Below are 54,523 nucleotides of genomic sequence, written 5' to 3'. Positions count from 1 at the left end.
CGCGTCAACTGACGAGCACGCCGGCGGTGTCGCCGCCTTTTCCAGAGGTGACGTTCATTCCATGAAGTGACGGCCCGCGGCGCTCACGCGCCGCGGGCCGGTCGTCGTCGCCGGTCAGGTCTCGTCCCCGGCGCCGGGTCGGTCCTCCCGGTGCCGACCGCCGGGCAGGAACTCCTGGACCTTGGCCTTGAACCCCTGGCGGACCATGGCGGCGCGGTCGCTGTCGCCCTTGAGGACGGCTGTCGCCGCGGCCTCGATCTGGTCCAGGGAGGCGTGCGGCGGGATGGGGGGCACCGCCGGGTCGGTGACGAAGTCGAGCACGACGGGCTTGTCGGCGGCCAGCGCCGTCTCCCAAGCGCCCCGCACGTCCTGCGGCTTCTCGATGCGCAGGCCCTCCAGACCGGCCAGACGGGCGACGTCGGCGTAGCGGAAGTCGGGGATCGACTGGGAGGGCAGGAACTGCGGGGCCCCTGCCATGGCGCGCATCTCCCAGGTGACCTGGTTGAGATCCTGGTTGTTCAGCACGGCCACGATCAGCCGCGGATCCTCCCACTCCCGGTAGTACTTCCCGATGGTGATCAGCTCCGCCATGCCGTTCATCTGCATCGCCCCGTCCCCCACCAGCGCGACGGCCGGACGGTCGCCGTGGGCGAACTTGGCGCCGATGACGTACGGCACGCCCGGCCCCATGGTGGCGAGCGTTCCGGACAGCGAGCCGCGCATGGCGCCGCGCAGCTTGAGATGGCGGGCGTACCAGTTGGCGGCGGAGCCGGAGTCGGCGGCGAGGATGACGTTGTCCGGCAGCAGGTCGTTCAGGGCGTGGGCGACGTACTCGGGGTTGATGGGGTCGGCGTCGACGGCGGCGCGTCGCTGCATGACCTCCCACCAGCGGGCGACGTCCTTCTCGACCTTCTTGCGCCAGCTGTGGTCCTTGGCCGGTTCCAGCAGCGGCAGCAGCCTCGTCAGCGTCTGGCGGGCGTCGCCGACGAGGTTGGCCTCGAACGGGTAGCGCATGCCGACCATGTGCGCGTCGATGTCGATCTGCACGGCCCGGGCCTGCCCGAACTTCGGCAGGAACTGGGTGTAGGGGAAGGAGGAGCCGATGACGAGGAGCGTGTCGCAGTCCATCATCAGCTCGTACGACGGGCGCGTGCCGAGAAGACCGATGGAGCCGGTGACGTACGGCAGGTCGTCGTCCAGGGCGTCCTTGCCCAGCAGGGCCTTGGCGACGCCGGCACCGAGCCGCTCGGCCACCGCCATGACCTCCTGCCGTGCCCCGCGGGCGCCCTGCCCGATCAGGATCGCGACCTTCTCCCCGGCGTTGAGCACCTCGGCGGCGCGGGTGAGGTCCTCGTCGGACGGCACGGGCGCGTAGTGGGGCATGCCGAGACTGGAGGGGACCATCTTGAAGGCGTGCTCGGGCGGCGAGTAGTCCAGCTCCTGCACGTCGGCGGGGATGATGACGGCGGTGACCGAGCGGCGCGACATGGCGGTGCGCATCGCCCGGTCCAGCACGTTGGGCAGCTGTTCGGGGACGGTCACCATCTCGCAGAAGTCGGAGGCGACGTCCTTGTACAGGCTCAGCAGGTCGACCTCCTGCTGGTAGGACCCGCCCATGGCGCTGCGGTTGGTCTGCCCCACGATGGCGACGACGGGCACGTGGTCGAGTTTGGCGTCGTACAGGCCGTTGAGCAGGTGGATGGCGCCCGGTCCGGAGGTGGCGGCGCACACGCCGACCCTGCCGGAGAACTTGGCGTAGCCGACCGCCTCGAAGGCGGCCATCTCCTCGTGGCGGGCCTGGATGAACCGGGGGTTGTCGTCGGCCCGGCCCCAGGCCGCCAGCAGGCCGTTGATGCCGTCACCGGGGTAGGCGAAGACGTGCTGCACGCCCCAGTCGCGCAGGCGCTCGAGAACGTGGTCGGAGACCTTCATCGACATGTGAGACCTTTCCGGTGTGTGCGTTGCGGGTGTGGTCAGGCGCGGCGGTTGTGCGAGCGCAGGGCGGTGCGTCCGGCCGCCGCCGCGGCGGCCGCGGTGACAGCGGCGGCGGACGCGGCGGTGGCCCACCGGGCGGCGCGCGAGGGCTCCTTGGGCCGCTGGGCCAGTCGTTCGGGGTGCTCGCCGGGCAGGGTGCCGTCCAGGCCGAGGGCGAGTGCCTCGGCCAGATGCAGGGCGCGGCGGCCGGTGCCGCCCTGCTCGATCTGGGTGCGGCAGCTGAAGCCGTCGGCGAGCAGCAGGCTGCCGGGGGCCGCGTCGCGTACGGCGGGCAGGACGCCCTGTTCGGCGACGGCCATGGAGACCTCGTGGTGGCCGCGTTCGAAGCCGAAGTTGCCGGCCAGACCGCAGCAGCCCTCGTCGAGGACGTCGGCGTCGAGGTGGGCGCGGCGCATCAGTTCCTCGTCGGCGTCGAACTTCGTGATCGCGTGCTGGTGGCAGTGGGTCTGCACGGTCGCCTGCCGGGCGAGCCGGGGCGGTCGCCAGCCGTCGGGGGCGTGGTGGACGAGCTGTTCGGCGAAGGTGCGGACCTGCCCGGCGAGGCGCTTCACGTCCTGGTCCGCGGGCATGAGTTCGGGTGCGTCGGAGCGGAAGACGGCGGTGCAGGAGGGTTCCAGCCCGATGATGGGCGTCCCGTGCTCCAGATAGGGCCGCAGCACGCCGAGGGTGCGTCGCAGCACCTTCTCGGCGACGGTGAGCTGCCCGGTGGAGATCCAGGTCAGCCCGCAGCACACCGGCCGGGCGGGTACGGCGACGTCGAAGCCCGCGTCCTCGAGGACGCGTACCGCCGACTGTGCGATGGAGGGGTGGAAGTAGGTGCTGAAGGTGTCCGGCCACAGCACCACGGTCCGCGGGTCGGCCGGGTCCGGTTCGTCGGCGCCGCGGGCCCGCCACCACTCGAGGAAGGACTCCGGCGCGAACACCGGCGCCTCGCGGGCCGTGTCAACGCCCGCCAGCCGCTTGCCGGCCCGCGCCAGGCCGGGTGCGTGCAGCACGGTGTTGACGAGCGTGGGGGCGATGCGGGAGAGCCGGGCCCACAGCGGCAGCCAGCCCATGGAGTAGTGGGCCGCGGGGCGCAGCCGGCCGGAGTAGTGGTGGGCGAGGAACTCGGCCTTGTAGGTGGCCATGTCGACGTTCACCGGGCAGTCGGACTTGCAGCCCTTGCAGGCCAGGCACAGATCCAGCGCATCGCGGACCTCGGTGGAGCGCCACCCGTCGGTGACCGCGGAGTCGGCGTGACCGTCGAGCATCTCGAACAGCAGCCGGGCCCGGCCGCGTGTGGAGTGCTCCTCCTCCTTGGTGGCCCGGTAGGAGGGGCACATGACGCCACCGGAGTGGCTGCGGCAGTTGCCGATGCCGACGCAGCGCATCACCGCGCGGGTGAAGGAGTGGTCGTCCTCCGGATAGCCGAAGTGCGTCTCCGGTGTGGCCGGCCTCCAGGTGGGGCCGAGGCGCAGCTGTCCGTCGACCGGGTTGGGGTCGACGACCTTGCCCGGGTTCATCCGGTTGCCGGGGTCGAACAGCGCCTTCATCTCGCCGAAGGCGTTCACGAGCCGCTCGCCGAACATCCTCGTGAGCAGCTCGCCGCGGGACTGGCCGTCGCCGTGCTCCCCGGACAGGGAGCCGCCGTAGGAGGCGACGAGGTCGGCGGCGCGCTCCAGGAAACGGCGGAAGACCGCCACGCCCTCGGCGGTCTTCAGCCCGAACGGGATCCGGGTGTGCACGCAGCCCTGGCCGAAGTGCCCGTACAGCGAGGGATGGTCGTAGTCGAACTCCTCGAACAGCTGCTTGAGGTCGCGCAGGTAGTCGCCGAGCCGTTCCGGCGGGACGGCCGAGTCCTCCCAGCCTTCCCAGGTCTCGCGGTCGTCCGGCGGCCGCGCCGTGACGCCGAGGCCGGCCTCGCGGGCCTTGAGCATCTTCTGCTCGCGGGCGGGATCGTCGGAGAAGGCGACACCGGGGTCCTTCTCGCTGCGGCCCAGGGCACGCAGCAAGGTGTGCGCCTGCTCGTCGACCCCGTCCTGGCTGTCCCCGCTGAACTGCAGGAGCAGCCAGGCATCGCCCTCGGGCAGGACGTCGAGGGAGTCGAGGTAGGCGCCCTCCTCGCGCATCAGTTGGGCCATCCGCCCGTCCAGCGCCTCCAGTTGGGTGGGCGAGCAGTGCTCCAGCAGGTGCGACACGTCGTCGCCGGCGCGGCAGATGTCGTCGTAGCCGAGCACCAGCAACGACTGGTACTCCGGCACCGGCACCAGGTCGAGTTCCGCGCGCAGGACGGTGACGAGGGTGCCCTCGCTGCCGACCAGGGCCTTGGCGACGTCGAAGCCGTTCTCCGGCAGCAGCGAGTCGAGGTTGTAGCCGGAGACCCGGCGCGGGATCTTCGGGTAGCCGCGCCGGATGTCCGCGAGGTACTCGGTGACGATGCGGTCCAGGCCCTCGTGGATCTCGGCCCTGCGCCCGCCCTCGGCGGCGATCCGGGCCCGTTCGGCCTTCGACGTCGGTCCCACCCACATGCGCAGCCCGTCGTAGGTGAGGATCTCCAGCCGGCGCACGTTGTCGACGGTCTTGCCGTACGCCTGCGCGGAGGCGCCGCACGAGTTGTTGCCGATCATGCCGCCCAGGGCGCAGTGGCTGTGGGTGGAGGGCTTCGGCCCGAACTGCAGGCGGTGGTCGGACAGCCGCCGGTTCAGCTCGTCCAGGACGATCCCCGGCTCCACCACACAGGTACGCGCGTCCGGGTCCACCGAGATCAGACGGTGGCAGTACTTGGTCCAGTCGATCACGACGGCCGTGTTGGTCGACTGGCCCGCCAGGCTGGTGCCGCCGCCCCGCGAGAGGACCGGCGCCCCGAACCGGGCGCACACCCGCACGGCGAGTGCCCCGGCTTCCACGGTGCGCGGAACGACCACGCCGATCGGCACCTGGCGGTAGTTGGAGCCGTCCGTGGCGTAGGCGCCTCTGCTGCCGGCGTCGAACCGTACCTCCGCATCGACCTCGGCGCGCAGCGCCGCCTCCAGACCGGCCACGTCCACCGCGGAGGAGTCGTAGGAAGCTGTGCGTGTCATCGAGGGAGAACCGCCTTTCCCGGACCGTGCAGGATTTCTCACCCGGCGGTCGGCGCTCCGGCCGCCGCCGCGACGACGAGTACCCGCTCTTGCGTGTGCCACGGGGTCTGTTTCGCGGGCACGGACAGCAGGTGGTCCGGCGCCGGGAGGAGCGCCTGCCGGACCGGCCCCACGCCGTCCGGCACGACGCCCCGCCCGGCCGCCGCCCGCGCCGCGGTCATCGGCCGCGACCGCGACGTGCCTGCTGATGGCGACATCACCGGCGGCCCCAGTGCCGGGCGGTGGCGAGGCCTGCGCTCGCCGGGAGGGCGGCCGGGCGGCATCCGCTGCCGCGCGGCCCTGCCGGCGGTCATCGGCCGCGGCCGGGGCGAGCATTCCGGCCGCGTGCGGGACGTCTGCGACACCGCCGACGGACAGCACCCGGGGGTGGGCCGCCGGGCGGTGACAGCGGCCTGGATCGGATGCCGGGCGCCCGGGAGGCGCATGACACGCCGTGGCCCCGCGGCGGTTCGCCGGTGGTGACCGCCGTCGGCGACGGCACCGGGCGCGGCCGGCAGGAGCGTGGCCCGGGCTGCCCGCGGAGCGGTGAGCCCGGTCGCGGCCCGGTCATGTCCGGTGCCCGCTGCCCTTGCGGCCGGAATCCTGGCCGCCGGCCTTCGTCTTCCCGCGGCCGCGGGGTTCGCCGCCGCCCCGGTGGTGGCCGGGCCCGCCGCCGTCGGTGAGGTTCTGGGCGGTGATGACCAGCGGCACGTGGGAGAAGGCCTGGGGGAAGTTGCCGATCAGCCTCCCGTGGCTGGTGTCGTACTCCTCGGAGAGTAGGCCGAGGTCGTTGCGCAGGGCCAGCAGCCGCTCGAACAGGGCCCTGCCTTCCTCTGTGCGGCCTTGCAGGATGTAGTTGTCGGCCAGCCAGAACGTGCACGGCAGGAAGACCCCTTCACCCGCCGGGAGGCCGTCGACGGCCTCGGTCCCGGTCGTGGTGTAGCGCTGGACGAAGCCGTCCTGGCACAGCTCCTTCTCGATCGCCGAGACGGTGCCCTTCATCCGCTCGTCGGTCGCGGGCAGGAACCCCATGGACGGGATCAGCAGCAAGGAGGCGTCCAGGGTCCTGGAGCCGAAGTGCTGGGTGAACGTGCCCCGTCGGGCGTCGTAGCCGTGTTCGCACACCTCGTCGAAGATCTCCTGCCGCAGCCGCTTCCACCGGTCGGCCGGGCCGTCGAGGGAGAAGTGGTCGACGGCCTTGACGGCCCGGTCGGCCGCCACCCACGCCATGATCTTGGAGTGGGTGAAGTCGTGGCGGGGCCCGCGCATCTCCCAGATGCCGTTGTCCGGATCCCGCCAGTGCGCTTCGAGGTGGTCCATCAGCGCACACTGGATGTCCCAGGCGTCCTGCTGCGGGGGGACCCCGTGCATCCGGGCCTGGTGCAGGGCGTCCATGACCTCGCCGTAGACGTCGAGCTGGACCTGCCCGGAGGCGGCGTTGCCGATCCGCACGGGTCGTGAGCCGGCGTAGCCCGGCAGGTGATCGAGGGTCGACTCGGTCAGGCGGCGCTCACCCTCGACGCCGTACATGATCTGCATCTGCCGCGGTTCACCGGCCAGTGCCCGCAGCAGCCACTCCCGCCAGGCGACCGCCTCCTGCTCGTAGCCCGCGTCCAGCAGGGCCATCAGGGTGAAGGTGGCGTCGCGCAGCCAGCAGTAGCGGTAGTCCCAGTTGCGCACGCCGCCGAGCTGCTCGGGCAGCGAGGCGGTCGGCGCGGCGACGATGCCTCCGCTGGGGGCGTAGCTGAGGGCCTTCAGCGTGAGGAGGGACCGCACCACCGCCTGCCGGTGGTCGCCGCGGTAGGCGCAGCCCTCCACCCAGTGCTGCCACCACCGCTCGGTGGCCGTGGCCGCCGCTGTGGCCCGCTCGGCGTCGAAGGCGCCGGGCGGTTGCCGGCGCGGCCCGCACCAGGCGATCCGGAAGGCCACTCGTTCGCCCTCGCCGACGGTGAAGTCGGCGGTGCAGGTGCCGGCCTCGGTGCGGCAGTCCACGTCGGCGTCCATCACGACGGTGTCGGGGCCGGCGTACGCGTAGCGGCGGCGCCCGTCGCCGCGGATCCACGGCACGACGTGCCCGTAGTCGAACCGCAGACGCAGCTGCGAGCGCATGTCCACCCGGCCCTCGAGGCCCTCGACCACGCGGATCAGCACCGGGTGTTCCTCTCGGACCGGCATGAAGTCGGTGACCCGCACCCGGCCGTCCGCGTTGGCGTGGTCGGTTTCCAGGACGAGGCTGTCGCCGCGGTAGCGGCGCGCCACGGCCCGCCGTTCACCGGCCGGGGCCAGCAGCCACCGGCCGTTCTCCGGGCCGCCCAGGATCGCGGCGAAACACGCCCCGGAGTCGAACCGGGGCAGGCACAGCCAGTCGATGGACCCGTCGTAGCCGACCAGCGCGGCGGTCTGGGTGTCGCCCAGCAGCGCGTAGTCCTCGATGCGCAGCGGCACGGCACTGCCCCCTTTCCTGACGGAGCGACGGTCAGCCGCGGGCGGCCCGGGTGGCCAGGGCGCCCGCCGCGGCCGCGGCGACCACCGCGGCGGCGCCGAGCAGGCCGTGGTGCTGGGAGGCCCACAGCTGGTAGCTGCGCCGGGTGGACGTGTCGTCGAAGATGCCGTGGGCGCCGAAGTCGCGGCCGTCGTCGCTGTCGGCCGGCTCCCACAGGTTGGCCGGCTGGTCGGGATCGTGTGGCCGTCCGGTCTGCTGGGAGCCGTATCCGGTGCGGGCCAGATAGCGGTCCAGCAGGCCCGGCGCGAACTTGTTGGCGATCAGCGTCGCCGCGGTGGTGCCGCCCACCCAGTACTCGCGCCGCTTGGGGTGGTCGGCCGCGTACAGCACCGCCTTGGCGGCGACCTCGGGCTGGTAGATCGGCGGTACGGGCTGGGCCTGCCGCGGCAGGCGGGAGAGCACCCAGCTGAACTGGGGGGTGTTCACCGCCGGCATCTGCACCATCGTCACCCGCACGTTGCTCTTGTCGTGCAGCAGCTCGCAGCGCAGCGAGTCGTGGAATCCCTGGATGGCGTGCTTGGCGCCGCAGTACGCCGACTGCAGCGGGATCCCCCGATACGCGAGGGCGGAGCCCACCTGCACGATCGTCCCGCGATCCCTGGGGAGCATCACGTCCAGTGCCGCCCTGGTGCCGTGGACGTAGCCGAGGTAGGTCACCTCGGTGACCCGTTTGAACTCCTCCGGCCGAACCTGGGTGAACGGGGCGAACACCGAGGTGAACGCCACGTTCACCCACACGTCGATCGGCCCGAGCTCTTCCTCGATCCGCCGCACCGCGCCCTGGAGGTCCTCGAAACGGGAGGTGTCCACGGTCAGCGGCAGTGCCGTGCCGCCCGCGGCCCGCACCTCCTGCGCCGCCCCCTCCAGCCCCTTCTCACCGCGCGCGAGCAGCGCCACCTTCGCCCCTCGAGCACCGAACGCCCGTGCCGTGGCCCGGCCGATACCGCCGCTGGCGCCCGTCACGACCACAACCTGCGGATCCCTTCCCATATATGCGATCCTCCGCCAGATAGAGATGCGACGCCCTTTTCGGGCACCACAGGCAGTACCCCTATCCGCGCCCTTTATCGCCGCTCAGGTGTGTGGTGTCCCTCGTCACGGCTCACTCGCTCCGCGGGTCCGTGCCGCCGGCCTCCGGGCGGCCGGGCGCGTCCCGACCGTCGCCCGCGACGACGCGCGGGGCCGAGTGGACGCCGAAAGCCCGGTCCTTCAGGCCCTTTGAGGGGTCGTCGAACACCGATGGCTTATTGCATATCATGCGCAGATGCATGACTACCGCATCAGGACGGCGACCCCGGACGACCTCGGCGAGGCGCGCGCCGTGATGCTCGACACCGTCTACCGGGACTTCGGCACCGGGTTCGTGCCGCGCTGGCACGCCGACATCATCGACCCGGACTCCTTCTACCTCGCACCTTCCCGGCACACCCTGCTGGTGGCCGTCAGCGAGGCGGACCAAACGGTGGCCGCCACCGCCGCGCTCGACTCGCGCGGCCCCGCCCATCCGCCGAACCCCCGGTGGCTGGCGGAGCGTTACCCGTCGGGCGAGACCGCCCAGTTGCGGCGGGTGTACGTGCGCCCCGAGCACCGCAGGCGCGGCCTCGCGCGCCGACTGGTCGGCGAACTGAGGGAGTTCGCCCGCGCCGACGGCGGCTACCGCTCGGTCTACCTGCACACCGACCCGACATCACCGGGCGCGGAGGCACTGTGGCGGGCACTCGGCGAACTGGTATGCGACGAACGGGAGCTGGCGGACAGTCAGGGAATCCTCCACTTCGAGGTCCCGATGCCATGACCCGCCGCACGCCCCACGACTCCGACTTTAAATAAAAACGATAATCATTTACCCTTCATTGACTTCGATCATGCCTTGACCAGCACGAAAGATCAAGAGACACGACCATGACACCGCCCCGCCGTCGGCTGACCGCCGGCCTGCTCCTCGCCCCGCTGCTGACCGGGTGTTTCGCGTCCGACAGCGACGACACCTCCACGGACTCCTCCGGCTCCGGCACCGGCGGACGGCTGAGCGTCGCCCTCGCCTTCCAGCCCGCGGAGAACTACTCGCCGTACGGGCTGGACGCCTTCATCCTCTCCCGGCTCGGGGTGGCCGAGGGCCTGACCCACCTGGACGCCAACGGCACCGCGGTGCCGGCCCTCGCCGAGTCGTGGAGCAGCGAACAGGGCGGAAAGAGCTGGGTGTTCACGCTGCGGGACGCCAGGTTCCAGGACGGGACGGAGGTCACCGCGAAGGCCGTCGCCTCCGCCCTCACCCACGCCGTGGCGGCCAAGCCCGCTCCCGCCGCCGTCTCGGGGGTGCGGCTGACCGCCGAGGCCGTGGGCGAGGACCGGGTCAGGGTCACGACCGACCAGGCCGACCCGGTGCTGCCGCTGCGGCTGACCAACCCCAGCCTGGCCGTGTTCTCCGCGAAGGCGTACGGGAAGGACGGCAAGGTGAACCCGATGGGCACCGCCACCGGCCCCTTCGCACTCACGAAGACCACCGGCGACACGGCCGCGGCGCTGGACCGCTTCGACGACTACTGGGGCGGACGCGCCCAGGCCTCCGGCATCGACGCCAAGTTCGTCTCCGACGGCACCGCCCGCGCCAACGCCCTGCGCACCAAGGACGTCGACATCGCCGAGGCGCTTCCGGTCGCCCAGGTCGCCTCCCTGGACAAGGACACCGTCCACGAGACCAACACCGCCCGCAACACCAGCCTGTACCTCAACACCAGGTCCGGCGTCTTCACCGACGCGGGCCTGCGGGCCGCGGCACGGGAGGCGATCGACACCTCCGCCGTCGCCAAGGGGGTGTACGAGGGATACGCCGAGCCCGCCCGGGGCCTCTACGGTCCGGCTCTGACCTGGGCGGCCGGCAAGCGCGCCGAGCCGACCGGCCGGGCGAAGGCCACCGACCCCCGGGGCAGGAGCATCACCGTCGCCACCTACAACGACCGGCCCGAGCTGCCCGAGACCGCCCAGGTCCTCCAACAGCAGCTGCAGAAGGCCGGCTTCGCGGTGAAGCTGGAGGTACGCGCCTACGCGCGCCTGGAGAGCGACCTGCTGGCCGCGAAGTTCGACGCCGCCGTCGTCTCCCGCAACATGATGCTCGACACCGGAGACCCCGTCACCGTCCTCGCCGGCGACTACACCTGCGACGGCGGCTACAACCTGTCGTTCCTGTGCGACAAGGACGTCGACCGGCTCGTGGACGCGGCCGCGGCCGAGGCCGACCCGGCCGAGCGGCAGGACGCCGCGATGAAGGCGGAGGCCGCCGTCCTCCGCACGGACGCGGTGATCCCCCTCGTCCACCTCAAGGTCGTGACCGGGGTCGGCGCCTCCGTGAAGGGCGCGCTGCTCGACCCGTACGAGCGGGACTTCGTCGGCACCGGGACCCGAAGCTGAAGCCCGTAGCCTCTCCCCGGAACGGTCGCACCGCCGCCCTGCGTGGTCTCGCGCGGGGCGGTGGCCCCACGCTGGTGTGGCGGACCGTGCTCACCGCCGCCCTGGTGTGTGCCATCGGCCTGCTGCCCTGGCTGTCGCGTACCGATCCCGCGCTGACCGTGCTCAAGGCCCGCTCGGCGGAGCGCGATCCCGACCCCGAGACGCTCCGCGCCGTCCGGGACGGACTCGGCCTCGACGACGGCCCGCTGCGCCTGCTCGGCCAGTGGCTCGGCGGACTGCTGCACGGCGACGCCGGCCGGTCCTGGGTCTCCGGCACCGAGGTACTGCCGGCCACGGCGGAGGCGTTCGGAGCCTCCCTGCTGCTGATGACCGGCGCTCTCGCCGTCGCCGTCGTCACCACCGCGGCCGTGTGCGCCCGCACGCTCCGGCTCGGCTCGCGGCGCCGCCTCGGCGGACGGGGTCCGGGTGGGACCGGGTCGGCGGTGCTGGCCGCGCTGCCCGAGTTCCTCGTCGCCTCCGTGCTGGCCTCGGTGATCGGCGTACAGCTCGGCTGGCTGCCCGCCCTGGGCTGGTACGGCCCCAGGTGGATGGTCCTGCCCGCCGTCGCCCTCGGTCTGCCCGCCGGAGCGGTCCTCGGGCGCATGCTCGACGACCTGCTGCCCGCCGCGTTCGCCGAACCGTGGGCCCTGGCGGCCGCCGCCCGAGGCGTCCCGCCGGGGGCCGTGGCCAGGCAGGCACTGCGCCGCTGCGTCCCCGGGCTCCTGCCCAACGCGGGTCTGTTCGTGGTCGGTCTGACGGGCGGATCGGTCGCCGTGGAGCAGATCTTCGACATCCCCGGCCTCGGCCGGCTGACGCTGCGGGCCGCTGTCGCGCAGGACCTGCCCGTCCTGCAGACCGGCACCCTCGCGCTCGTCCTGCTCGCCGCGGCCGCCGCGCTCCTGGCCCGCCTCGGGGTGCGCCTGATGATCGGCCCCGCACTGCGCGACGGCGCCCTGAACTCCCTGCACCGGCCCGCCCCGCCCGCCCGCCGCGCCCTGCCCCTGCTGTACGGAGGTCTGCTCCTCGCGGTCATCGGGCTCGGCCTGCCCCGCGACCCGCTCGCCCTGGACCCCCTCGCCCGGCTTCAAGGGCCTTCCGGGGCCCACCCGTTCGGCACCGACGGCCTCGGCCGGGACGTCCTGGCCCGTGTGGCGCACGGCGCGCTGAACACCCTGGGAACCGCCCTCGCGGTGAGCGTCGCCGCCCTCGTGACGGGCGTGCTGCTGGGTCTGCTGCCCCGCCTGTCCGGCCCCCTGGTCGACACGGTCACCGCCGTACCGCCCGTCCTGGCCGGTCTCCTCGTCACCGGTGTCGCGGGCAGCGGCCCCTGGACGCCCGCGCTCGCCGTGGCCGTCGTCGCCTGGTCGCCCCTGGCCACCCACACCTCCGCCCTCCTGCGCCAGGAGCGCGCCACCCTCCATCTGACCGCCACCCGCGCGCTCGGCGCGGGCCCCTGGTACGTGCTCCGGCACGAACTGCTGCCGGCCGTTCTGCCGCCCGTCGTCCGCCACGCCCTGCTGCGCGTGCCCGGTGTCGCCCTCAGCCTGGCCGCGCTCGGCTTCCTCGGCCTCGGCGCGCAGCCGCCGTCGCCCGAGTGGGGCCTGCTGCTCTCCGAGAACCAGCCGTACGTCGAGCGCGCCCCCTGGGCCGTCCTCGCCCCGGCCGCCGTCCTCGCGCTGCTCGGTGCGCTGGCCGTGACGGCGGCGGGCGGCATACGCCTGCCCCGGCTGAGGCGCCCACCGGCACCGACGGGAACACCGCCGACGGCACGGCGGGGCGGGCCACGACCGGCAACCGCTCCCGAGCCCGCTCAACTCACCACCTCCACGGACGCCTTGTGACCGAACCGATGTCCAGCACTCCGGCCCGCCGCGCCACCAAGAGCGCGAAACCCCCGCGCGAGCGCGTCTGGAAGGACCTCACCCCGCTCCTGCGCCTGCTGATCCTGACCCAACTCGCCTTCAACGTCGGCTTCTTCGCCGTCCTGCCGTTCCTCGCGGAGCACCTGGGCGGCGCGATCGGCATGGCCGGCTGGCTGGTCGGCTTCGTCCTCGGCCTGAGAACGTTCAGCCAGCAGGGCCTGTTCGTGGTCGGCGGCTGGCTCGTCGATCGCCACGGCGTACGCCCGGTCGTCCTGACCGGCTGCGCGCTGCGCGTGGCCGGGTTCGCCTGGCTCGGGTTCGCCGAGGCGACCTGGGCGGTGATCGGCGCGGTGCTGCTCATCGGCTTCGCCGCCGCGCTCTTCTCACCGGCGGTGGAGTCGGAGGTGGCGCGGCAGGCCGTGGTGTGGGAGCGGGAAGGGCACGGCGCCCGCACCGGCGTCCTGGCCCTGTTCACCGTGGCGGGCCAGGCGGGCGCCTTCGTCGGCCCGCTCCTCGGCGGCCTTCTGCTCGCCGTGGACTTCCGCACGGCCTGCCTCGCCGGGGCCGGGGTCTTCGTCCTCGTGCTGGCCGGGCACGCCCGGCTGATGCCGCAGCACATCCCGGGCCGGGTCCGCGTCCGTGAACGCGGCGGTGTCCGCATCCTGCTGCGCAACCGGCGCTTCCTCGCGCTGTGCTGCGCGTACGGCAGCTATCTGCTCGCGTACAACCAGCTCTACCTCGCCCTGCCCGACGAGGTGGAACGCGCGACCGGTTCGCAGACCGCGCTGTCCTGGCTGTTCGCCCTGTCCTCCCTGCTGGTCGTGGCCGCCCAACTGCCCGTCACCCGCTGGGTGGACGAGCGGCTCGACCTGCGCCGGTCCATGACGGCCGGACTGCTGATCATCTCCGCCGGGTTCGCGGTCGTGGCCGCCGCCCGCCCGGCCGGCTGGACCGGCCCGGCCGGACTCCTGCCCGCCGCGGGGTACGTCGTCCTGCTCACCCTCGGCCAGATGCTGGTCGCCCCGGCCGCACGCGCCTGGGTCCCGGACCTCGCCGAGGACGGCCGGCTCGGCCTGTACACCGGCGCGCTGTCCTCCGTCTCCGGCCTGATCGTCCTCATCGGCAGCTCGGCCACCGGTTCCCTCCTCGACCTCGGACTCCCGCCGGCCGTGCCGTGGCTGGTCCTCGCCGCCGTCCCGGCCTGGGCGGTGACCCTGCTGCCCCGCCTCCGGGCGAACTGAAGGGCTCCCGCGAGTCACGTCCTCACGGGAGCCCTTCGTCCTACCGCCTGCAAGTGAAGGTTGAGAAGACGATCACGAGCAGGACGACTGTGTGCGCCGTACGGTCAGGGCGCGAGGAGCAGGCTGTCGCCCCGCTCCTTGGCGGCGGCGTAGCGCCTGGCCACGTCCTGCCAGTTGACGACCTGCCACATCGCCTCGATGAAGTCGACCTTCTGGTTCCTGTACTGCAGGTAGAAGGCGTGCTCCCAGGCGTCGAAGACGAGGACCGGGGTGGAGCCCTGGCCGACGTTGCCCTGGTGGTCGTAGACCTGCTCGACGATCAGCCGGCCGCTGAGCGGCTCGTAGGCGAGCACGCCCCAGCCGGACCCCTGGGTGGTCGCGGACGCCTTGGACAGCTGGGCCTTGAAGTTCTGGAACGAGCCGAAGGACTCGGCGATCGCGTCGGCGAGTTCGCCCACGCCGTCCTTCTCCAACGGCTCGCCGCCGCCGTCGCCCGTCATGTTCTGCCAGTAGATCGAGTGCAGGATGTGGCCGGAGAGGTGGAAGGCCAGGTTCTTCTCCAGGCCGTTGATCGAGCCCCAGGACTCCTTGTCCCGCGCTTCGGCGAGCTGCTCCAGCGTGTCGTTGGCGCCCTTGACGTACGCGGCGTGGTGCTTGTCGTGGTGCAGCTCGATGATCTCGGGGCTGATCACCGGGGCGAGCGCCGCGTAGTCGTACGGAAGTTCCGGGAGCGTGTAAACAGCCATGTCCAACGTCCTCCGACGTTATTGCGAATGATATGCAGCTGCACGCTAACAGTACTAGCAATCCTCTGCCGATCAGGCATTGGACCTAGGACCTCGGTCGTGTCGGGGGACGGGTGCACGGTGGCGGGACCGCGCCACGTGGGTATGCTCGCCGCCGTGTCCACAGCTGATCTCCGCCCATCGCCCCAGGCCACAGCGGTCGCACGGGCGGGCGGTGACGCCTGCACCGGGTCGCCGCGACCGCACGCGGCGGACGACGGGACGCCGGCCCGAGTCCGCATGCCGGGCGGCGCCCTGACCGCCCGTCAGGGCGAGGCGCTCGGGGACGACCCCATGGCGCGGGGTGGTCGTTCCGCCGCGCGGGGAACGGCGGAGTCGCTCGCCCGGCTCTCCGCCGCCGGTCTTACACCGGCCCCGCCTAGCCCTGACGGCACGTGGGCGCCTGCGTCGGGACACCCGGGTGCGCCTGAGCCCACGCCGACGTACGTGTCGAACCCTTCCCGACCCGCCACCGCCCTGGCGGCGATCACCTCATGAGCCGTACCACGACCAGCGAGAGCAGCGAGACGAACACCGTGACCAGCTATGACTACGAGAAGGACGGCGCGGCCATCTACCGTCAGTCCTTCGCCACCATCCGCGCGGAGACCGACCTCACGGGCCTGCCCGCCGACGTCGGCCAGGTGGCGGTCCGGATGATCCACGCCTGCGGAATGGTCGACCTCGTACGGGACTTGGCCTACACGCCGGCCGTCGTGGCCGCCGCCCGCGAGGCCCTGCGCGCCGGTGCGCCCGTCTTCACCGACGTCCAGATGGTGGCCAGCGGCGTGACCCGCAGGCGGCTGCCCGCCGCCAACGACGTGCTGTGCACCCTGTCCGAGCCGGGCGTGCCGGAGTTGGCGGCCAGGCTGGGCACCACGCGCAGCGCCGCCGCGCTGGAACTGTGGCGGGACCGGCTGGAGGGCTCGGTGGTCGCCGTGGGCAACGCGCCCACCGCGCTCTTCCGGCTGCTGGAGATGATCGAGGAGGGCGCGCCCCGCCCCGCCGCCGTCATCGGCGTCCCGGTCGGTTTCGTCGGGGCCGCCGAGTCCAAGGAGGCGCTGGCCGCGAACCGGTTGGGGCTGGAGTACCTGGTGGTGCGGGGCCGTCGGGGCGGCAGCGCCATCGCCGCCGCCGCGCTCAACGCGATCGCGAGCGAGGAGGAGTGAGCCGCCGCCTGTAGGGGCGGTGCCGCCGGGCGGCGGGGGCGCCGCGTGCGTCAACTCCGCTCGGAGGGGGCGGGCTGCGCCAGGCCCGCCGTCCACTTCTCCTCGATGCGGCCGACCTTCCACACCACCAGGGCCACGATCCAGGTGGCGAAGAACAGGCCGACGATGACGTATCCGACGATGTTCAGGTCGAGGCCGGAGACCCAGTCCCAGAACGGTCCGTGCAGGTCGGCCTTCTCCGCGATCAGGCCCAGCAGTTCGACGGTGCCGATGATGAGGGCGACGGCGACGGACAGGCCGGTGACGGTGAGGTTGTAGTAGACCTTGCGGACCGGCTTGGAGAACGCCCAGCCGTAGGCGAAGTTCATGAACGAGCCGTCGATGGTGTCGAGGAGCGACATGCCGGCGGCGAACAGGATCGGCAGGCAGAGGATCGCGTACCAGGGCAGGCCGGAGGCGGCGCCCGAGCCGGCCAGGACGAGCAGCGCGACCTCGGTGGCGGTGTCGAAGCCGAGGCCGAAGAGGGCGCCCAGGGGGTACATCTGCCAGGGCTTGGTGATCGACTTCATCAGGCGGCCGAGGATGCGGTTCATGAAGCCGCGCTTGTCGAGCTGCTCCTCCAGGGCGGCCTCGTCGAAGTGTCCGGAGCGCATCTCGCGGAAGACCCGCCAGATGCCGGCCATGATCACGATGTTGATGAGGGCGATGGCGTAGAGGAAGGTCCCCGAGACGGTCGTACCGATCCAGCCGGTGACGCTGTGCAGCGTGGAGTCGTCGTTCTGGACCGGTCCGGCCAGCTCCTTCACTCCGAGGGAGAGCAGGACGGCGAGCGCGAAGACGATGCTGGAGTGGCCGAGGGAGAACCAGAAGCCGACCGAGAGCGGGCGCCGGCCGTCGTTCATGAGCTTGCGGGTGGTGTTGTCGATGGCGGCGATGTGGTCGGCGTCGAAGGCGTGCCGCATGCCCAGGGTGTAGGCGGTGACGCCGATGCCGATGCCGAAGGTCTTCGTGCCCAGGCTGTAGTGCTCCGGGGCGACGATCGCGACCAGGACGAACCAGCCGATGACGTGCAGCGCGAGGATGAAGGCGGCCATTCCGCCGAGGCTCAGCCACTCCTTGCGGGTCATCGAGGTGCGGACGCGGTGCCACGACAGCCCGCGTGCACCGGCTGGGGAGGCCGGAGCGGCGGAGGCGGAATCGGGAGCGATGGTCATGGAGGGCGTGGGCCTTACTTCTCGGCGAGCGGCTGCTTTCAGCCGCGCCCTCCAGGTTTCTGCGAAGTTGTTGCAGGTACAATCCACAGGCGGCAAAGCCCGGGCCAGGTTTCAGTCAGCGCGCGGAAAAGGGCGCAGGCCGAAGCGATCCGCCAGCCAGCGAGCCGCCCCCTCCGGGTCCGGTACGACCGGAACGCTCGCGGGGACCGGCGGTCTGCGCACCACGACCACGGGCAGCCCGGCCTCCCGGGCGGCCGTCAGCTTCGGCGCGGTGGCCGCTCCCCCGCTGTCCTTGGTCACCACGACATCGATGCGGTGACGGCGCAGCAGCTCGCGCTCCCCGTCGAGGGTGAAGGGGCCCCGGTCGAGCAGCACCTCCGTGCGCGGCGGCCGCGGGGGCTCGGGCGCGTCCACGGACCGCAGGAGGAACCACAGGTCGGCGAGGTCCGCGAAGGCGGCCAGGCCCATCCGTCCCGTGGTGAGGAACACGCGCCGGCCGAGCGCGGGCAGCAGCCCCGCGGCCTCCTCCAGGGAACCGGCGTCGTGCCAGCGGTCGCCCTCGACGGGGGTCCAGCCGGGGCGGCGCAGGGCGAGCAGGGGAACTCGGGCGGTCGCGGCTGCCCGTGCCGCGTGGAAACTGATCGTGCCGGCGAAGGGGTGGGTGGCGTCGATGAGCGCGTCCACCCTCTGCTCGCCCAGCCACGCGGCCATCCCCTCGGCCCCGCCGAAGCCGCCCACGCGCATCTCGCCCGGGGGCAACCGGGGGCCGGCGACCCGTCCGGCGAGGGAGCTGGTCAGCCGCAGGCCGGGCGTGTCGTGGAGCAGTTCGGCGAGGCGGCGGGCCTCCGTGGTGCCGCCGAGTATCAGTACGTGCACGGGAGTCCGGGTCCGATCATGAGCAGTGAGGTACAGGGTGCCGGCAAGGCGGAGGGGGCCGTCGTGCCCTGCCGGAGCACACGGGCCCGCGGCCCGGCCGGACCACCGGCGCCGGTGCGACGGCGGCCACGACGGCCGCGTACACCGCGCTGCTGACCGGCGGGTTTCCCGGCCCGGTGGCGATCACCCTACCCAAGGGGCGGACACCGTCCCTCGCGCTCGCCGCCGAGGAACTGACCGGCGCGACCGCGATGACGGAGTGGTCGAGGACGCGGGCGCGGACCAGGACGTCACGCGCGGCGCGCCGATCGGAGCCACCGCCCGGGCGGCTGACCGCCGGGGCGGTACGTCGATGACGGGGACGCCGTCACCTCGGCCGGGGTGTCGGCCGGCATCGACATGGCTGTGCGTCCGGTCCGCCAGGTCCCACGAGAAGTGCGTGGCGCGCGCCTCAGCGAGACGCGTGGTCGGCCGGGCCGCCCTGCCGACGGACATCCCGCGGCAGGGCGACGTCGGCCTCCTACTCGCTCCGGGTTCCGGCGGAGCGGCCGCGCAGGACGGCGAACACCGCGGCGGCCAGACCCAGCAGGCCCACCACCAACCCGGCGGCGCCGAGTCCGCGAGCGGTGGAGTCACTGTCGGCCTCGGCAGACGCGGACGTGGACGTGCTTGCGCTCTTCGTGTTCGCCGACGGGGCCGACGTCGCGTCGTCGGCCCCGTCCTGCGCGCCCTTGGCGGTGAGCCTGACGACGGGCGCCGGGTTCTCCGGCTCCTCGTCGCCCGGGGCCGCGTCCTCGATCCAGCGGACCGTCTTGCCGTCGGAGTAGGTCTGCAGGGTCTTGAACGTCAACTGGTCGGCGTCGTCCGGGAGTTGCCCGAAGGCGACGTCGAAGTCCTCGTACTGGCCGGCGCCGATCCTGCCGCCCGTCCAGGTGATTTCGGAGGCCGCCTCGGTGATGGCGCCGTCGTCGGTCTTGACCGGCGTCTTCAGCTTCGTGGTGGTCACCTTGGCGGTCCAGCCGTCGTGCGGCGAGACGAGCACGCCGAGGACGGGGTGGTCGGTGGGCAGGAAGACCTGGACCTTGGTGGTACCGGCCGTGTCCTCCTCATTGGGGACCCGGAAGGTCAGGACACCGTCCGTGGCGCCCTTGGCGTAGCTCTCGGGGTGGACGGTGACATGCGCGGATGCGGCGCCGGCGGCGGCGAGGACTCCGGCCGCGGCGAGCGCGGTGACGGCGCCGGCCCGGCGCAGGGTGGAGATACGCGTGATGGACATGGGTGAGTGGATCTCCGTACTCGGGAAGGGATGTCGAGGTTCAGAACGCGTACGACATCCCCGCCGGCGGCCCGCGCCGGTGTACGGCGTACCGCAGCCGCGCCTGCCGCGGCGACCGCGTCTCCTCGGCGGCCCGGCGCCCGGGGCGCGGCACGACCGGTACGCCCCGCGCTCCCCGCGCCACCTGCCACCAGGCGGCGAGCCCGGGCACGAGGGCGACCGCCCACCGCAGCAACGACCACAGCGCGGCCTCGCCCCGCCGCAGCCACCAGGTCAGCACGAGGGCCGCCGTGAGGTGGACGGCGGTGGCGTGCGGCGTGAGCGCGTGGGCGGAGGAGTGGGACATGCGCATGCCGTGCACGGCCATCACGGCGTGCGGCCGGGTCGAGGCGGTGGCGAACGCGAAGTGCAACCCGCCCTGGGCCCCCAGCGTCCCGCCGGCGATGCCGGTCAGCGACCGCTCCCGCCCGCCCAGCAGGAGGCCGGCCGCGAAGACGGAGACGCCCCCGCCGACCTGCGTCCACACCGGCGGTGCCACGCCCGTGGCCAGCACATGTCCTCCGGCGGCGAGCAGCACGCACAGCACGGCGAACACCGCCGCGCGCAGACTCCGTACCCCCGGGGACGCCCTCACGGCACCCGATGCTGTCACGCAGCCGGAAGATCTCTCCCCCCGCCCACGCATACGCACCACCGCCCGCGGCCCTCCGTCGCCGAACCCTGCCTCCTTCTTACGGGTCGTACGACGGTGCCGTTCAGTTCCCGGCCCCTCGGCGAGAGTGCGGCGCCCGGGCCGCACCGTCAGCGCAGGACGACGGTGCGCCTGCCCTGGACGAACACCCGGCCTTCGCAGTGCCATCGGACCGCTCGGGCCAGGGCGGCCGACTCGGCGTCGCGGCCGATGGCGGCCAGGTCGTCGGGGGTGTGGCTGTGGTCGACCTGGATGACTTCCTGGGCGATGATCGGGCCTTCGTCGAGGTCGGCGGTGACGTAGTGGGCCGTCGCGCCGACGAGCTTGACGCCGCGCTCGTGGGCCTGGTGGTAGGGCTTGGCGCCCTTGAAGCTGGGCAGGAACGAGTGATGGATGTTGATCATCCGGCCGGCCAGTCGGGTGCACAGGCCGTCGGACAGCACCTGCATGTAGCGCGCGAGCACGGTCAGGTCGACGTCGAGCGAGTCGATGATCTCCAGCAGCCGGGCTTCGGCCTGCGGCTTGGTCGCGGCGGTGACCGGCACGTGGAAGAACGGGATGTCGTGCCAGGCGACGAGCTCCTCGTGGTCGCGGTGGTTGGAGACCACCGCGACCACGTCGACGGGCAGGTCGCCGCTGCGGGTGCGGAAGAGCAGGTCGTTGAGGCAGTGGCCGTAGCGGGACACCATGACCAGCACGCGGCGCCGGGTGCTGACCGGTTCGAGGTGCCACCGCATGGCGAACGGGGCGGCCACGGCGGCGAAGTCGCGGCGCAGGGTCTGTGTGGCGTTCTCGCTGCCGGAGGTGGCGAAGTGCGTCCGCATGAAGAAGTGGCCGTCGCGACGGTCACCGAACTGCTGGTTGTCGATGATGTCGCTGCCGTGTTCGACCAGGAACCGCGAGACGGCGAGGACGATGCCGGGAGCCTCGGGACAGTCGAGGGTGAGGACGTGCTCGGCCGGCGCCGTGGCGGGATCGGTCGGCGAGTGGGCGGGGGACGTGGCAGAAGCCGGGGAATCAGTCATGGTGTCACCGTTCGATGACGTCGGCGGCGAGGCCGCCGAGCGCGGTTTCGTTGTCCTTGGCGTACGTGACCTTCCTGTCCCGGCTCAGGGCACCACCGGGCCGCGGTACTCGCTCATCGCGTCGATGAGCCAGCGCGCCAGGTAGTCGGCGAACGAGGAGCGCGGGAACAGGCGATACGTCGGCGCGTCGTCGACCTGCCAGAGCAGTACGGCGACGGGGCCCACCGTGGTCGACACCGCCCGGCCGGGACCGAAGGCCCGGGGGTGCAGGTCCAGCGGGCAGCCCTTCTCCAGCACCTGCCGGGCGGACGGGCCGCTCAGCTCCAGCGTGGTGCGGTTCGCCGAGACGTCCACCACCGAGCCCGGGTCCGAGCCGAGCGCCTCCCGCAACTCGGCGGCCACGGTGGGCGCGTCCGCCTGGGACAGCACGAGCCACTCGTCGGGGCCGAGCCAGACGACCGTGTGGGGGCCGGATGCGGTGGTGTGGCCGCACCGCCGCGGGAGCGGTGCCCCCAGGGTCTTCCCGATGCGGTCGGCCGCTTCGGAGCCGGGGTCGACGCGCAGGTTCACCATGGTGACGAACGGCCACTCGGTCAGCGACACGCCGCGCGCGCCGGTGACGGAGGCGGCGCGCATCCGCTCCGCCAGGTGTGCCAGGGGGCTCGTGCGCAGTGCCACCGGGCCTGAGCCTGCGTCTGTGCCTGCACCCGTGTCGAACGTGGGCTCAGCCATCGCGCTTGGTCCCTTCGGGGTCGTAGAGGACGAAGTCGGTCACCTCGACGGGCACCAGGTCCTCGCCCACCGGGGCGAGCAGGGTCTCGCCGATCCGCGCCCGCCCGCCGGCGACGAGGGCGAGGGCGAAGGGGCGGCCGAGGGCCTGGCTGTGGTAGCTGGAGGTGACGTGGCCGAGCATCGGCACCGGCCCCGCCTCGGGGGTGACGGGCACGTCCGGCGCGACGAGCTGGGTGCCCTCCGGCAGCCGGGTCGCGCGGTCGCTCGGCAGCAGGCCGACCAGTTGCCTGCGGTCGGTGCGGGAGGTGTCGGCGCGGGCGTGGGACCGCTTTCCGATGAAGTCCTTCTGCTTCGAGACCACCCAGGACATGCCCGCGTCCTGCGGGGTGACCGTGCCGTCGGTGTCCTGGCCGACGATGATGTAGCCCTTCTCCGCCCGCAGGACGTGCATGGTCTCGGTGCCGTACGGCGTGATGCCGTACGGCCGGCCGATCGCGTACACCTCCTCCCAGACGGCCAGGCCGTACCACGCGGAGACGTTGATCTCGTAGGCGAGTTCGCCGGAGAAGGAGATCCGGCAGATGCGGGCCGGGACGCCGGAAGCCAGGGTCGTCTCGCGGAAGGCCATGAACGGGAACGCCTCGGCGGACAGGTCCACGTCGGGGGCGAGCTGGGCGACGACCTCACGCGACTGCGGGCCGACGACGGCGATCGTCGCCCACTGCTCGGTCACCGACGTGCAGTGGACGTCGAGTTCGGGCCACTCGGTCTGCAGCCACTCCTCCAGCCAGTCCAGGACCCCGGCGGCGCCGCCGGTCGTGGTGGTCATGAAGTAGCGGTTGTCGTCGAGGCGCAGCGTCACGCCGTCGTCGAAGATCATGCCGTCGGGCTTGCACATCACGCCGTAGCGGGCCGTGCCGGGCTTGAGCTTCTTGAAGGCGTTGGTGTAGACGCGGTTGAGGAACTCGCCGGCGTCCGCGCCCCAGATCTCGATCTTGCCGAGGGTGGAGGCGTCCATGAACGCCACCCCCTCACGGGCCGCGCGGCACTCGCGGGCCACGGCCGTGTCCATGTCCTCACCGGGCCGCGGGTAGTACCAGGGGCGCTTCCACTGCCCGACGTCCTCGAACATCGCCCCCTGCGCGACATGCCAGCTGTGGATGGAGGTCGTGCGCTCCGGGTCGAACAGCTCGCCGCGCTCCCGCCCGGCCAGGGCGGCGAACGCCACCGGGGTGTACGGCGCCCGGTAGGCCGTGGTGCCGATCTCGCCCGGGGAGGCGTCCACGCCCAGGGCCTCGGCGATCACACCGATCGCGTTGACGCCGGACGTCTTGCCCTGGTCGCCCGCGGTGCCGAGCGAGGTGTAGCGCTTGACGTGCTCCACGCCGCGCATGCCGGCGCCGGTGGAGCGCCGGACGTCGGCGACGGTGACGTCGCGCTGGAGGTCGACGAAGTGGGTGTCCCAGGTGCCGGGTTCGCTGTCGGGGCCGGCACCGGGTGCGGGGACCAGCCACAGGGCGCGCACCGGTCCGGCTCCGGAGCGCGCGTCGCCGGGCGCCGGTACGGGAACCGGGAACCCGGCCTGCGTCGCGGCCCTCGCACCGGCCCGCGCCCCTTCCGCCAGACAGCCGTCGAGGTCGTACGTCCCGCGGGCCGCACCGACGACCTGCTGGTCGCGTACGGTGCCGTCGGGGACGAAGGCGACCAGGTCCTCGTCCCAGCGCAGCCGTCCCTGGCGCTGGCTGTGCAGGTGCACCACCGGGCTCCAGCCGCCCGAGACGGCGAGCAGGTCGCAGTCGAACGACTCGGGGTCACCGGTGAGCCGGCCTGCGGCGTCGAGGGCCTGGACGGTGACGCCGGTGAGCCGGCCTTCGCCCGCCGTGTCGACCACCGCGCTCCCCGTCAGCACCCGCACCCCGGTCGCCACGGCGACCTCGGCGGCCCGGTGGGACAGTTCGGGGCGCGCGTCCACGACGGCGGCGACGCCGATCCCGGCGGCGCGCAGGTCGGCGACCGTGTCGTAGGCGCTGTCGTTGGTCGTGCTCACCACCGCCCGCGTGCCCGGGGCCACGGCGTACCGGTTGAGGTACGTGCGCACGGCCGCGGCGAGCATCACCCCGGGGCGGTCGTTGCCGGCGAAGACCAGCGGACGCTCGTGGGCGCCGGTCGCCAGGACGACTCGGCGGGCTCGGATGTGCCACAGCCGCTGGCGGGAGACGCCCTCGGACGGCGCGGGGGCGTCGGCTCCGAGGTGGTCGGTGCGCCGCTGGAGGGCCAGCAGGTAGTTGTCGTCGTACGACCCGAACGCCGTGGTGCGCCGCAGTACGACGACCTCCGGGGCGGCGTCGAGGGCCGCGCGGACCTCGGCGACCCAGTCGAGGGCGCTCTGCGCGCCGACCTGCTCGGTGCGCCCGGAGAGGAGCGAACCGCCGGGCTCGGGCTGGTCGTCGACGAGGATCACTCGGGCGCCGGAGCCCGCCGCGGCGGCGGCGGCCGCGAGTCCGGCGGGTCCGGCGCCGACGACCAGGACGTCGGTGTGCGCGTACTTCTTGTCGTAGACGGCGGGGTCGGGCGTCGGGTCAAGCTGCCCCATCCCGGAGAGGGTGGTGGCGGTCAGGCCGTCGTGGAGCTCCACGGTCGTGGCCGGGAGCATGCCCTCGGAGCATGAACCGTCGATCTGCAACAGGGCGTTGGGTTCCTCGACGCCCGCGGCGACGATGCCGCGCGGGCGGCCGCGGTAGAGCGACGGAGCGACCTCGACGAGGCCGTTCGCCAGCATCGCCGAGGCGACGGTGTCGCCGGGGTGCCCGGTCAGTTCCCGTCCGTCGACGGTGAACCGCAGCACGGTCCCGCGGTCGACGCGGCCCCCCTGCCGGAGCCGGAAGTGCTGGTCGGTCATCGGATCCCTCCGGCCTGGGGCAGTTCGGGGCGCGGCTCGTCGAGCCGGTAGACGGCGAGCACCTCGTGGGTGGCGGTGTCGCGCAGGACGTTGAACCAGCGGCGGCAGCCGGTGCTGTGCACCCACCGCTCGGCGAAGGGGCCCTTGGGGTTGTCGCGGTAGAAGACGTACTCGGCCCACTGTTCGTCGGTGAGGTCCTGGGGGTTCTCGGGATGGGGGACGTGGGCCTGTCCGCCGTAGTGGTACTCGGTCTCGTCACGGGGACCGCACCAGGGGCAGCTGATCAGCAGCACGGTGTCCTTCTCTCAGCAGGCTCTCAGTGGGCCACGGCCGCCGCGCCGTGTTCGTCGATCAACGCGCCCGTCGTGAAGCGTTCGAGGGCGAAGGGTGCGTTCAGCGGATGCGGCTCACCGGTGGCGATGGTGTGCGCGAAGGTCCAGCCGGCGGCCGGGGTGGCCTTGAAACCGCCGGTTCCCCAGCCGCAGTTGACGTAGAGGTTCTCGACCGGGGTGGTGCCGATGATCGGGGAGGCGTCCGGGGTGACGTCGACGATGCCGCCCCAGGTGCGCAGCACGTGAGCGCGGGCGAAGACCGGGAACAGCTCGACGGCGGCGGCCATCTGCTGCTCGATCACATGGAAGGAGCCGCGCTGGCCGTAGCCGTTGTACGCGTCGACGCCCGCGCCCATCACCAGCTCGCCCTTGTGGGCCTGGGAGACGTAGACGTGCACGTGGTTCGACATGACCACCGTCGGGTGCACCGGCTCGTGCAGTTCGGAGACCAGGGCCTGCAGCGGATGGGACTGCACCGGCAGGCGGAAGCCGGCCAGCCGTGCCAGCACGCTGCTGTGCCCGGCGGCCGCGAGGCCGACCCGGCCGGCGAGGATGCGGCCGCGGTTGGTCTCGACGCCCACGACGCGCTCGCCGTCCTTGAGGAAGCCCGTGACCTCGCAGCCCTGGATCAGGTCCACGCCCATCTCGTCGGCGCGACGGGCCAGCGCCCAGGCGACGTGGTCGTGCTTGGCGATGCCGGCCCGCGGCTGGAAGGTGCCGCCGAGGACCGGATAGCGGGTACGGGACGAGACGTTGAGGATGGGACAGACCTTGGCGACCTCGTCCGGTTCGAGCCACTGGGCGTCGACTCCGTTGAGGCGGTTGGCGTTGACGCGGCGCACGCCCTCGCGGACGTCCTGCAGGGTGTGCGCGAGGTTGAGGACGCCGCGCTGGCTGAACAGGAAGTCGTAGTCCAGCTCCTCCGGGAGCCTCTCCCACAGCTTGAGCGCGTGCTCGTAGATCGCCGCGCTCTCGTCCCACAGGTAGTTGGAGCGGATGATCGTGGTGTTGCGGGCCATGTTGCCGCCGGCCAGCCATCCCTTCTCCAGGACGGCGACATTGGTGATGCCGTGGTTCTTGGCGAGGTAGTAGGCGGTGGCGAGGCCGTGGCCTCCGGCGCCGACGATGACGACGTCGTACGAGGAGCGCGGCTCGGGGTTGCGCCACAGGAAGTCCGGGTGCTCCGGCAGCGGCTCGGCGGTCATGCCGCGTCTCCGTTCAGGTGGGGGTAGAGGGGGAAGGCGGACGCCAGCTTCTCGACGCGGTCGCGCAGTTCGTCGTCGGCCTGTTCGCCCTTCAGGGCCTCGGCGATGATGTCGGCGACCTCCCGGAACTCCGCCTCGCCGAAGCCGCGGGTGGCCAGGGCGGGGGTACCGATCCGCAGTCCTGACGACACCATCGGCGGGCGCGGGTCGAACGGCACCGCGTTGCGGTTGACGGTGATGCCGATGCGGTGCAGCCGGTCCTCGGCCTGCCGCCCGTCGAGCGCGGAGTTCCGCAGGTCGACGAGGACCAGGTGGACCTCGGTGCCGCCGGTCAGGACGGTGATCCCGGCTTCGGCCACGTCGTCGGCCAGCAGCCGTCCGGCGAGGATGCGGGCGCCGTCCAGGGTGCGCCGCTGGCGCTCCTTGAACTCCTCGCTCGCCGCCACCTTGAAGGCGACCGCCTTCGCCGCGACGACGTGCTCCAGCGGGCCGCCCTGCTGGCCCGGGAAGACCGCCGAGTCGATCTTCCTGGCCAGGTCGGCGCGGCTGAGGATCACGCCGCCGCGCGGGCCGCCGAGCGTCTTGTGGGTGGTGGTCGTGACGACGTCGGCGTACGGCACCGGGCTCGGGTGCAGGCCCGCGGCCACCAGCCCGGCGAAGTGCGCCATGTCCACGAGCAGGTACGCGCCCACCGCGTCGGCGATCCGCCGGAACGCGGCGAAGTCCAGTCGGCGGGGGTAGGCCGACCAGCCGGCGACGATCATCTTCGGTCGGTGCGCGAGCGCGAGCTGCTCGACCTCGTCCATGTCGATGCGCAGGTCGGACTCGCGCACGTGGTAGGGCACGACGTTGTACAGCTTGCCGGAGAAGTTGATCCGCATGCCGTGGGTCAGGTGACCGCCGTGCGCCAGGTCGAGGCCGAGGATCGTGTCGCCGGGCTGGAGCAGTGCGAACATGGCGGCCGCGTTGGCCTGGGCGCCGGAGTGCGGCTGCACGTTCGCGGCCTCGGCGCCGAACAGTTCCTTCACCCGGGCGACGGCCAACTGCTCGACGACGTCGACGTGTTCGCAGCCGCCGTAGTAGCGGCGGCCCGGGTAGCCCTCGGCGTACTTGTTGGTCAGGACCGAGCCCTGCGCCTCCATGACGGCGGCCGGGGCGAAGTTCTCCGAGGCGATCATCTCGAGCGTGGACTGCTGGCGGCGCAGCTCGGCGTGCACGGCGGTGGCGACGTCCGGGTCGAGCTCGCCGAGCGGGACGGAGAGAGGGGAGGCGAGCGTGGTGAGCGGCGGGTTCGTTGCCATCTGTGCACCCTCCTGGGAGCCAACTAATGAGCAACTGATATATCAGACTGTGCGGTACGGTATGGGAGTTCGCCGGACAGGTCAAGGGGGCATCCATGCAGCAGACGGCGACCGAGCCCGACAGCGAGGAGCTGACCCTCGCCGAGCGCGCCTACCGCGCCATCCGTGACCGGCTGGTCATGCTCGAGATCCGCCCCGGCGCGCCGATCAACGAGGAGCAGCTGGGACAGTCCCTCGGCGTCGGACGCACGCCGGTCCGCGAGGCCCTCAAGCGGCTCCAGTACGAGCGCCTGATCACGACCTATCCCCGGCGCGGCACCTTCGCCACCGACGTCAACATCACGGACCTGGCCCACATCTCCGAGGTGCGACAGGAGCTGGAGCCCCTGGCCGCCGCGCAGGCCGCGCGGCGCGCGACGGCCGCGGACCGGGCGACGCTGGCGGCGCTGCGACGGGAGCTGGAGAGCGCGGATCCCGGCCCGCAGGACGCCACCGAACTCATGCGTCTGGACCTCCGGGTCCACCGCGCCGTCTACGCCGCCGCGCACAACCCGTACCTGGAGGACACCCTCGTCCGCCACGACAACCTCGCCACCCGCATCTGGTGCCTGTTCATCGACCGTCTGTCCGACATGGCCGGCCATGTCCAGGAGCACGGATCGTTGATCGACGCGGTCGTCGCCGGTGAACCCGAGAAGGCGGCGCGGCTGGCCCGCGGTCACGTCGAAGGGTTCGAACGGGCCATTCGCGCGGCCATCTGACCCCGAGCGGTCCCGGGACCTCAGTGGGCGGCGCCCCGCGCGTCCTCCCGGCCCGGGCGAGGCCTGCCCGCGAGGGTCGTCCACAGGTACGGGGCGATGTCGTCCTCGGGGAGCCGGGCGATCATGTACCGGACACAGCGCTCGATCTTGACCCGCCACAGGCGCGCCGCCTCGTTCCCGTCGGCGTCGCGCAGGGCGTCGTGGACGACCGTGTCCTCGTCGAGGATCGTGTCGAACGCCTGGCTGTAGTCCATGTCCAGCACCGCGACGAACATGCGCAGACGGGCCGTGAGACGTTCGAAGGTCCGGGCGGCCTGCGGGAGGTCCGCCGTGCGGGCGAGAGCGTCCTGGAACCGCAGGTCGACTTCACGGATGCGGACGGGATCGTGGTCCCGGGCGGCGGCGCGGACCTCCGCCAGGGCCGCTGTGGCCAGGGCGAGGTGCTCGGGGCCGAGCATGGCGACGCGACGGATGAGCAGCGCGCCGAGGCTGGCGCGCAAGGCGTAGAGATCGAGGACGTCCTTCGCCGTGACGGCGGGGACGGCGGTCGCGCCGCCCGGGAGCAGATCGAGCATGCCCTCCTCGACGAGCGCCCGCAGCCCGGCACGGACGACCCGGCGTGAGAGGCCGAGGCGCACTGCGAGCGGCGCCTCCCTGACACGGTCACCGGGCCGGTGGCCGCCGGCGAGGACGGCTTCACGCAGCAGGCCCACGACGGGATCGGTGGTGACGGGGGCGCCGGGCTGGGCGTCGGGGACTGTGACCCAGGTCGCGGTGGGGAGGCCGAGCTCGCCGAGTGCGCGCGCGTTGCGCGCGTTCGAGTCGTTGTCACGGCCGCAGATGGCGGGGGTGTCGTACGACGGGCGCGGAGCGGCCACCCGGGTGAAGGGGACCGCGGACGGGGTCCATGTGGTGGACCAGCTCAGCAGGGCGTCGCGCAGGCGGTGCGGGTCGGACGGGACCTCACGCCCGACGTGAGCGTCCGCGGCGAGGAGGCGTCGGGTCTCGTCCGTCCATGCCGTCGCGTCGGGTGCGCGGTGCCAGCGCAGGCGCGGGGACACGGCCGTGTCCGGTCCGTCGAAGGCACCGCTTGCCGGAGCCGGCATGCCGTGCGCCAGCAGGTGTACGACCACCGCGGCCCCCGCCGCCGACCGCACCTGGTGCAGAAACGGGTCCAGGTCGAGGGGGCCCGCTGTCCGCCCGTTGCCCCGCAGCGCCGCGAAGGCGCAGGCCACGGCCAACACCTGGGGCGCCTGCGGGTCATGGCCGAACAGGCGGCCCGCGTCGGTCGCCGCAGAGGTGCGCACGGAGCGGCCCCGTCCCGTCCGGGCCGTCACGGCGAGCACGCACACCGGTGGGGCGATGAACAGACCGACCACCTCCTCGGCGTGGTCCGGCAGGGACCAGGCCTGGCGCGGCCCGGCCGTGGCGCGCGCTCCCGGCTGGACGCCGTACGTCCGCCAGATCCGGTTCACGGTGCTCTGGCTCAGGCCGGTCTCGGCGGCCATGGAACGGGTCGACCAGGCCTGCCTGGCGCCGGGCGGCGGTGGGGTGAGGGTACGGACGAGGACGTGCGCCACGGTGTCGTCGTCGGCGATGGGAGGGCGTCCGGGACGGGGCTGCTCGTCCAGGCCGCCCAGTCGCTCGGCGAGGAAGCGGGCGCGCCACTTGCCGACCATGTCCCGGGAGATGCCGAGGCGTCGGGCGACGGCGGTGTTGGTGGGCTCGTTCTCGCAGGCCAGCACGATCTGCGCGCGCTGGGCCAGGGCCCCGTCGTCGACCAGGTGGCCGGACGTGTGCCGGTGATCGCGCAGACCGGTGCGCTGAGCACCAGGGAAGCGATCGAACTGTCCCGCCACGCGCAGGCCGCCGGAGCGTCGGTGCTGATGGTGGTCACGCCGTTCTACGAGCCGCTCACGCTCGGCGAGACGCTGCAGTATCTGCGCACCGTCGCCGACGCCGTGGACGTTCCGATCATGCTCTACAACCTGCCTGGGGCCACGGGTGTCAATCTCTCGCCGGACACGGTCGGAGAGCTCGCCCGCGAGGTCGAGAACATCCGGTACATCAAGGACACCAGCGCCGACATGGCACAGGCCGGACAGCTGATCCACCGCTACGGCGACGTCATCTCCACGTTCGTGGGCTGGGACAGCCTTCTCCTGCAGGCCGTCGCCGAGGGCGCCGCCGGCGTCATGGCCGGGACCGCGAACGTGATGCCGGCCGAACTCGTCTCGATCCACCGTGCGTTGGTGGGCGGCGAACTCGACCGCGCGCGAGCCGAATGGGCGCGGATCTACCCGCTGATGGACGCGATCATGTCCGCTCCGTTCATTCCGGCGGTCAAGGCCGCCCTGGACGCGGCGGGCCTCCCCGTCGGAAGTCCGCGTGAGCCGGTGCTCGGCCTCGACGCCGCCACGACCGCCAGGATCTCCTCGCTGGTCCAGGCCCTTCCGCGACTGTCGGCCACACGCTGACGAAGGGGGCGTCGGCCGTGCGATTCCTCGACGAGCACGACGTCCGTTCCGTGTTCGCCTCAGTGAGGACGACATCGTCACGTACCCCAGCGCCGGCCTCGGCGTTCAGGAAGCGGCAGCGGCCTGGAGCGTCCACCGGCGGGCCGAAGCGCACGGCGTCGGCCGCGGAGATCGACGCTGGTCCTGTCCACCACACTCAGAAAGTCACCGATCATGACCACTGCCGCCGCCCCCACGACAGCCACGGTTCGTCGCGCAGCGGACGCACCTCCCCTGATCACCGCGGCCGACCTGCCCCCGGTCCGGCATCTCATCGACGGAGAGTTCCTCGACGGATCACCCGAGCGCGTCATCGACGTGGTCGACCCGAGCACCGAGAACGTCATCGCCCGGATCCCCGAGGGCACCGCCGAGGACATCGACCGAGCGGTGGCCGCCGCGGTCGCGGCCAAGGACCAGTGGGCGCGGCTGGTCCCCAAGGAGCGCTCGGAGCTGCTGCACGCCGTCGCCGACCGGGTGGCCGAGAACGCCGAGCTCCTCGCCAGGCTGGAGTCCGCGAACACCGGTAAGCCGCTCGCGGTGTCACGGGACGACGTCGGCATGACCGTCGACACCTTCCGCTTCATGGCCGGTGCGGTGCGCGCGACCACCTCCATGGCCGCCGGCGACTACGCCGAGAACCACTTGTCGGTCATCCTGCGGGAACCGCTGGGCGTGGTCGGCGTGATCACCCCGTGGAACTACCCCCTGCTCATGGCGGCCTGGAAGATCGCGCCCGTCGTCGCCGCCGGCAACACCCTGGTCATCAAGCCGTCCGAGCAGACCCCGCTGACCACCCTGAAGTTCGCCGAACTCGTCGCCGGTCTCCTGCCGCCGGGAGTGGTCAACGTCGTGAACGGGTACGGCGCGGTCGCCGGTGCCCGGCTCGCCGAACACCCGGACGTGGACATGATCGCCCTGACCGGTTCCGTCTCCAGCGGTCGCGCCGTCGCCCGGGCCGCCGCCGACACCCTCAAGCGGGTGCACCTCGAACTCGGTGGCAAGGCCCCGGTCGTGATCTTCCAGGACGCCGATCTCGCGGCCGCCGCGTCGGCACTGCGCGTCGCCGGCTTCTGGAACTCGGGCCAGGAGTGCGGGGCCGCCTGCCGCGTACTCGTCCACGAGTCGGTCGCCGAGGAGTTCGTCGAGCGGCTCGTCGGCGAGGTCCGGGCCCTGGTCGTCGGTGAGCCGACCGCCGGGGAGGACGCGAGGTCGGCCCCATGGTCTCGAAGGCCCACTTCGACCGTGTCACGGGGTACTTGGAGCGCGCGAAGAAGGAGGGCGTCCGCGCGGCGACGGGAGGCGGCGCCCTCGACGGGCCCGGCTACTTCGTGGCCCCGACCGTGCTGGTCGACGTACCCGAGGGCGCCGAGGTCGCCCGCGAGGAGATCTTCGGCCCGGTGGTCACGGTCGAGACCTTCACCGACGAGGAGGAGGCGGTACGGCGGGCCAACGACGTCCCCTTCGGCCTGTCGGCATCGGTGTGGACCGAGAACGCCCGCCGCAGTCACGACGTCGCCGGGCGCCTCGACTTCGGCACCGTCTGGGTCAACTCCCATCTCGTGCCGGCCAGTGAAGTCCCCTGGGGCGGGTTCAAGGGATCCGGCTACGGCCGTGATCTGTCGATCTACGCGCTGGACGACTACTCGCGCACGAAGCACGTCATGCACCACCACGGGCGCTGATCCCGTCCTGGGGAGGGCCCCGGCGGCGGGTCACGGTGTCTTCTCCGCCGGGACCTCGTCCAGGAGCTCCGGGCCGTTGTTGCGGACGTTGTTCACGGCCGGGGAGACGGGCCGGGCCTGCAGGTGACCGTTTCCCGGCCGGGTCAGCAGCGCGCGCAGTTCGTCCGGGTCCCGGTGGTGGGGGTCGAGCCAGGCGCCGTAGTGATCGGGGTCGAGGGCCAGCGGCATGCGGGGGTGGACGCGGCCGGCCTCGTCGGTGGCCTCGGTCGTGAGGACGGTGCAGGTCATCAGCCAGGCGGCGGGATCGTCGTCCCGCTTCACCGACGGGTCGCGCCAGTACGCGTACAACCCGGCGAACGCCATCACCTGCTCGTCGGTGGGACGGATGAGGTACGGCTGCTTGCGGGTTCTGCCCGTGCCCTTGTCCTTGATCTGCTGCCACTCGTAGAAGCCGTCGGCCGGCAGCAGGCAGCGGTGTTCGACGAACGCGCGGCGGAAGGCGGGCTTGTCGTGCACGGTCTCCATCCGGGCGTTGATCATCCGCGCGCCGATCTTCACGTCCTTGGCCCACGAGGGCACCAGACCCCAGCGCAGCGGCCGCAGCTCCCTCCGCGCCGGCGCGGCGGCTTCCTTCTCGCGCGGGGTGCGCTCGAGGACGGCCCACACGTCGTCGGTCGGAGCGACGTTCCAACTCGGCGGCAGCGCGTCCTCCGGGCGCCACTCGGTGACCCGGAACAACCGGACCAGGTCCTCCGGGCCGCGCGTGGAGACGTAACGGCCGCACATACGGCCACTGTGCCACCGCGGGCGCCGGCCGTCGCCACGGGTTGGCCCGGACGGCCGGTGTGGGACGGCCCGGTGCGGGCCCCGGAACACACCGCGGCCCGGCCGGCGACGCCACCCCCAGGCTCCACACCCGGCAGGCGATCTTGGCGTGGGTCCCGCAGGATGGTGCCGGTTGCCCTGCCGTGAAGGCCACCGGGGGCAGCCGTCCGCCCTGTGCGGCGCGATGCCGCCCGATCGTTCAGTCAGGGAGCCTCGTATGGCTGTGATGACGGAGACACTCCTGCCGGCGCTGGATGACGCGTGCCGGGCTCATGCCGCCGTCCTCGACCGTTTCCGGGCGGACGCGACGGTCACGCCGCCCGGTCCGTACCGGCAGATGCTCGAACGCCAGGCCGCCGAGGTCCAGGTCGGTCTCCAGCGCATCCAGCGTCAGACACGCGATCTGCGGCCGCGGGGCTTCCTGGACACCGCGGCCGGTCTGACGTGGGCCGTCTCGCGGGGCGCGGTGCGCACGGCGATGTTGCCGCTGTCGATCGGGGGGAAGATCGTGCGGGGCGTGCTGCCCGGCGGGTACCCGGCCGATGCGCGACAGCTGCTGCGGAACGCGGAGGACGAGTACGCGGCCGCGGCGCGGGCGCTGGCGGCGTGCCGGGCCGGGGAGGTCCTCGCCGAACTGGCCGACGACCAGGCCACCGCGGAGTTGCTCGGTTCACTGCGCCGCCAGGACGAGGAGCTGCTGCGGGCCCTGAGGGACAGCCTCGCCGAGCAGGCGCGGGCCGTGGTGGCGTCCGCCCACGGCTTCGGTCCGGACGAGAGCCGGAACGGCGGTCTGGCCGACGCGGCGGCCCGCATGATGCGGACCGCTTTCGACCGGGCGCGCGCCCTGGCCGAGCGCGGTGGCGCGCGGGACGAGTACGCGGCCGAAGGCGCGGTGCCGAAGACACCCGAGGCCGGTTCCATCGCCGAGGAAGTCCTGGGAGCGGTCCGGCGGGAGGAGGACCTGCCGATTCCCGGGTTCAGCCTGCTCGGCGCGGACGAGATCGAGAGGCGGCTGCCCTCGCTGTCCCAGTTGGAGCTGACGGTGGTCGAGGGCTACGAGCGCGCACACGACCGCCGCCGGAGAGTCCTGGACACCATCGAGCGGCTGCGCGGAGAGGAGCCGTGGACCGGCTACGACGCCATGGACTCCGGCGAGATCACGAGGGACCTGCAGGACGCTCCCTCCGGCCAGGCCCGTCAGGTGCTGGAGTACGAGCGGCGCCACCGGCAGCGCCAGGAGGTCGTCTCCGCCGCCGAGGCACGCGTCTTCGTCTGACCGGCCACTGCCGCCAAACACGCCCTAGGCGCCCTGGTGAGCGACCGCGCCGGTCACCGCAGGCAGAAAGGGTTCCCGGGACCTACGGTGGTCTCAAGGACCGGCAAGCCGAACCCTCGTCGGGGAGGAGTCCGCGATGGAGGAGCACTTCGTCTGGGTGACGACACGCCGCATTCGGCCGGGGACCATGGAGGAGTTCGAGGGGGCGTGGCGCCCGGACCCCTACCCGCAAGGCCTGCGCCGCGCCTTCGCGTACTGGTCCGAGGACGGACAGGAGATCACCGGGGTGTCCTTCTGGGACTCCCAGGAGGCATGCGACGCCTGGCGGACCTCCGAGCCGGAGACGCAGCGGCGCGCGAACATGGCCCCGTACGTCGAGGAGGAGCGGGAGGGCTTCTACCGGGGCCGGGAACTCGCCGTCCCGCAACGGTAGAAGTTCGGGTTCACCGCAGGGCGTCGCATCACCGCCGGGCCGCGGTCCGTCTCCGCGGCGCCTGCGGCGGATCAGCCGGCATCGACCAGGGAGGAACACCATGCGCATGCGCTGGGACGAGTTCCTGGCAGCGGTCCAGGAGCGGGGCGAATACGGAACACCGCAGGAGGCCGAGCGAGCGGCCCGAGTCGTGCTCGCCCTCCTGGGCGCACACCTGGTGGGTGAGGCACGGGCCGAGTTGGCGGCGCGGCTTCCCGAAACGTTCGCCATGGTCCTGCTCAACCCTCTCCAGGCGCACGAACCGCTCTCGCCCGAGCGGTTCATCCGGGCCACAGCGGCGTGGATCGAGGGGGCCACCGAGCGGACCGCGACCTGGGACGTCAGCGCGGTGCTCAGCGTCGCCGCCGACGCCGCGGGCGAAGACCTGTTGGGCAGGGTCCTTCTGCAGCTCCCTCCGGGCTATGACCTGCTCTTCGGCCGACCGCAGCCCTCCACGCCCCGGGACGACGAGCCGGAGCCCTCGTCGGCCTCCCGGAACGAGCAGTGACCAGAGAAGCACGAGGAGATCGGTTCGTGGGCGGCGGGGGCGGTTTCACCGGCTCGCCGCCTCCGGGGACCGGCCGTGCCCGGGTTCCGATACCGCTCCGGGCCGGCGGTAGACGTACGCGGGCGGCTCCTGGGCGGGGCCGGTGTCGGTGAGAGCGCGGACGAGGTGGTGGTCGGGGGACAGCGCGCACGCCGGGTCGGTGCGGGTGGCGTCGCCGGTGAGCGCGTACGCCTGGCAGCGGCAGCCGCCGAAGTCCTCCTCGCGGCGGGGGCAGCCGCCGCAGGGGCCGGTCATCCAGTCGGTGCCGCGGAAGCGGTTGAAGGCCGGAGAGTGCTCCCAGATCCAGTCGAGCGGACGGTCCCGGACGTTGGGCGCGTCGAGGTCCGGCAGGGAGGCGGCGGCCGGGCAGGGCAGTACGGTGCCGTCGGGTGCGACGGTGAGGGAGACCGCCCCCCATCCGCCCATGCAGGGCTTGGCGACACCGTCGAAGTAGTCGGGGACGACCCAGACCAGGTCGATACGGCCGGCGAGCCGCTCCCGCAGGCGTTCCACGGTCTCCCGGGCCTGAGCCAGCTGGTCGCGCGTGGGCAGCAGCGCGGCGCGGTTGAGCAGACCCCAGCCGTAGAACTGGGTGTTGGCCAGCTCGATGCGGTCCACGCCCCAGGCCTCGCCCAGCTCGACGACGGCGTCGACGGCGTCGAGGTTGTCGCGGTGCAGCACCACGTTGAGGCCGAGGGGGAGCCCGGCGCGGCGGACGAGGGCCGCGGCCCGTTCCTTGGCGGCGAAGGAGGACGGGCGGCCGGCGATCCGGTCGTTGGCCCTGGCGTCGGCGTGCTGGACGGAGAGCTGGACGCTGCGCAGCCCCGCCGCGCACAGCGCGCTCAGCCGGGCCTCGTCCAGTCCGGTGCCGCTGGTGACCAGCTGGGTGTAGATCCCGGCGGCCTCGGCGGCGGCGACGATCCGCTCCAGGTCGGGACGGAGCAACGGCTCGCCGCCGGAGAGGTGGGTGTGCACGACGCCCAGCGCGGCGGCCTGACGCAGCACGTCCGTCCACTGGCCGGTGCTCAACTCGGTGGACCGGCGTGCCAGTTCCAGCGGGTTGGAGCAGTACGGGCAGTGCAGCGGGCACGCGTGGGTGAGTTCGGCGAGCAGGGCCCACGGGCGTGCTCCGTTCACCGGTGCCTGGTGGGTGGTCACTTGAGCCAGCCCTCCTCGTGCAGGCGGTCGAGGAAGGCGGGGACCTCGGTGGCCACCGGGGCCCCCGGGAAACGCCCGGCCAGCTCCTCGACGATCCCGCGCACGGTGCGCGTACCGTCGCAGAGGCCCACGACCTGGCCGGCGCGCCCTTCGAGGACGACGACGCGTTCGGGCAGGACCAGCAGATCCGTCCCGCGGACACTGTCGTGCCGCAGCATCAGGGCGGGCGCGAGGGCGGGACGCCACTCGCTCTCGGGCACCGGCATCACACCTGCCCCCACCGACTACCCGGCCACGACCGACCACCCAGCACCGACAGACCCTCCCGCCAGGGCCGACTGTCCGACCCCGCCGGGCTGTCCGCCTCCGGCCGGCCGTCCGACTCCGGTCGGCTGTCGCGCGCCGCCCGCCCCTCCCGCCACGGACGACTGTCCAACTCCGGCCCGCAGTCCGCCCCTGACCGACGGTCCCTCTCCGGTCCCGGTCGGCCGTCCGACTCCGGCCGGCCGTCCCGCGCCGCCCGCCCCTCCCGCCACGGACGGCTCTCCAACTCAGACCGACCGTCCGCCTCTGACCGACCGTCCGGCTCCAGCCCGCTGCCCCGCGCCGCCCGCCCCTCCCGCCACGGACGACTGTCCAACTCCGGCCCGCAGTCCACCTCCGGCCGACCCTCCGCCTCCGGCCGACACTCCGGCTCCAGCCCGCTGCCCCGCGCCGCCCGCCCCTCCCGCCACGGACGACTGTCCGACTCCGGCCGGCGGTCCGACCCCGGTCGGCTGCCCCGCACCTGCGGTCCGCCGATCCGGGTCCGGCGTCCGGCCCGGCTCTCCGCCTCGGCCTCGTCCTCTTCCTCCCCGGCCTGCTGCACCGCGTCCAGCAGCGTCCACAGCACGTCGCACTTGAAGGTCAGCGCGGACACCGCCCGTTCCTGGTCCTCACGGGTGCGTGCCCACTCCAGGACGAGTGGGAGTGCCTCGGCGCTGTCACGTCGGCCCTGGTCGACGCGGGTGCGGAAGTAGGCGAGACCGAACGGCGCGATCCAGGGGTAGTGGCGCTCGAAGGCGTCGATGCGCCGGCGCATCAGGTCGGGCGCGGTCAGCTCGGTGAGCGAGGCGGCGACCGCCTCCAGCGGGGGGCGCAGTCGGCAGAAGTTGACGTAGCCCTCCACCGCCAGCCGGACCCCCGGCAGGACGGAGTCGGCCGCCAGCAGGCTCCCGCGGTCCAGGCCGGCCGCCTCGCCGAGCCGCAGCCAGCGCTCGATGCCGCCCTCGCCCTCCCTGCGTCCGTCGTGGTCCTCGATGCGCCGCAGCCACATGCGGCGCAGTCGCGGGGAGTCCAGCTTCGCGGTGATCAGGGCGTCCTTGACGGGGATGTGGCGCTGGTAGTGGAAGCGGTTGGCGATCCAGCGGCGCACCTGCGCCGGGCTGAGGTCGCCTTCGTGCATCCGTACGTTGAAGGGGTGGCGGTCGTGGTACCGCTCCCGGCCCACCGCGCGCAGGCGGGCCTCGAACTCGGTGGGGCTCCAGGGCGCCGTCGGGGCGGCGAGTGCCGTGGTCACAGCTCGATCACCATCTTGTCGTCGGCCACCTCGACACCCAGTCGGGCGAGCTGCTTGTGCTGTGCCGCCGTGGGGTCGACGAGGGGGTTCGTGTTGTTGAGGTGCGTGTAGAGGCAGCGGGCGGACAGCGTGGCCAGGATGCCGGCGGTGCCGCCCGGTCCGTCGATGGGCAGATGGCCCATGCCGGTGGCGGTGCGGGAGGAGATGCCGGTGCGGCGGGGCTCCTCGTCGTCCCAGAAGGTGCCGTCGACGATGACGCAGTCGGCTTCGGCGGCGGCCCGGTGCAGTGCCTCGGACCAGACGGCCACGGCGGGCGCGTAGAGCGCGCTCTTGCCGGTGACCGGGTCGTACAGGCGCAGCGCGACGACCCAGGCGTCGTCCTCGGGGGCGTCGGCGGCGTACCGGGGGCGCTTCGCCGACACGGGGACGGCGCTGATCCGTACGCCGTGGCCGGACGGGCCCGCGGTGTCGCCGCTCAGTGGCCGCGCACCGTGCGGTGGCAGCTCCCGCCAGGTCAGGTCGGTGTACGGACCCAGCACCTCGCCGAGGCGCAGGCGTTCCTCGAGTGCCCGGCGGACCGGGGCGGTGGCGAGGATCTCCAGGCCGTCCGCCTCGCGCAGCCGGGCGATGCCCAGGGTGTGGTCGAGTTCGGCGTCGGTGAGGACCACTCCGGCGATCGGTGTCTGCCGGGGCCCGGGCCCGGGGTGGAGGGCCGGGTGGGCCTCGATCTGGTCGCCGATGTCGGGGGTGGCGTTGACGACGTACCAGCGGCCCTCGCCCGTACGGACCGCGAGCGAGGCGTGCCGGCGGCGGCGCTCGGGACACGCGCGTGCCCCGGAACATCCGGGGCACGCGCAGTTCCACTGCGGGATGCCGCCGCCGGCCGCGGTGCCGAGCACCTGCAGCAGCATGGCGGCGGACTAGCGGGTGGAGAGGGAGTAGGCGGTGACCTCCAGGGCGGTGTCGACGACCGTGTACCCGGGCGTATGCCAGGCGCTCCGGTCGCTCTGCTCCGCGGTGGTATCGGCCGGCTGCCGGGTCTGCTCGGCGGATTCGGTCATGGTGCGTACCTTCCTTTCGGGGAGGTGGGTTCACCCCTTCGTGAGAAGGGGAGTGGGAGGACGGGCGTCACCTGATGGTGATCTTGAGGATGCGGTCCCTGTTGTCGCCGCGGTCGGTCGTGCCGAGCCAGAGCTCGTCGGCGCCGGGAACCTTGGCCAGCGCCCGAAGTCGGCCGTAGGCGCCGTGGTAGTACGACGTCGCGGTCCCGACGTCCTTGCCGGTGCGGTCGATCGGCAGCCGCCAGAGCCGCTGGCCGAGCAGGGTCGAGACGTACAGGACGTCGCGCTTGACCGCGATCTGCGCGGGCACGCCTCCCTCGGACGGTTTCCAGACCTTCTTGGGGTCGGTCATTCCCGCCTTGGAACAGGAGCCCTCACATCTGGGCCAGCCGTAGTTGGCGCCCGGGGTGATCAGATTGAGTTCGTCCCAGGTGTTCTCGCCGATCTCGGTCTCCCACAATCTGCCCCGGGCGTCCCAGGCGAGGCCCTGGGGATTGCGGTGGCCGAGGCTGTAGACGCGGTTGCCGAACGGGTTGCCGGGCGCCGCGGCACCGCTTTTGGTGATGCGCAGGATCTTCCCGTTGAGCGAGTTTTTGTCCTGAGCGAGATTCCGCTTCAGCGCGTCGCCGACGGTGACGTACAGATAGCCGTCGGGGCCGAAGGCGATCTTTCCGCCGTTGTGGTCCCCGCCTCGGGGGATTCCGCCGATCAGAACGGTGTAGTCGCGCAGGGAGGTGCCGTCGAAGCGCATTCTCACGACGCGGATGTCACGGGCGGCCGTGTGGACGAAGAAGACGTCCTTGTCGGTGGTGCCGTTCCAGGTCGGTGAGGGTGCGACGCCCAGCAGCCCGCCGCCGGCCACTCCTGGAGTGGGGGACGGCGCGACGGTGTGCGGCACCGTGCCCACCTGCTTCTTGGATCCGTCACTCCGCTGGACCCACACCTTGGCGTTGAAGCGCTCCGTCACCAGCGCCTTCTTCCCGCCCGGCAAGAAGGAGATGGTCCAGGGCCGCGTCCACTGGCCGGAGAGCACGGAGACGCCCGACGGCGCGCCGTCGGCCCGGGCATCCGCCCTTTTCTCCGCCCGGACCGCGGAGTTCCCGGCCGCCGCGGCCTGCGGCGTCGGCTGCAGGACGCAGGCGCCGAGGACAGCGATGACGGCAGCGGCGACCGCGGCCCTTCCCGGACGGACTCCGTACAGCGCCGAATGCGCCGAGTGTGCCATTCTGTTGCCTTTCCTGTCGTGGGGCGACCGGCTGAAACGCGAAGGGAAATCCGCCGAGGGAAGCAATACACCCGGTGCCGCCCATTGCCGCGCCGTACCGTGACGCGCCCTCGGAATGCGAGGAACGGGGCGGGAACCGAAGCGTGGAAATGACTCCTGCAAGGAGTATTGAGCGCTGTCTTTCACACGGGCCAGCCGGACTCCCCCATCCTGCTGAAGGACCCGCTGAAGGACCCGATGAAGGACCGGATGACGGACCCGATGAAGGACCCGATCGTGGCAACCGGGCGGGTCGGGGGCCTGTCCGCCGGAGGGGCCATAAGCGAGGGAAGCCCGGGCCGCCGTCCGCCGTGTGGGGCATGGATGAGGACCCCGGCCGTATCCGGCCGAGTCGGCGAAAACGACGCGCGGAGGCGAGTGATGAACGAACGATCCGATCAAGCCGACCAGAAGACCCACGAGGTGCCGGTCCTCATCGTCGGCGGATCCCTGGTGGGGCTGTCGACTTCGTTGTTCCTGGGGCGACTGGGGGTGCGGCACACCTTGGTGGAGCGCCACTCCGGTACCTCCATCCACCCCCGGGGCCGCGGCAACAACGTACGCACGATGGAGCTGTTCCGGGTGGCCGGCGCCGAGCCGGCGATCCATGAGGCGGCGGCCACGCTGGCCGGCAACCACGGCATCCTGCAGACGCCCACCCTGGTGGGCGACGCGGGCGAGTGGCTGTTCCGGCAGATCGACCCGGGTGGCGGACTGGCCCGCTTCAGCCCGAGTTCATGGTGCCTGTGCAGCCAGAACGACCTGGAGCCGGTCCTGCTCGACCACGCCGTCGGGCTCGGCGGCGATCTGCGCTACTCCACCGAGCTGATGTCGTTCGAGGCCGATCGCACCGGTGTCACCGCGGTGGTCAAGAGCCGGGAGACGGGTGAGCACACCACCGTCCGGGCGGCCTACCTGGTCGCCGCCGACGGCCCGCGCAGCCCTGTGCGGGAACAGCTGGGCATCGGCCAGAGCGGTCCGGGCGACCTGTTCCACAACATCAGCATGACCTTCCGTTCCCGCGGTCTCGCCGAGGTGGTGGGCGACCGTCACTTCATCGTCTGCTATCTGACCAACCCGCTGGCCGACGGAGCGCTGCTGCCCGTGGACAACCTCGAACACTGGGTCTTCCACGCCCCCTGGCACCCCGAACACGGCGAAACCCTGGAGGACTTCACCGACGAGCGCTGCATCGAGCACATCCGCCGCGCGGTCGGGGTTCCGGACCTCGACGTGCAGATCACCGGCCGGGCTCCCTGGCACGCCGCCCAGCGGGTCGCCCGTACCTACCGGGCCGGACGCGTCCTCCTGGCCGGCGACTCGGCCCACGAGATGTCCCCGACCGGGGCCTTCGGCTCCAACACCGGCATCCAGGACGCGCACAACCTCGCCTGGAAGCTGGCGGCGGTGCTGGGCGGCTGGGCGGGAGACGGACTGCTGGACACCTACGACCTGGAACGCCGTCCGGTGGCCGAGGCCACCAGCGCCCGCGCGGCCGCCCGGTCGATCGAGCACAGCCACCCCGGCTACGCCCCGCCGCCCGGCACCGGCGGCGCACCTCAGCGCGGCATCCTGAACGTGACCCTCGGCTACCGCTACCCGCAGGGCGCCGTCGTCGACGCCGACCCCGCGACCCCGGTCGTCCCGGACCGGCTGGAGCTGACCGGAGAGCCCGGCAGCAGGGCGCCCCACCTGTGGGTACGGCACGAGGGCAGGCGCATCTCCACCCTCGACCTGTACGAGCGGTCCCTGGTCCTGCTCAGCGACGCGGACGAGTCGAGCGGATGGCACAAGGCCGCGAGCCTCCTCGCCGAGCAGATGTCGCTCCCGCTCGCCTCGTACCGGGTGGGGACCGGCGCGGACTCCGAGCTGGCCCCCGAGGACGACGCGGACTGGGCGGAGCGCCACGGCACGACCCGCGGAGGCGCGGTACTCGTACGGCCCGACGGGTTCGTCGCATGGCGGTCGCCGGGTCCGGTCCGGGACGCCGAGGCGACTCTGCGCCAGGTCCTCACCTCGGTGCTGGCCCTGACCTGACCCGCTCAGGCGGTGCGAGCCGCACCTGATCCTCCGCTACGACGCTCAGCAGTCGCCGACTCGGCTGCTGAGCGTCGGCATGTCCGGACCCCAACTGCCCTGCGATCGTTCCCTGTTGGAAACAGGCCGCCCGCTGCCGGAAGGCCGCGCCCTACCCCCGTTCGCGCGATGCGTTCACTCGCCTGAGCTCCCCGAGTGGTGCGAGCCCGAAAGCTGGCTGACGGTGGATCACGTCAAGGCCGGGTTACCTCAGCTGATGCGATGTCGGCTGCTCGGGCCATGACGGAAGGAACTTCTCCTATGCGCTCTGCTCGCTTGCTCCTGGCCACCGCGGCGGCCACGGCAGCCCTCGCCATCTCCGGACCCGGCGCCTTCGCGGCCGGAAACGACTGGGAGCACGACGACTCGTCCTACAGCAAGGAGCACGACAAGGAGCAGGACAAGGGGTACGGCAAGGACGAGGACAAGGACAAGGACAAGGACTACGGCAAGGACAAGGACAAGGACGACTACGGCAAGGAGAAGGACGACTACGGGAAGGACAAGGACTACGGCAAGGAGAAGGACGAGCACAAGGACAGCAAGTACGACAAGCCCCACGGCGGCGTGCACACCGGCGGCGGCGCGCTGACCCTGCAGAACGCGGACGACTACGACAAGGACGAGGACAAGGACAAGGACAAGGACAAGGACTACGGCAAGGACGAGCACGACAAGGACTACGGCAAGGACAAGGACAAGGACTACGGGTACGGCAAGGACGAGGACAAGGAGAAGGACAACGGCTACGGGAAGGAGAAGGACGACTACGGCAAGGAGAAGGACGACTACGGCAAGGACAAGGACGAGCACAAGGACAGCAAGCACGACAAGCCCCACGGCGGCGTGCACACCGGCGGCGGCGCGCTGACCCTGCAGAAGGCGGACGACGGCTCCCACAGCTCCAAGCACGACTCCGAGTCCTACAAGGACGACAGCGGCAAGGACTCCTGGTCCAAGGACAAGGACGACTACGGCAAGGACAAGGACTACGGCAAGGACAAGGACGACTACGGCAAGGACAAGGACTACGGCAAGGACGAGCACGACAAGGGCTACGGCGGCTACGACAAGCCCCACGGCGGCGTGCACACCGGCGGTGGCGCGCTCGCCTCGCCCAGCGTGACCGCGGGCGGGATGGCCGTTCTGGCCCTCGCCGGCGCCGGCCTCTACGCCGCACGCCGCAAGAAGTCGGCCCACGGCCTGGCCTGAGCCATGCCGGACGCGATAGCAGCCGCGGCCGCCACCGGCGCACGACCGTGTGGCGGCCCGGCCCGCTGTCCGTCCGGCGGCTCACCTCCCGTCCCGCCCCGCCCGCCTGCTGCCATGCGCTAGTGAGGTGTTCCCCCGATGGCAGTCCCCCCCTCCGCCCCCACCGCCGACGAACCGGTGCCGCCCGGCCAGGGGTCTCGTGGAACCGCGACCCTCCTGTGCGCTGCGGCTCTCCTGCTCCTGGCGCTGAGCCTCTTCGGCGGCCACGACACCTCCTCCGGCCCGGCCGTCACCGCCCGCCCGCCGCACGCCCCGCAGGCCGCCCCGGCGACCTCACTTGCCGGGGAGCCGGTGGGAAAGCACCTGCCGCGGTCCAGGCCGGTGCGGCTGATCATCCCGAAGATCTCGGTGGACGCCCCCTTCACCGACCTGTCCATCGCCCCCAACGGACAGCTCGAAGCCCCGCCGCCCAACAACACCAACATCGTCGGCTGGCACGCCGAGGGTCCCTCACCCGGCGAGACCGGCACCGCGATCATCGCCGGGCACGTCGACACGGCCACCTCCGCCGCCGTCTTCGCCGAACTCAGCGAACTGGACAAGGGGGACGTCTTCCACGTCACACGGGCCGACGGGCGCAAGGCGTCCTTCGTCGTCGACGACAAGGAGACCTTCGACAAGGACCACTTCCCCAGCACGCGTGTGTACGGCGACACGCGCCAGGCCGAGGTCCGGCTCATCACCTGCGCGGGCGACTACGACCGCGCGGTCCGGGACTACACGGCCAACCTGGTGGTCTTCGCCCATCTGAGGTGACCTCACCACCCGTCCCGGCGGCACCGGTCACTCGCGCAGTCCATCCGAATCGCGCACCGGTGGGGACCGGCTCACGATCGAGGCACGTCGCATCGCACGACCGCAAGTGAAGTCCACCTCTCTGCTCTCCCCCGCTAAGGAGATGTGCCCAGCATGACCACTACGTCCGCCCCTTCCTCCCGACCGCTGACGCGACAGGTGTCGCACCGCGTGTCCCAGTCCGTCTTCGACGGTTCCCGGCTCCGGGTCGTCCTGCTGGTGGACGTCAACGACGGAGCCCAGCAGCAGTTCCTCGAGGCGTACGAGCAGCTGTGCAGCCAGGTCGCGTCCGTTCCCGGGCACGTCAGCGACCAGCTGTGCCAGTCGATCGAGAACCCCTCCCAGTGGCTCATCACCAGCGAGTGGGAGAGCGCCCCGCCGTTCCTCGCCTGGGTGAACAGCGAGGAGCACGTACAGATGGTGGAGCCGCTGCACAGCTGCGTCCGGGACACCAGGTCGCTGCGCTTCCACGTCGTCCGGGAGACCGGCGGCCCGGCGGCGGGCGCCGAGTCCGGCAGGCGCCGGCTCCAGGCGTCACCCCGGATCGGTGACGGCGTGATCCGGCACGCGCTGACCTTCACCGTCAAGCCGGGCAGCGAGCAGAAGGTCGCGAAGATCCTCTCCGACTACGCCCCGCCCGAGCCGAAGGTCGACGACACCACCCGGCTGATGCGCACCTCCCTGTACATGCACGGCAACCGCGTGGTGCGGGCCATCGAGGTGCGGGGCGACCTGCTCGCGGCGCTGCGCCACGTCGCCCGGCAGCCCGAGGTGCGGGCCGTCGAGGAGGCCATCAACCCGTATCTGGAGCAGGAGCGGGACCTCGACGACCAGGAGTCCGCCCGGGTCTTCTTCACCCGGGCGGCGCTGCCCGCCGTACACCATGTGACGGCGGAGCAGGAGGACCCGGACGCGGAGCGGCACGCGTTGTACTACCCGGCGCGGCCCGGGCGCGGTATGGAGCTGGCGCGGCTGCTGGCCCAGCAGGACGAGGCGGCGGCGGACGATCCGCGCAATCCGGTCCTGTGCAGCACCATCTTCCAGCGCGACGACGTCGTGGTGCGGCTGATCGACGTGCGGGACGGCCTCGACGCCGGCGACCCCGCTCTCTCCCTCGGTCTGCTGGACCCCGCGAAGGCGGCGGAGCTGACGACGTTCGCGGACGGTTTTACGCCGCGGGACGGCGACCTCACGCGCCGCCTCCTCAAGCTCGCCCGCATGGACCTCGTCACCGACCGCCGCTCACCCCGCGGCTGATCCGTCCAGCACGCGGGTCGTGGCGCCACCCGGCCCTCACGTCGACACAGCACACGATCGGAGCAACGTCGTGATCACATCCCGTCCAAGAATCGTCGATCTCAGCGAGGTCGAGCCCAACACCCGGCGCGGCGGCGATCTGCGCGCCATGCTCACGCCCGCCACGGTCGGTTCGACCAGCGGCTTCATGGGCGTGGCCATCGTGCGGCCCGGTGACCGCATCGGTGAGCACTACCACCCGTACTCCGAGGAGTTCGTGTACGTCGTCTGCGGGCAGTTGGAGGTCGACCTGGACGGCGAGCCCCACCCGCTGCGGCCGGAGCAGGGGCTGATGATTCCCATCAACATGCGCCACCGCTTCCGCAACGTCGGCAACGTGGAGGCCCGCATCGTCTTCCACCTCGGCCCGCTGGCCCCGACCCCGCCGCTCGGCCACGTCGACACCGAGGAGACCGTCGCCGTCCCGGAGGGGGCCGGTGCGGGTGCGGCCGTCCGAGGAAAGGCCGGCTCATGACCAGGCGTGTGGCCGTCACCGGCATAGGCATCGTCGCCCCGGGCGGCATCGGCGTTCCCGCGTTCTGGGACCTGCTGTCGAACGGGCGTACGGCGACACGGGGCATCACCTTCTTCGACCCGACGGGGCTGCGTTCCCGGATCGCCGCCGAGTGCGACTTCGACCCCGCCGCCCACGGGCTGGACCCGGAGGAGACCGCCCGGTCCGACCGGTACATCCAGTTCGCGCTGGTCGCCGGGGAGGAGGCGGTACGGGACGCCGGCCTGGACCTGGCCCGGGAGAACCCCTGGCGGGTCGGGGTCTCCCTGGGCACCGCGGTCGGCGGCACCACCCGCCTCGAGCACGACTACGTCCTGGTCAGCCACAAGGGGCAGCGCTGGGACGTGGACCACCGGGAGGCGGAGCCGCACCTGCACCGCGCGTTCGCGCCCAGCACGCTGGCCTCGACGGTGGCGGAGCGGTTCGAGGCGCGCGGCCCGGTGCAGACGGTCTCCACCGGCTGCACCTCGGGGCTCGACGCGGTCGGGTACGCCTTCCACACGATCGAGGAGGGCCGGGCCGATGTCTGTATAGCCGGCGCCTCGGACTCCCCGATATCCCCGATCACCATGGCCTGCTTCGACGCGATCAAGGCCACGTCGCCGAACAACGACGACCCCGCCCACGCCTCGCGTCCCTTCGACGCCGACCGCAACGGGTTCGTGATGGGCGAGGGCGGTGCGGTGCTCGTCCTGGAGGAGCTCGAGCACGCCCGGGCCAGAGGCGCGCACGTGTACTGCGAGCTCAGCGGCTACGCGACCTTCGGCAACGCCTACCACATGACCGGTCTGACCAGGGAGGGCCTGGAGATGGCCCGCGCCATCGGGGTCGCCCTCGACCACGCCCGGCTCGACGGCACGGCGGTCGACTACGTCAACGCCCATGGATCGGGCACCCAGCAGAACGACCGTCACGAGACGGCGGCGGTGAAGCGGGCCCTGGGGCAGCACGCCTACGGCACGCCCATGAGCTCCATCAAGTCCATGGTGGGCCACTCCCTCGGCGCGATCGGGGCCATCGAGGTCGTCGCCTGTGTGCTGGCCCTGGCCCACCAGGTGGTACCGCCCACCGCCAACTACGAGACCCCGGACCCCGAGTGCGATCTGGACTACGTCCCGCGGGTCGCCCGCGAGCGGAAACTGAACACCGTCCTCTCCGTGGGCAGCGGGTTCGGCGGCTTCCAGTCCGCGGTGGTCCTGAACCGGCCGAGAGGGAGGACATGATGAGCGAACCGCATCCGCGGCGCGCGGCCGTCACCGGGATCGGTGTGGTGGCGCCCAACGGAACCAGGACCGAGTCCTTTTGGAAGTCCACCCAGGAAGGCATCAGCGTCCTCGACCGGGTCACCCGCGAGGGTTGTGAGCATCTGCCGCTGCGGGTGGCCGGCGAGATCCGGGACTTCGAGCCGACGGCGGCGATCGAGGAGCGCTATCTGGTCCAGACGGACCGGTTCACGCACTTCGCGATGGCCGCGGCCGACCTGGCGCTGGAGGACGCCCGTCTCGGTCAGGCCGACACCGGTGAGGCGCCGTTCTCCGTGGGCGTGGTCACCGCGGCCGGTTCCGGCGGCGGTGAGTTCGGGCAGCGGGAGCTGCAGCAGCTGTGGGGCAAGGGCAGCCGCTTCGTCGGGCCGTACCAGTCGATCGCCTGGTTCTACGCCGCCAGCACCGGCCAGATCTCCATCCGCCGTGGCTTCAAGGGCCCCTGTTCGGTCGTCGCCGCGGACGAGGCCGGCGGCCTGGACGCTCTCGCGCACGCGGCGCGGGCCGTGCGGCGCGGCACCGACGTCATCGTGGCCGGGGCGACCGAGGCGCCCCTCGCCCCGTACTCGGTGGTGTGCCAGCTCGGCTATCGGGAGCTGAGCACCGGCGACGACCCGGCGCGCGCCTACCGCCCGTTCACCGAGGCGGCCTGCGGGTTCGTGCCCGCCGAGGGCGGCGCCATGTTCGTCGTGGAGGAGGAGGCCTCGGCCCGGGAGCGGGGCGCGCGGGTGCGGGCCACTCTGGTGGGCCACGCGGCGACGTTCACCGGCGCCTCGCGCTGGGAGGAGTCCCGGGAGGGGCTCGCCCAGGCGATCCGCGGCGCTCTGGACGAGGCCGGCCTGGCGCCGGAGGAGATCGACGTGGTCTTCGCCGACGCGCTCGGCGTGCCGGCGGCGGACCGTGCCGAGGCGCTGGCGATCACCGACGCGCTCGGCGCGCACGGCAGGCGGGTGCCGGTCACCGCGCCGAAGACCGGGATCGGCCGCAGCTTCTGCGCGGCGCCCGTGCTGGACGCCGCGGCGGCGGTGCTGGCGATGGAGCACGGCCTGATCCCGCCCACGCCCAATGTTTTCGACATCTGCCATGACCTCGATCTGGTGACCGTCCGTGCCCGGGCCGCCGAGCCGCGCACGGCGCTGGTCCTCGGCCGGGGGCTCATGGGCTCGAACTCGGCGCTGGTGCTGCGGCACGGCGCCGCCGACGCCTCATGACGAGGCCAGGGAGCAAGGAGAGGTACCGCATGAACGACCGCATCACCGTGGAAGAGCTGGCCGAGCTGATGAAGAAGGCCGCCGGGATCACCATCGCCCCGGAGGAGCTCCAGCAGCAGTACGACACCGGTTTCGACAGCCTCGGCATCGACTCGCTGGGGCTGCTCGGCATCGTGGGCGAGCTGGAGAACCGTTACGGCGCGCCGATGCCGACCGACGCGGAACGCTGCAAGACCCCGCGGCAGTTCCTCGACCTCGTCAACAGCGCTCTGCCGGCGGGAGCGTGACATGGCCGGGCACACGCAGAACGAGATCACCATCGCGGCGCCGCTGGACCTGGTCTGGGACATGACCAACGACGTGGCGAACTGGCCGCGGCTGTTCAGCGAGTACGCCTCGGCCGAGATCCTGTCCCAGGAGGGGAACAGGACCACCTTCCGCCTGACGATGCACCCCGACGAGAACGGCACCGTGTGGAGCTGGGTCTCGGAGCGGGAGACGGACCGCGACACGCTCAGTGTGAAGGCCCGTCGGGTGGAGACCGGACCCTTCGCGTACATGAACATCCGCTGGCAGTACGAGGAGGTCCCCCAAGGGGTCCGGATGGTGTGGACCCAGGACTTCGAGATGAAGCCGGAGGCGCCGGTCGACGACGCCTGGATGACCGACAACATCAACCGGAACTCCAAGGTCCAGCTGGCCCTGATCCGGGACCGCGTCGAGAAGGCCGCCGCCGAGCGGGGGTCCGCTCCGGGCCTCACCGACTGAACCGGACGGAGGAACATCCCATGCACCACGCCCTGATCGTCGCCCGGATGGCCCCGGGGTCCGCCCCGGACATCGCCAAGATCTTCGAGGAGTCCGACCGGGGAGAGCTGCCGCACCTCGTGGGAGTCTCCCGGCGCAGCCTCTTCCAGTTCAACGATGTGTACCTGCATCTCATCGAGTCCGAGCGGGACCCCGGCCCGGCCATCGCCAAGGTGGCCGGTCACCCCGAGTTCCGGGACGTCAGCGAGCGGCTGCAGGCGTACGTCTCCGCGTACGACCCCGAGACGTGGCGTTCGCCGAAGGACGCGATGGCGCACTGCTTCTACCGCTGGGAGCGGGACGCCGGCGCCTGAACGGCCCGCTCGGCCACCGGGGGCGGGGGGCGGGGCCGGGGCGGGGGGGGCCCCCGGCGGCCGGGGGCCAGGTAACCCGGGGCGGGGCCCCCCCCCCCCGGGGGGTCCGGGGGGGGGGGGGGGGGGGGCTCCCCCCCCCCCCCCCCCCGGTCGTGCCTCTCACGCGTCAGGCAGCGGCCTCCTCACGTCCTCTCAGGAGCATCAGCACCAGGTACAGCGCCATCGAGGTGCCGAGGCCGACCGCCCAGCCGTAGTCGGCCAGCGGTTCCAGCGCCGGGACGGGCCGCCCGTCGATCAGCGGCTTGAAGCTCGCGCCGCCGACGGCGAGGACACCGCCGACGACGAAGGCGGCGACGGCCCGCCAGTTCCAGCCGCCCTCGTACCAGTAGCGGCCGCCCGTGCGGTACAGGTCGGTCAGGTCGAGCCGGGCGCGGCGCAGGATCCAGTAGTCGGCGATGAGGATGCCGGCGACCGTGCCGAGCAGACCGCCGACGAGGCCGAGCCAGGTGAAGATGTAGCCCTGCGGGTCGGAGTACAGCTTCCACGGGAAGATCAGCACACCGAGGACACAGGTGGCGAGCGCGCCGGTCCGGAAACTGATCCTGCGGGGCGCGATGTTGGAGAAGTCGAAGGCCGGGGAGACCAGGTTGGCCGCGATGTTCACCGACAGGGTCGCCACCAGCACGGTGACCAGCGCGAACAGCAGGCCGACGACGTTGTCCGTCCTGGCGGCGAGCTGGACCGGGTCCCAGATCGTCTCGCCGTACACGGCCTGCGAACCGGAGGTGACCATCACCGACAGCAGCGCGAAGAGGGTCATGGTGGTCGGCAGGCCGAGCGCCTGGCCCCAGGTCTGCGCCTTCTGGCTCCTGCCGTAGCGGGTGAAGTCCGGGATGTTCAGGGACAGGGTCGACCAGAAGCCGATCATGCCCATCAGGGACGGCCAGAACAGCTTCCAGAAGTCGCCGCCCCAGCCGAGCTTGGAGGGCTGGTCGAGCAGCGGGCCGAAGCCGCCGGCCTTGTTGCTCATCCAGATCAGCATCACCAACGCGCCGACGAGCACGAAGGGCGCCGCCCAGTTCTCGAAGCGGCGGATCGTCTCCATGCCCCGGTAGATGATCGCCACCTGGATCACCCAGAAGATCGCGAACGACAGCCACATCGTCCAGGCGTACCCGCCGATCTTCCCGGCGTCGGTCCAGCCGTTGCCGATCAGCTTGCCGGCGAGGAAGTAGATCGCCTCGCCGCCGATCCAGGTCTGGATGCCGAACCAGCCGCACGCCACCAACGCCCGTACGACGGCGGGGAGGTTGGCGCCGCGGACGCCGAAGGAGGCGCGCGCGAAGACCGGGAAGGGGATGCCGTACTTCGGTCCCGCGTGCCCGGTGAGCAGCATCGGGATCAGTACGATCACATTGGCCAGCGCGATCGTGAGGACCGCCTGTTTCCAGTCCATGCCGACGGCGATCAGACCGGAAGCCAGCGTCCACGAGGCCGTGTTGTGGGCCATGCCGACCCACAGCGCGGAGAAGTTGTACGTGGTCCAGGTGCGCTTCTCCACGGGGACCGGCAGCAGGTCCTCGTTGGCGTAGGGGCCGCTGGGCTGCGGCGAACCAGGGGCGATCTCCACCCGGCCGTCGGCGAGGGTGACTTGGGAGGTCGGCGGTATGGCCGTGGGAGCGGTGTCGGTCATGGGCAGGCCAATCAAACGAGGGGCGGATCCGGAAAGGCCGTGCGGGTCTCCGGTCCCCTCCCCCGGGAGAGCGAGGGAGGGGAGAACTGGAGTGGGGGGATGGGGAGTTGAGCGGAGTTTGCCCGGGTCGGCCGCGGACGGGCCGGCCCTGGAGGAGGTCAGCCGTTGACGGCCGGGATCACCTGCTCGCCGTACGCGTCGATGACCTTCTCCTGCGCGTCGTGCATGTCGTAGACGGCGAACTGGTCGACGCCCAGCTCGCGCAGGGCGTTGAGTTTCTCGATGTGCTTCTCCGCCGGCCCGATGACGCAGAACCGGTCGACGATCTCGTCGGGCACGAACTGGGTGTCGGGGTTGCCGCTGCGTCCGTGGTGCGCGTAGTCGTAGCCTTCGCGGGCCTTGATGTAGTCGGTGAGTTCGTCGGGCACGGCCGCCGAGTGCTCGCCGTACTTGGAGACGAGGTCGGCGACGTGGTTGCCGACCATTCCGCCGAACCAGCGGCACTGCTCGCGGGCGTGGGCGAGTGCCTCGGGCGAGTCGTCCTCGGTGACGTAGGCCGGGGCGGCCACGCAGATCCTGACCTCGGACGGGTCCCGGCCGGCGGCGACGGCGGCGTCCTTCACGGCCTTGACCATGTACTCGGTGAGGTAGAGGTCGGCGAGCTGGAGGATGAACCCGTCGGCCTCCTCGCCGGTCATCTTCAGCGCCTTGGGGCCGTACGCGGCCATCCAGACGGGCAGTTCGGCGCCGGGCCTGATCCAGGGGAACCTGACGACCGCCCCTCCGCCGAGGTCGGCCTCCTCGCCCCTGCCGAGGGCCCGGATCACCTTCATGGCCTCGCTGATGCGGGCCAGGGTGTTGGGCTTGCGGCCGGCGACGCGCATGGCGGAGTCGCCGCGGCCGATGCCGCAGATGGTGCGGTTGCCGAACATGTCGTTGAGGGTGGCGAACGTGGAGGCGGTGACCTCCCAGGTGCGGGTGCCCGGGTTGGTGACCATGGGGCCGACCTTCAGTTTCGTGGTGTTCGCCAGGATCTGGCTGTAGATCACGAACGGCTCCTGCCACAGCACGGCGGAGTCGAAGGTCCAGCCATGGGTGAAGCCGTTGCGCTCGGCCCGCTTCATCAGGCTGACGACACGGGAGGCCGGCGGGTCGGTCTGCAGGACGAGTCCGAAGTCCATGGGGTCCATCGCGCCCTTCCTAGGTGAGGTACTGACAGGTGGAGCGCGGGGTGTAGACGCCGTGACCGGCGTGTCCGGTGTACTCCCGCTCGGTGATGACGAGTTCGCCCCGTGAGAGGACCGTCTCGACGCGGCCGGTGATCCGCTTGCCCTCGTACGCCGAGTAGTCGACGTTCATGTGATGGGTCTCGGCGGAGACGATCTGCTCGGCGTGCGGGTCGTAGATGACGACGTCCGCGTCGGCGCCCGGGGCGATGGTGCCCTTCTTCGGGTACATGCCGAACATCCGGGCCGGGGTGGCGCAGGCGATCTCGATCCAGCGGCGGCGCGAGATGTGCCCGTCGACGACGGCCTGGTGGAGCAGGTCCATGCGGTTCTCGACACCCGGGAGGCCGTTGGGGATCTTGGAGAAGTCGCCGCGGCCGAGTTCCTTCTGGCCCACGAAGCAGAAGGGGCAGTGGTCGGTGGAGACGACCTGGAGGTCGTTCGTCCTGAGTCCCTGCCACAGCTTGGCCTGGTGTTCCTTGGGCCGCAGCGGCGTCGAGCACACGTACTTGGAGCCCTCGAAGTCGGGCTCGGCCAGGTTGTCGGTCGACAGGAACAGGTACTGAGGGCAGGTCTCGCCGAAGACGTTGAGGCCCTCGTCGCGTGCCTTGGCCAGCTCGGCGACCGCCTCCATCGCCGAGACGTGCACGACGTAGAGGGGGGCGCCCGCGACCTGCGCGAGCCGGATGGCGCGGTGGGTGGCCTCGGCCTCCAGCAGCGCCTTGCGGACCTCGCCGTGGTAGCGGGGGTCGGTCTCGCCGCGGGCCAGCGCCTGCTCGACCAGGACGTCGATCGCGATGCCGTTCTCGGCGTGCATCATGATCAGCCCACCGTTCTCGGCGGAGCGCTGCATGGCGCGCAGGATCTGACCGTCATCGGAGTAGAAAACTCCTGGATACGCCATAAATTGCTTGAATGACGTTACGCCCTCTTCGACCAGAAGGTCCATTTCCTTCAGCGTCTCCTGGTTCACATCGGAGACGATCATGTGGAAGGCGTAGTCGATCGCGCAGTTGCCCTCGGCCTTGGCGTGCCAGGTGTCCAGGCCCTCGCGCAGGGTGTGGCCGACGCTCTGCACGGCGAAGTCGACGATCGTGGTCGTCCCGCCCCAGGCGGCGGCCCGGGTCCCGGTCTCGAAGGTGTCGGAGGCGAAGGTGCCGCCGAACGGCAGCTCCATGTGGGTGTGGGCGTCGACCCCGCCCGGGATCACGTACTTCCCGGTCGCGTCGATGGTCCGCTCGGCCGTGAAGGCCTCGGCGGCCGGGGTGCCGGAGGCGGCGAGG

At 72.1% G+C, this 54,523-nt stretch carries 47 protein-coding genes and 3 pseudogenes (1 of these 50 cut by a window edge); 23 read left to right on the top strand and 27 right to left on the bottom strand.

Going from position 1 to position 54,523, the window contains the following annotated elements; genetic code table 11:
* Positions 1 to 114: 114 nt before the first annotated feature.
* The 5 genes and pseudogenes from ACPT94_RS03545 to ACPT94_RS03525 all read right to left on the bottom strand — a co-directional run bounded on the left by ACPT94_RS03545 (position 115) and on the right by ACPT94_RS03525 (position 8,586).
* On the bottom strand, positions 115 to 1,938 hold the full coding sequence (locus ACPT94_RS03545; protein WP_425245065.1) for a thiamine pyrophosphate-requiring protein: 1,824 nt from the start codon (positions 1,936 to 1,938) through the stop codon (positions 115 to 117).
* A 35-nt stretch (positions 1,939 to 1,973) separates the two neighbouring features.
* Positions 1,974 to 5,054: an FAD-binding and (Fe-S)-binding domain-containing protein gene (locus ACPT94_RS03540; RefSeq protein ID WP_425245064.1), complete on the bottom strand. Its 3,081-nt coding sequence runs from the start codon at positions 5,052 to 5,054 to the stop codon at positions 1,974 to 1,976.
* A gap of 38 nt (positions 5,055 to 5,092) precedes the next feature.
* Positions 5,093 to 5,275, bottom strand: coding sequence for a hypothetical protein (locus ACPT94_RS03535; RefSeq protein ID WP_360349427.1), 183 nt, complete (start codon positions 5,273 to 5,275; stop codon positions 5,093 to 5,095).
* Positions 5,276 to 5,660: 385 nt separating this feature from the next.
* A pseudogene (locus ACPT94_RS03530) lies at positions 5,661 to 7,556 on the bottom strand (glycoside hydrolase family 15 protein); the annotation flags it as partial.
* 13 nt (positions 7,557 to 7,569) lie between these two features.
* A complete protein-coding gene (locus ACPT94_RS03525; protein WP_425245063.1) occupies positions 7,570 to 8,586 on the bottom strand; it encodes an SDR family oxidoreductase in 1,017 nt (338 codons plus the stop codon).
* 274 nt (positions 8,587 to 8,860) lie between these two features.
* Between ACPT94_RS03525 and ACPT94_RS03520 the strand changes: the two genes are divergently transcribed.
* The 4 genes from ACPT94_RS03520 to ACPT94_RS03505 all read left to right on the top strand — a co-directional run bounded on the left by ACPT94_RS03520 (position 8,861) and on the right by ACPT94_RS03505 (position 14,146).
* Complete coding sequence (locus tag ACPT94_RS03520) at positions 8,861 to 9,391, top strand: GNAT family N-acetyltransferase (RefSeq protein WP_425245062.1); 531 nt, start codon at positions 8,861 to 8,863, stop codon at positions 9,389 to 9,391.
* A 107-nt stretch (positions 9,392 to 9,498) separates the two neighbouring features.
* Positions 9,499 to 11,004 carry an ABC transporter substrate-binding protein gene (locus ACPT94_RS03515; RefSeq protein WP_425245061.1) on the top strand — a complete coding sequence of 502 codons (1,506 nt, stop codon included), beginning with the start codon at positions 9,499 to 9,501 and terminating at the stop codon, positions 11,002 to 11,004.
* Between the two features lie 86 nt (positions 11,005 to 11,090).
* Positions 11,091 to 12,884 carry an ABC transporter permease subunit gene (locus tag ACPT94_RS03510; RefSeq protein WP_425245060.1) on the top strand — a complete coding sequence of 598 codons (1,794 nt, stop codon included), beginning with the start codon at positions 11,091 to 11,093 and terminating at the stop codon, positions 12,882 to 12,884.
* Between the two features lie 8 nt (positions 12,885 to 12,892).
* Entirely contained in the window at positions 12,893 to 14,146 is a 1,254-nt protein-coding gene (locus tag ACPT94_RS03505) for an MDR family MFS transporter (protein ID WP_425245074.1), read from the top strand.
* 104 nt (positions 14,147 to 14,250) lie between these two features.
* Here the strand turns inward: ACPT94_RS03505 and ACPT94_RS03500 are convergent, their stop codons facing one another.
* Entirely contained in the window at positions 14,251 to 14,892 is a 642-nt protein-coding gene (locus ACPT94_RS03500; protein ID WP_360349415.1) for a superoxide dismutase, read from the bottom strand.
* A 533-nt stretch (positions 14,893 to 15,425) separates the two neighbouring features.
* On the opposite strand from ACPT94_RS03500, the gene ACPT94_RS03495 reads away from it, so the two are divergent.
* Positions 15,426 to 16,100 (top strand): precorrin-8X methylmutase, encoded by a 675-nt coding sequence (locus tag ACPT94_RS03495; protein ID WP_360349413.1) that lies wholly within the window; start codon positions 15,426 to 15,428, stop codon positions 16,098 to 16,100.
* A gap of 50 nt (positions 16,101 to 16,150) precedes the next feature.
* Here the strand turns inward: ACPT94_RS03495 and nicT are convergent, their stop codons facing one another.
* Positions 16,151 to 17,314 (bottom strand): Nickel transporter NicT, encoded by a 1,164-nt coding sequence (gene nicT / locus ACPT94_RS03490; RefSeq protein WP_360349410.1) that lies wholly within the window; start codon positions 17,312 to 17,314, stop codon positions 16,151 to 16,153.
* Between the two features lie 111 nt (positions 17,315 to 17,425).
* Positions 17,426 to 18,190 carry a cobalt-precorrin-6A reductase gene (locus ACPT94_RS03485; RefSeq protein ID WP_360349407.1) on the bottom strand — a complete coding sequence of 255 codons (765 nt, stop codon included), beginning with the start codon at positions 18,188 to 18,190 and terminating at the stop codon, positions 17,426 to 17,428.
* Between the two features lie 68 nt (positions 18,191 to 18,258).
* Between ACPT94_RS03485 and ACPT94_RS03480 the strand changes: the two genes are divergently transcribed.
* The gene (locus tag ACPT94_RS03480; protein WP_425245073.1) at positions 18,259 to 18,546 is read left to right on the top strand and encodes a cobalt-precorrin-5B (C(1))-methyltransferase; all 288 of its coding nucleotides are present in this window, start codon (positions 18,259 to 18,261) and stop codon (positions 18,544 to 18,546) included.
* 164 nt (positions 18,547 to 18,710) lie between these two features.
* Here ACPT94_RS03480 and ACPT94_RS03475 read toward each other — a convergent pair whose 3' ends face one another.
* From ACPT94_RS03475 to glyA, 8 genes are all read right to left on the bottom strand, one after another.
* The gene (locus ACPT94_RS03475; RefSeq protein WP_360349404.1) at positions 18,711 to 19,466 is read right to left on the bottom strand and encodes a YcnI family protein; all 756 of its coding nucleotides are present in this window, start codon (positions 19,464 to 19,466) and stop codon (positions 18,711 to 18,713) included.
* A gap of 40 nt (positions 19,467 to 19,506) precedes the next feature.
* Positions 19,507 to 20,100 (bottom strand): hypothetical protein, encoded by a 594-nt coding sequence (locus ACPT94_RS03470; RefSeq protein WP_360349401.1) that lies wholly within the window; start codon positions 20,098 to 20,100, stop codon positions 19,507 to 19,509.
* A gap of 167 nt (positions 20,101 to 20,267) precedes the next feature.
* On the bottom strand, positions 20,268 to 21,182 hold the full coding sequence (gene purU / locus ACPT94_RS03465; protein WP_360349398.1) for a formyltetrahydrofolate deformylase: 915 nt from the start codon (positions 21,180 to 21,182) through the stop codon (positions 20,268 to 20,270).
* An 84-nt stretch (positions 21,183 to 21,266) separates the two neighbouring features.
* Positions 21,267 to 21,860: a sarcosine oxidase subunit gamma gene (locus tag ACPT94_RS03460; protein ID WP_489686580.1), complete on the bottom strand. Its 594-nt coding sequence runs from the start codon at positions 21,858 to 21,860 to the stop codon at positions 21,267 to 21,269.
* Between the two features lie 46 nt (positions 21,861 to 21,906).
* Positions 21,907 to 24,813 (bottom strand): sarcosine oxidase subunit alpha family protein, encoded by a 2,907-nt coding sequence (locus ACPT94_RS03455; RefSeq protein ID WP_425245058.1) that lies wholly within the window; start codon positions 24,811 to 24,813, stop codon positions 21,907 to 21,909.
* Positions 24,810 to 25,106: a sarcosine oxidase subunit delta gene (locus ACPT94_RS03450; RefSeq protein WP_360349392.1), complete on the bottom strand. Its 297-nt coding sequence runs from the start codon at positions 25,104 to 25,106 to the stop codon at positions 24,810 to 24,812. Before ACPT94_RS03450 ends, ACPT94_RS03455 begins: the two co-directional genes overlap by 4 nt.
* A 23-nt stretch (positions 25,107 to 25,129) precedes the next feature.
* A complete protein-coding gene (locus ACPT94_RS03445) occupies positions 25,130 to 26,350 on the bottom strand; it encodes a sarcosine oxidase subunit beta family protein (RefSeq protein ID WP_425245057.1) in 1,221 nt (406 codons plus the stop codon).
* Positions 26,347 to 27,651 (bottom strand): serine hydroxymethyltransferase, encoded by a 1,305-nt coding sequence (glyA, locus tag ACPT94_RS03440; protein WP_360349386.1) that lies wholly within the window; start codon positions 27,649 to 27,651, stop codon positions 26,347 to 26,349. Before glyA ends, ACPT94_RS03445 begins: the two co-directional genes overlap by 4 nt.
* A 95-nt stretch (positions 27,652 to 27,746) precedes the next feature.
* Between glyA and ACPT94_RS03435 the strand changes: the two genes are divergently transcribed.
* A complete protein-coding gene (locus ACPT94_RS03435; RefSeq protein WP_360349383.1) occupies positions 27,747 to 28,412 on the top strand; it encodes a GntR family transcriptional regulator in 666 nt (221 codons plus the stop codon).
* A gap of 20 nt (positions 28,413 to 28,432) precedes the next feature.
* Here ACPT94_RS03435 and ACPT94_RS03430 read toward each other — a convergent pair whose 3' ends face one another.
* Complete coding sequence (locus tag ACPT94_RS03430) at positions 28,433 to 30,271, bottom strand: helix-turn-helix domain-containing protein (RefSeq protein ID WP_425245056.1); 1,839 nt, start codon at positions 30,269 to 30,271, stop codon at positions 28,433 to 28,435.
* Between ACPT94_RS03430 and ACPT94_RS03425 the strand changes: the two genes are divergently transcribed.
* From ACPT94_RS03425 to ACPT94_RS03415, 3 genes and pseudogenes are all read left to right on the top strand, one after another.
* The gene (locus ACPT94_RS03425) at positions 30,209 to 30,889 is read left to right on the top strand and encodes a dihydrodipicolinate synthase family protein (protein WP_425245055.1); all 681 of its coding nucleotides are present in this window, start codon (positions 30,209 to 30,211) and stop codon (positions 30,887 to 30,889) included. The two genes, ACPT94_RS03430 and ACPT94_RS03425, sit on opposite strands and share 63 nt — an antisense overlap.
* A 213-nt stretch (positions 30,890 to 31,102) precedes the next feature.
* A pseudogene (locus ACPT94_RS03420) lies at positions 31,103 to 32,065 on the top strand (aldehyde dehydrogenase family protein); the annotation flags it as partial.
* An 83-nt stretch (positions 32,066 to 32,148) separates the two neighbouring features.
* The gene (locus ACPT94_RS03415) at positions 32,149 to 32,613 is read left to right on the top strand and encodes an aldehyde dehydrogenase family protein (RefSeq protein ID WP_425245054.1); all 465 of its coding nucleotides are present in this window, start codon (positions 32,149 to 32,151) and stop codon (positions 32,611 to 32,613) included.
* A gap of 30 nt (positions 32,614 to 32,643) precedes the next feature.
* Here the strand turns inward: ACPT94_RS03415 and ACPT94_RS03410 are convergent, their stop codons facing one another.
* A complete protein-coding gene (locus ACPT94_RS03410) occupies positions 32,644 to 33,399 on the bottom strand; it encodes an SOS response-associated peptidase (protein ID WP_425245053.1) in 756 nt (251 codons plus the stop codon).
* A 256-nt stretch (positions 33,400 to 33,655) separates the two neighbouring features.
* On the opposite strand from ACPT94_RS03410, the gene ACPT94_RS03405 reads away from it, so the two are divergent.
* The 3 genes from ACPT94_RS03405 to ACPT94_RS03395 all read left to right on the top strand — a co-directional run bounded on the left by ACPT94_RS03405 (position 33,656) and on the right by ACPT94_RS03395 (position 35,694).
* Positions 33,656 to 34,714 (top strand): hypothetical protein, encoded by a 1,059-nt coding sequence (locus tag ACPT94_RS03405; protein ID WP_425245052.1) that lies wholly within the window; start codon positions 33,656 to 33,658, stop codon positions 34,712 to 34,714.
* Positions 34,715 to 34,850: 136 nt separating this feature from the next.
* Entirely contained in the window at positions 34,851 to 35,147 is a 297-nt protein-coding gene (locus tag ACPT94_RS03400) for a hypothetical protein (RefSeq protein ID WP_360349367.1), read from the top strand.
* 100 nt (positions 35,148 to 35,247) lie between these two features.
* A complete protein-coding gene (locus ACPT94_RS03395) occupies positions 35,248 to 35,694 on the top strand; it encodes a DUF2267 domain-containing protein (protein WP_360349364.1) in 447 nt (148 codons plus the stop codon).
* A gap of 45 nt (positions 35,695 to 35,739) precedes the next feature.
* Here ACPT94_RS03395 and pqqE read toward each other — a convergent pair whose 3' ends face one another.
* The 6 genes and pseudogenes from pqqE to ACPT94_RS03365 all read right to left on the bottom strand — a co-directional run bounded on the left by pqqE (position 35,740) and on the right by ACPT94_RS03365 (position 40,735).
* Positions 35,740 to 36,900 carry a pyrroloquinoline quinone biosynthesis protein PqqE gene (pqqE, locus tag ACPT94_RS03390; RefSeq protein ID WP_425245072.1) on the bottom strand — a complete coding sequence of 387 codons (1,161 nt, stop codon included), beginning with the start codon at positions 36,898 to 36,900 and terminating at the stop codon, positions 35,740 to 35,742.
* Entirely contained in the window at positions 36,888 to 37,157 is a 270-nt protein-coding gene (pqqD, locus tag ACPT94_RS03385) for a pyrroloquinoline quinone biosynthesis peptide chaperone PqqD (protein ID WP_425245051.1), read from the bottom strand. Before pqqD ends, pqqE begins: the two co-directional genes overlap by 13 nt.
* Before the next feature lie 566 nt (positions 37,158 to 37,723).
* A pseudogene (pqqC, locus tag ACPT94_RS03380) lies at positions 37,724 to 38,449 on the bottom strand (pyrroloquinoline-quinone synthase PqqC); the annotation flags it as partial.
* Positions 38,446 to 39,360 (bottom strand): pyrroloquinoline quinone biosynthesis protein PqqB, encoded by a 915-nt coding sequence (gene pqqB / locus ACPT94_RS03375; protein WP_360349359.1) that lies wholly within the window; start codon positions 39,358 to 39,360, stop codon positions 38,446 to 38,448. The pseudogene pqqC and the gene pqqB, both read right to left, overlap by 4 nt.
* 9 nt (positions 39,361 to 39,369) lie before the next feature.
* Positions 39,370 to 39,510: a pyrroloquinoline quinone precursor peptide PqqA gene (gene pqqA / locus ACPT94_RS03370; protein ID WP_360349356.1), complete on the bottom strand. Its 141-nt coding sequence runs from the start codon at positions 39,508 to 39,510 to the stop codon at positions 39,370 to 39,372.
* Positions 39,511 to 39,577: 67 nt separating this feature from the next.
* Positions 39,578 to 40,735, bottom strand: coding sequence for a PQQ-dependent sugar dehydrogenase (locus tag ACPT94_RS03365; RefSeq protein ID WP_360349353.1), 1,158 nt, complete (start codon positions 40,733 to 40,735; stop codon positions 39,578 to 39,580).
* Between the two features lie 420 nt (positions 40,736 to 41,155).
* Here ACPT94_RS03365 and ACPT94_RS03360 point away from each other — a divergent pair, with 420 nt between their 5' ends.
* The 10 genes from ACPT94_RS03360 to ACPT94_RS03315 all read left to right on the top strand — a co-directional run bounded on the left by ACPT94_RS03360 (position 41,156) and on the right by ACPT94_RS03315 (position 50,321).
* Positions 41,156 to 42,811, top strand: coding sequence for an FAD-dependent oxidoreductase (locus ACPT94_RS03360; RefSeq protein ID WP_425245050.1), 1,656 nt, complete (start codon positions 41,156 to 41,158; stop codon positions 42,809 to 42,811).
* A 300-nt stretch (positions 42,812 to 43,111) separates the two neighbouring features.
* Positions 43,112 to 44,062 carry a hypothetical protein gene (locus ACPT94_RS03355; RefSeq protein WP_425245049.1) on the top strand — a complete coding sequence of 317 codons (951 nt, stop codon included), beginning with the start codon at positions 43,112 to 43,114 and terminating at the stop codon, positions 44,060 to 44,062.
* Between the two features lie 138 nt (positions 44,063 to 44,200).
* Positions 44,201 to 44,878 carry a class F sortase gene (locus ACPT94_RS03350; RefSeq protein WP_360349345.1) on the top strand — a complete coding sequence of 226 codons (678 nt, stop codon included), beginning with the start codon at positions 44,201 to 44,203 and terminating at the stop codon, positions 44,876 to 44,878.
* 153 nt (positions 44,879 to 45,031) lie between these two features.
* A complete protein-coding gene (locus ACPT94_RS03345; protein WP_425245048.1) occupies positions 45,032 to 46,174 on the top strand; it encodes a SchA/CurD-like domain-containing protein in 1,143 nt (380 codons plus the stop codon).
* 70 nt (positions 46,175 to 46,244) lie between these two features.
* Entirely contained in the window at positions 46,245 to 46,688 is a 444-nt protein-coding gene (locus ACPT94_RS03340; RefSeq protein WP_360349339.1) for a cupin domain-containing protein, read from the top strand.
* On the top strand, positions 46,685 to 47,950 hold the full coding sequence (locus ACPT94_RS03335; RefSeq protein ID WP_360349336.1) for a beta-ketoacyl-[acyl-carrier-protein] synthase family protein: 1,266 nt from the start codon (positions 46,685 to 46,687) through the stop codon (positions 47,948 to 47,950). Before ACPT94_RS03340 ends, ACPT94_RS03335 begins: the two co-directional genes overlap by 4 nt.
* Complete coding sequence (locus tag ACPT94_RS03330) at positions 47,950 to 49,200, top strand: beta-ketoacyl synthase N-terminal-like domain-containing protein (protein ID WP_360349333.1); 1,251 nt, start codon at positions 47,950 to 47,952, stop codon at positions 49,198 to 49,200. Before ACPT94_RS03335 ends, ACPT94_RS03330 begins: the two co-directional genes overlap by 1 nt.
* A 29-nt stretch (positions 49,201 to 49,229) precedes the next feature.
* On the top strand, positions 49,230 to 49,487 hold the full coding sequence (locus ACPT94_RS03325) for an acyl carrier protein (protein WP_360349330.1): 258 nt from the start codon (positions 49,230 to 49,232) through the stop codon (positions 49,485 to 49,487).
* A 1-nt stretch (position 49,488) separates the two neighbouring features.
* Complete coding sequence (locus ACPT94_RS03320) at positions 49,489 to 49,968, top strand: SRPBCC family protein (protein ID WP_360349326.1); 480 nt, start codon at positions 49,489 to 49,491, stop codon at positions 49,966 to 49,968.
* Positions 49,969 to 49,988: 20 nt separating this feature from the next.
* On the top strand, positions 49,989 to 50,321 hold the full coding sequence (locus ACPT94_RS03315) for a TcmI family type II polyketide cyclase (protein WP_360349323.1): 333 nt from the start codon (positions 49,989 to 49,991) through the stop codon (positions 50,319 to 50,321).
* Positions 50,322 to 50,487: 166 nt separating this feature from the next.
* On the opposite strand, the gene ACPT94_RS03310 is transcribed toward ACPT94_RS03315, so the two are convergent.
* The 3 genes from ACPT94_RS03310 to hydA all read right to left on the bottom strand — a co-directional run.
* Complete coding sequence (locus ACPT94_RS03310) at positions 50,488 to 52,014, bottom strand: NCS1 family nucleobase:cation symporter-1 (RefSeq protein WP_425245047.1); 1,527 nt, start codon at positions 52,012 to 52,014, stop codon at positions 50,488 to 50,490.
* Between the two features lie 158 nt (positions 52,015 to 52,172).
* On the bottom strand, positions 52,173 to 53,195 hold the full coding sequence (locus ACPT94_RS03305) for a TIGR03842 family LLM class F420-dependent oxidoreductase (protein WP_360331121.1): 1,023 nt from the start codon (positions 53,193 to 53,195) through the stop codon (positions 52,173 to 52,175).
* Between the two features lie 19 nt (positions 53,196 to 53,214).
* Positions 53,215 to 54,523 carry the 3' portion of a dihydropyrimidinase gene (gene hydA / locus ACPT94_RS03300; protein WP_360330258.1) on the bottom strand. The gene runs 95 nt beyond the window's last position, so the window shows 1,309 of its 1,404 coding nt (coding positions 96–1,404); its start codon lies beyond the right edge, outside the window; it ends in the stop codon at positions 53,215 to 53,217.

This window comes from Streptomyces aurantiaciflavus (assembly GCF_049808595.1).
Lineage (GTDB): Bacteria > Actinomycetota > Actinomycetes > Streptomycetales > Streptomycetaceae > Streptomyces.
Note: the sequence above shows the minus strand (reverse complement) of the source record. Positions and strands in the feature narration are given on the sequence as shown.

Bases quoted from the DNA above. Each gene is read 5' to 3' on its own strand.
- ACPT94_RS03345 (WP_425245048.1), top strand. From the start codon at position 45,032: ATGACCACTACGTCCGCCCCTTCCTCCCGACCGCTGACGCGACAGGTG.
- ACPT94_RS03315 (WP_360349323.1), top strand. From the start codon at position 49,989: ATGCACCACGCCCTGATCGTCGCCCGGATGGCCCCGGGGTCCGCCCCG.
- ACPT94_RS03455 (WP_425245058.1), bottom strand. From the start codon at position 24,813: ATGACCGACCAGCACTTCCGGCTCCGGCAGGGGGGCCGCGTCGACCGC.
- ACPT94_RS03310 (WP_425245047.1), bottom strand. From the start codon at position 52,014: ATGACCGACACCGCTCCCACGGCCATACCGCCGACCTCCCAAGTCACC.
- ACPT94_RS03365 (WP_360349353.1), bottom strand. From the start codon at position 40,735: ATGGCACACTCGGCGCATTCGGCGCTGTACGGAGTCCGTCCGGGAAGG.
- ACPT94_RS03360 (WP_425245050.1), top strand. From the start codon at position 41,156: ATGAACGAACGATCCGATCAAGCCGACCAGAAGACCCACGAGGTGCCG.
- ACPT94_RS03410 (WP_425245053.1), bottom strand. From the start codon at position 33,399: ATGTGCGGCCGTTACGTCTCCACGCGCGGCCCGGAGGACCTGGTCCGG.
- glyA (WP_360349386.1), bottom strand. From the start codon at position 27,651: ATGGCAACGAACCCGCCGCTCACCACGCTCGCCTCCCCTCTCTCCGTC.
- ACPT94_RS03355 (WP_425245049.1), top strand. From the start codon at position 43,112: ATGCGCTCTGCTCGCTTGCTCCTGGCCACCGCGGCGGCCACGGCAGCC.
- ACPT94_RS03400 (WP_360349367.1), top strand. From the start codon at position 34,851: ATGGAGGAGCACTTCGTCTGGGTGACGACACGCCGCATTCGGCCGGGG.
- ACPT94_RS03515 (WP_425245061.1), top strand. From the start codon at position 9,499: ATGACACCGCCCCGCCGTCGGCTGACCGCCGGCCTGCTCCTCGCCCCG.
- ACPT94_RS03405 (WP_425245052.1), top strand. From the start codon at position 33,656: ATGGCTGTGATGACGGAGACACTCCTGCCGGCGCTGGATGACGCGTGC.
- ACPT94_RS03305 (WP_360331121.1), bottom strand. From the start codon at position 53,195: ATGGACTTCGGACTCGTCCTGCAGACCGACCCGCCGGCCTCCCGTGTC.
- ACPT94_RS03350 (WP_360349345.1), top strand. From the start codon at position 44,201: ATGGCAGTCCCCCCCTCCGCCCCCACCGCCGACGAACCGGTGCCGCCC.
- ACPT94_RS03320 (WP_360349326.1), top strand. From the start codon at position 49,489: ATGGCCGGGCACACGCAGAACGAGATCACCATCGCGGCGCCGCTGGAC.
- purU (WP_360349398.1), bottom strand. From the start codon at position 21,182: ATGACTGATTCCCCGGCTTCTGCCACGTCCCCCGCCCACTCGCCGACC.
- ACPT94_RS03335 (WP_360349336.1), top strand. From the start codon at position 46,685: ATGACCAGGCGTGTGGCCGTCACCGGCATAGGCATCGTCGCCCCGGGC.
- ACPT94_RS03415 (WP_425245054.1), top strand. From the start codon at position 32,149: ATGGTCTCGAAGGCCCACTTCGACCGTGTCACGGGGTACTTGGAGCGC.
- ACPT94_RS03545 (WP_425245065.1), bottom strand. From the start codon at position 1,938: ATGTCGATGAAGGTCTCCGACCACGTTCTCGAGCGCCTGCGCGACTGG.
- ACPT94_RS03540 (WP_425245064.1), bottom strand. From the start codon at position 5,054: ATGACACGCACAGCTTCCTACGACTCCTCCGCGGTGGACGTGGCCGGT.
- ACPT94_RS03475 (WP_360349404.1), bottom strand. From the start codon at position 19,466: ATGTCCATCACGCGTATCTCCACCCTGCGCCGGGCCGGCGCCGTCACC.
- ACPT94_RS03495 (WP_360349413.1), top strand. From the start codon at position 15,426: ATGAGCCGTACCACGACCAGCGAGAGCAGCGAGACGAACACCGTGACC.
- ACPT94_RS03525 (WP_425245063.1), bottom strand. From the start codon at position 8,586: ATGGGAAGGGATCCGCAGGTTGTGGTCGTGACGGGCGCCAGCGGCGGT.
- ACPT94_RS03535 (WP_360349427.1), bottom strand. From the start codon at position 5,275: ATGACCGCGGCGCGGGCGGCGGCCGGGCGGGGCGTCGTGCCGGACGGC.
- ACPT94_RS03330 (WP_360349333.1), top strand. From the start codon at position 47,950: ATGAGCGAACCGCATCCGCGGCGCGCGGCCGTCACCGGGATCGGTGTG.
- ACPT94_RS03505 (WP_425245074.1), top strand. From the start codon at position 12,893: ATGTCCAGCACTCCGGCCCGCCGCGCCACCAAGAGCGCGAAACCCCCG.
- ACPT94_RS03395 (WP_360349364.1), top strand. From the start codon at position 35,248: ATGCGCATGCGCTGGGACGAGTTCCTGGCAGCGGTCCAGGAGCGGGGC.
- ACPT94_RS03445 (WP_425245057.1), bottom strand. From the start codon at position 26,350: ATGACCGCCGAGCCGCTGCCGGAGCACCCGGACTTCCTGTGGCGCAAC.
- ACPT94_RS03520 (WP_425245062.1), top strand. From the start codon at position 8,861: ATGCATGACTACCGCATCAGGACGGCGACCCCGGACGACCTCGGCGAG.
- pqqA (WP_360349356.1), bottom strand. From the start codon at position 39,510: ATGACCGAATCCGCCGAGCAGACCCGGCAGCCGGCCGATACCACCGCG.
- pqqD (WP_425245051.1), bottom strand. From the start codon at position 37,157: ATGCCGGTGCCCGAGAGCGAGTGGCGTCCCGCCCTCGCGCCCGCCCTG.
- pqqB (WP_360349359.1), bottom strand. From the start codon at position 39,360: ATGCTGCTGCAGGTGCTCGGCACCGCGGCCGGCGGCGGCATCCCGCAG.
- nicT (WP_360349410.1), bottom strand. From the start codon at position 17,314: ATGACCATCGCTCCCGATTCCGCCTCCGCCGCTCCGGCCTCCCCAGCC.
- ACPT94_RS03500 (WP_360349415.1), bottom strand. From the start codon at position 14,892: ATGGCTGTTTACACGCTCCCGGAACTTCCGTACGACTACGCGGCGCTC.
- ACPT94_RS03325 (WP_360349330.1), top strand. From the start codon at position 49,230: ATGAACGACCGCATCACCGTGGAAGAGCTGGCCGAGCTGATGAAGAAG.
- ACPT94_RS03435 (WP_360349383.1), top strand. From the start codon at position 27,747: ATGCAGCAGACGGCGACCGAGCCCGACAGCGAGGAGCTGACCCTCGCC.